Origin of the sequence: Corallococcus silvisoli (genome assembly GCF_009909145.1) — a bacterium.
Lineage (GTDB): Bacteria > Myxococcota > Myxococcia > Myxococcales > Myxococcaceae > Corallococcus > Corallococcus silvisoli.
The window spans coordinates 1-57498 of sequence record NZ_JAAAPJ010000021.1; the positions used below are offsets into that span (position 1 = coordinate 1).

General features: G+C 70.0%; 41 protein-coding genes, 6 tRNA genes, 1 other RNA gene and 1 pseudogene (1 of these 49 only partly in view). 19 read left to right on the plus strand and 30 right to left on the minus strand.

Annotated features, from left to right (window positions below; translation table 11 throughout):
• Positions 1 to 312 precede the first annotated feature (312 nt).
• A complete protein-coding gene (locus tag GTY96_RS32030; RefSeq protein ID WP_161666699.1) occupies positions 313 to 1647 on the plus strand; it encodes a hypothetical protein in 1335 nt (444 codons plus the stop codon).
• Between the two features lie 253 nt (positions 1648 to 1900).
• Here GTY96_RS32030 and GTY96_RS32035 read toward each other — a convergent pair whose 3' ends face one another.
• On the minus strand, positions 1901 to 2563 hold the full coding sequence (locus GTY96_RS32035; protein ID WP_161666700.1) for a hypothetical protein: 663 nt from the start codon (positions 2561 to 2563) through the stop codon (positions 1901 to 1903).
• A 342-nt stretch (positions 2564 to 2905) separates the two neighbouring features.
• Between GTY96_RS32035 and GTY96_RS32040 the strand changes: the two are divergent.
• Positions 2906 to 3094 (plus strand): annotated as a pseudogene (locus GTY96_RS32040) (hypothetical protein); the annotation flags it as partial.
• Between the two features lie 396 nt (positions 3095 to 3490).
• Entirely contained in the window at positions 3491 to 5263 is a 1773-nt protein-coding gene (locus tag GTY96_RS32045) for an AIPR family protein (protein WP_161666702.1), read from the plus strand.
• A gap of 876 nt (positions 5264 to 6139) precedes the next feature.
• On the opposite strand, the gene GTY96_RS32050 is transcribed toward GTY96_RS32045, so the two are convergent.
• A tRNA-Asn gene (locus tag GTY96_RS32050) sits at positions 6140 to 6212 on the minus strand.
• 138 nt (positions 6213 to 6350) lie between these two features.
• Between GTY96_RS32050 and GTY96_RS32055 the strand changes: the two genes are divergently transcribed.
• From GTY96_RS32055 to GTY96_RS32080, 6 genes are all read left to right on the plus strand, one after another.
• On the plus strand, positions 6351 to 7547 hold the full coding sequence (locus GTY96_RS32055; RefSeq protein WP_328701083.1) for an RsmB/NOP family class I SAM-dependent RNA methyltransferase: 1197 nt from the start codon (positions 6351 to 6353) through the stop codon (positions 7545 to 7547).
• Positions 7548 to 7673: 126 nt separating this feature from the next.
• Positions 7674 to 8588: a S66 peptidase family protein gene (locus GTY96_RS32060; protein ID WP_161666703.1), complete on the plus strand. Its 915-nt coding sequence runs from the start codon at positions 7674 to 7676 to the stop codon at positions 8586 to 8588.
• A complete protein-coding gene (locus tag GTY96_RS32065) occupies positions 8585 to 9748 on the plus strand; it encodes a serine hydrolase domain-containing protein (RefSeq protein WP_161666704.1) in 1164 nt (387 codons plus the stop codon). The genes GTY96_RS32060 and GTY96_RS32065 overlap by 4 nt, the downstream gene beginning before the upstream one ends.
• Before the next feature lie 8 nt (positions 9749 to 9756).
• Positions 9757 to 11226, plus strand: a complete 1470-nt coding sequence (gene mpl / locus GTY96_RS32070; protein WP_161666705.1) for a UDP-N-acetylmuramate:L-alanyl-gamma-D-glutamyl-meso-diaminopimelate ligase — start codon at positions 9757 to 9759, stop codon at positions 11224 to 11226.
• A gap of 3 nt (positions 11227 to 11229) precedes the next feature.
• A complete protein-coding gene (locus tag GTY96_RS32075) occupies positions 11230 to 11811 on the plus strand; it encodes a TlpA family protein disulfide reductase (RefSeq protein WP_161666706.1) in 582 nt (193 codons plus the stop codon).
• A gap of 23 nt (positions 11812 to 11834) precedes the next feature.
• Entirely contained in the window at positions 11835 to 12659 is an 825-nt protein-coding gene (locus tag GTY96_RS32080; RefSeq protein ID WP_143899023.1) for an inositol monophosphatase family protein, read from the plus strand.
• On the opposite strand, the gene GTY96_RS32085 is transcribed toward GTY96_RS32080, so the two are convergent.
• From GTY96_RS32085 to mglB, 12 genes are all read right to left on the minus strand, one after another.
• Positions 12656 to 13264: a polysaccharide biosynthesis/export family protein gene (locus GTY96_RS32085; RefSeq protein ID WP_143899024.1), complete on the minus strand. Its 609-nt coding sequence runs from the start codon at positions 13262 to 13264 to the stop codon at positions 12656 to 12658. The genes GTY96_RS32080 and GTY96_RS32085 overlap by 4 nt on opposite strands.
• A gap of 11 nt (positions 13265 to 13275) precedes the next feature.
• Entirely contained in the window at positions 13276 to 14535 is a 1260-nt protein-coding gene (locus GTY96_RS32090) for a hypothetical protein (protein WP_161666707.1), read from the minus strand.
• 122 nt (positions 14536 to 14657) lie between these two features.
• Positions 14658 to 15221 carry a hypothetical protein gene (locus tag GTY96_RS32095; protein ID WP_161666708.1) on the minus strand — a complete coding sequence of 188 codons (564 nt, stop codon included), beginning with the start codon at positions 15219 to 15221 and terminating at the stop codon, positions 14658 to 14660.
• A gap of 113 nt (positions 15222 to 15334) precedes the next feature.
• Entirely contained in the window at positions 15335 to 15781 is a 447-nt protein-coding gene (locus tag GTY96_RS32100; RefSeq protein WP_143899027.1) for a cyclic nucleotide-binding domain-containing protein, read from the minus strand.
• 47 nt (positions 15782 to 15828) lie between these two features.
• Entirely contained in the window at positions 15829 to 17175 is a 1347-nt protein-coding gene (locus GTY96_RS32105) for an AgmX/PglI C-terminal domain-containing protein (protein WP_161666709.1), read from the minus strand.
• Positions 17176 to 17179: 4 nt separating this feature from the next.
• Positions 17180 to 17470, minus strand: coding sequence for a hypothetical protein (locus tag GTY96_RS32110; protein WP_161666710.1), 291 nt, complete (start codon positions 17468 to 17470; stop codon positions 17180 to 17182).
• Between the two features lie 15 nt (positions 17471 to 17485).
• Positions 17486 to 18844: a tetratricopeptide repeat protein gene (locus GTY96_RS32115; protein ID WP_143899030.1), complete on the minus strand. Its 1359-nt coding sequence runs from the start codon at positions 18842 to 18844 to the stop codon at positions 17486 to 17488.
• Positions 18841 to 22257 (minus strand): tetratricopeptide repeat protein, encoded by a 3417-nt coding sequence (locus GTY96_RS32120; RefSeq protein WP_161666711.1) that lies wholly within the window; start codon positions 22255 to 22257, stop codon positions 18841 to 18843. The genes GTY96_RS32115 and GTY96_RS32120 overlap by 4 nt, the downstream gene beginning before the upstream one ends.
• Before the next feature lie 5 nt (positions 22258 to 22262).
• On the minus strand, positions 22263 to 24668 hold the full coding sequence (locus tag GTY96_RS32125) for a tetratricopeptide repeat protein (RefSeq protein ID WP_201756612.1): 2406 nt from the start codon (positions 24666 to 24668) through the stop codon (positions 22263 to 22265).
• Between the two features lie 21 nt (positions 24669 to 24689).
• Positions 24690 to 25469: a dihydrolipoamide acetyltransferase gene (locus GTY96_RS32130; RefSeq protein WP_161666713.1), complete on the minus strand. Its 780-nt coding sequence runs from the start codon at positions 25467 to 25469 to the stop codon at positions 24690 to 24692.
• A 107-nt stretch (positions 25470 to 25576) separates the two neighbouring features.
• The gene (gene mglA, locus GTY96_RS32135; RefSeq protein WP_014394794.1) at positions 25577 to 26164 is read right to left on the minus strand and encodes a gliding-motility regulator Ras-like GTPase MglA; all 588 of its coding nucleotides are present in this window, start codon (positions 26162 to 26164) and stop codon (positions 25577 to 25579) included.
• Between the two features lie 11 nt (positions 26165 to 26175).
• On the minus strand, positions 26176 to 26655 hold the full coding sequence (gene mglB / locus GTY96_RS32140; protein ID WP_002637270.1) for a gliding-motility regulator GTPase-activating protein MglB: 480 nt from the start codon (positions 26653 to 26655) through the stop codon (positions 26176 to 26178).
• 184 nt (positions 26656 to 26839) lie between these two features.
• Between mglB and GTY96_RS32145 the strand changes: the two genes are divergently transcribed.
• The 3 genes from GTY96_RS32145 to GTY96_RS32155 are packed head-to-tail and all read left to right on the plus strand — an operon-like array spanning position 26840 to position 32332.
• Positions 26840 to 28444, plus strand: coding sequence for a carboxypeptidase regulatory-like domain-containing protein (locus tag GTY96_RS32145; protein WP_235686026.1), 1605 nt, complete (start codon positions 26840 to 26842; stop codon positions 28442 to 28444).
• A 47-nt stretch (positions 28445 to 28491) separates the two neighbouring features.
• The gene (locus GTY96_RS32150; RefSeq protein ID WP_161666714.1) at positions 28492 to 30456 is read left to right on the plus strand and encodes a FecR domain-containing protein; all 1965 of its coding nucleotides are present in this window, start codon (positions 28492 to 28494) and stop codon (positions 30454 to 30456) included.
• A 4-nt stretch (positions 30457 to 30460) separates the two neighbouring features.
• Positions 30461 to 32332, plus strand: a complete 1872-nt coding sequence (locus GTY96_RS32155; protein WP_161666715.1) for a protein kinase domain-containing protein — start codon at positions 30461 to 30463, stop codon at positions 32330 to 32332.
• Positions 32333 to 32374: 42 nt separating this feature from the next.
• Here GTY96_RS32155 and recR read toward each other — a convergent pair whose 3' ends face one another.
• The 5 genes from recR to GTY96_RS32180 form a co-directional block, all read right to left on the minus strand.
• Entirely contained in the window at positions 32375 to 32968 is a 594-nt protein-coding gene (recR, locus tag GTY96_RS32160; RefSeq protein ID WP_143899036.1) for a recombination mediator RecR, read from the minus strand.
• Positions 32969 to 32974: 6 nt separating this feature from the next.
• Entirely contained in the window at positions 32975 to 33292 is a 318-nt protein-coding gene (locus tag GTY96_RS32165; protein ID WP_143899037.1) for a YbaB/EbfC family nucleoid-associated protein, read from the minus strand.
• Positions 33293 to 33389: 97 nt separating this feature from the next.
• Entirely contained in the window at positions 33390 to 34499 is a 1110-nt protein-coding gene (locus GTY96_RS38050; RefSeq protein WP_235686027.1) for a DNA polymerase III subunit gamma/tau, read from the minus strand.
• Positions 34500 to 35130: 631 nt separating this feature from the next.
• On the minus strand, positions 35131 to 36342 hold the full coding sequence (gene dnaX, locus GTY96_RS32175) for a DNA polymerase III subunit gamma/tau (protein ID WP_161666716.1): 1212 nt from the start codon (positions 36340 to 36342) through the stop codon (positions 35131 to 35133).
• A 77-nt stretch (positions 36343 to 36419) separates the two neighbouring features.
• Positions 36420 to 37958, minus strand: coding sequence for a phytoene desaturase family protein (locus GTY96_RS32180; protein ID WP_143899039.1), 1539 nt, complete (start codon positions 37956 to 37958; stop codon positions 36420 to 36422).
• Between the two features lie 245 nt (positions 37959 to 38203).
• On the opposite strand from GTY96_RS32180, the gene GTY96_RS32185 reads away from it, so the two are divergent.
• A complete protein-coding gene (locus GTY96_RS32185) occupies positions 38204 to 39550 on the plus strand; it encodes a glycosyltransferase family 39 protein (protein ID WP_328701080.1) in 1347 nt (448 codons plus the stop codon).
• Between the two features lie 78 nt (positions 39551 to 39628).
• Here GTY96_RS32185 and ffs read toward each other — a convergent pair.
• The 9 genes from ffs to GTY96_RS32230 all read right to left on the minus strand — a co-directional run bounded on the left by ffs (position 39629) and on the right by GTY96_RS32230 (position 47383).
• Positions 39629 to 39721, minus strand: an RNA gene (gene ffs / locus GTY96_RS32190) — signal recognition particle sRNA small type.
• A 28-nt stretch (positions 39722 to 39749) separates the two neighbouring features.
• A tRNA-Ser gene (locus GTY96_RS32195) sits at positions 39750 to 39836 on the minus strand.
• A 13-nt stretch (positions 39837 to 39849) separates the two neighbouring features.
• A tRNA-Ser gene (locus tag GTY96_RS32200) sits at positions 39850 to 39936 on the minus strand.
• Between the two features lie 7 nt (positions 39937 to 39943).
• The gene (gene tadA, locus GTY96_RS32205; protein WP_143899041.1) at positions 39944 to 40411 is read right to left on the minus strand and encodes a tRNA adenosine(34) deaminase TadA; all 468 of its coding nucleotides are present in this window, start codon (positions 40409 to 40411) and stop codon (positions 39944 to 39946) included.
• A 27-nt stretch (positions 40412 to 40438) separates the two neighbouring features.
• Positions 40439 to 40515: transfer RNA gene (locus GTY96_RS32210), tRNA-Arg, on the minus strand.
• A 30-nt stretch (positions 40516 to 40545) separates the two neighbouring features.
• Positions 40546 to 40635 (minus strand) — tRNA-Ser (locus GTY96_RS32215).
• A gap of 42 nt (positions 40636 to 40677) precedes the next feature.
• A tRNA-Ser gene (locus GTY96_RS32220) sits at positions 40678 to 40764 on the minus strand.
• Between the two features lie 124 nt (positions 40765 to 40888).
• On the minus strand, positions 40889 to 42169 hold the full coding sequence (serS, locus tag GTY96_RS32225) for a serine--tRNA ligase (protein ID WP_143899042.1): 1281 nt from the start codon (positions 42167 to 42169) through the stop codon (positions 40889 to 40891).
• A 156-nt stretch (positions 42170 to 42325) separates the two neighbouring features.
• Positions 42326 to 47383, minus strand: coding sequence for a tetratricopeptide repeat protein (locus GTY96_RS32230; RefSeq protein ID WP_161666718.1), 5058 nt, complete (start codon positions 47381 to 47383; stop codon positions 42326 to 42328).
• A 230-nt stretch (positions 47384 to 47613) separates the two neighbouring features.
• Between GTY96_RS32230 and GTY96_RS32235 the strand changes: the two genes are divergently transcribed.
• The 3 genes from GTY96_RS32235 (at position 47614) to GTY96_RS32245 (ending at position 50677) form a co-directional block, all read left to right on the plus strand.
• Positions 47614 to 48927, plus strand: coding sequence for a protoporphyrinogen/coproporphyrinogen oxidase (locus tag GTY96_RS32235; RefSeq protein WP_143899044.1), 1314 nt, complete (start codon positions 47614 to 47616; stop codon positions 48925 to 48927).
• Positions 48928 to 49005: 78 nt separating this feature from the next.
• On the plus strand, positions 49006 to 49716 hold the full coding sequence (locus GTY96_RS32240) for a glycosyltransferase family 2 protein (protein WP_143899045.1): 711 nt from the start codon (positions 49006 to 49008) through the stop codon (positions 49714 to 49716).
• A gap of 13 nt (positions 49717 to 49729) precedes the next feature.
• Complete coding sequence (locus GTY96_RS32245; RefSeq protein WP_161666719.1) at positions 49730 to 50677, plus strand: polysaccharide deacetylase family protein; 948 nt, start codon at positions 49730 to 49732, stop codon at positions 50675 to 50677.
• A 272-nt stretch (positions 50678 to 50949) separates the two neighbouring features.
• Here GTY96_RS32245 and GTY96_RS32250 read toward each other — a convergent pair whose 3' ends face one another.
• Positions 50950 to 52386 (minus strand): DUF2252 family protein, encoded by a 1437-nt coding sequence (locus tag GTY96_RS32250; RefSeq protein ID WP_161666720.1) that lies wholly within the window; start codon positions 52384 to 52386, stop codon positions 50950 to 50952.
• 91 nt (positions 52387 to 52477) lie between these two features.
• On the opposite strand from GTY96_RS32250, the gene GTY96_RS32255 reads away from it, so the two are divergent.
• Both GTY96_RS32255 and GTY96_RS32260 read left to right on the plus strand, forming a co-directional pair.
• Complete coding sequence (locus GTY96_RS32255; RefSeq protein ID WP_143899048.1) at positions 52478 to 53332, plus strand: lysophospholipid acyltransferase family protein; 855 nt, start codon at positions 52478 to 52480, stop codon at positions 53330 to 53332.
• The gene (locus tag GTY96_RS32260) at positions 53329 to 54291 is read left to right on the plus strand and encodes an SDR family oxidoreductase (protein ID WP_186001780.1); all 963 of its coding nucleotides are present in this window, start codon (positions 53329 to 53331) and stop codon (positions 54289 to 54291) included. The genes GTY96_RS32255 and GTY96_RS32260 overlap by 4 nt, the downstream gene beginning before the upstream one ends.
• Before the next feature lie 348 nt (positions 54292 to 54639).
• Here GTY96_RS32260 and GTY96_RS37340 read toward each other — a convergent pair whose 3' ends face one another.
• On the minus strand, positions 54640 to 55059 hold the full coding sequence (locus tag GTY96_RS37340; protein ID WP_328701081.1) for a hypothetical protein: 420 nt from the start codon (positions 55057 to 55059) through the stop codon (positions 54640 to 54642).
• Between the two features lie 91 nt (positions 55060 to 55150).
• Here GTY96_RS37340 and GTY96_RS32265 point away from each other — a divergent pair, with 91 nt between their 5' ends.
• Positions 55151 to 57498, plus strand: partial view of a tetratricopeptide repeat protein gene (locus tag GTY96_RS32265; protein ID WP_201756607.1) — the 5' portion only. The gene runs 1540 nt beyond the window's last position; the window shows 2348 of its 3888 coding nt (coding positions 1–2348); it begins with the start codon at positions 55151 to 55153; the stop codon falls past the right edge of the window.

Genomic DNA, 57498 nt, shown 5'->3' on the forward strand with positions numbered 1-57498 from the left:
AGGGGCAGCGGCAGCAAGTCGAGGCCCTGGCGCAGCAGATTCTTGAGGCCGCCGTAGGAGTAGGTGCCGTAGTAGTGAGCTTCTGGATAATGATGCACTCGTCGCGCAGATGACTACGGATGCGCGGAACGCGCTGAGGTATTACGGGGGGAAGCTGGAGATCCTGCGGAAAGGGATACGACAGAGCACGCAGGTCCAAAGAGTCCGGCTCGTATATGAGGGTGGAGGACTCAAGCCCAAGAAGGCAGAGACGTTGGAGGCAGCTATGAGCGAAGCACAGGAAAAGGTCATTGGGGTGGAGGTGATGGTCCAATGAAAGTGCTGGATGCTCACGGCTCAAGTGTTGATGACAACTTCCTGTTCTCATACGAAGGAACCTTCGACCAGATGGCCGAAGTCGAGCATGGGGTGGAGCCCTTCCTTCAGGCCCTCGCCGCCTGTTCTGGTAAGTGGATGCCAGATGTTGTTAGGGGAAAGCGCAGGCGAAGATTCTCTCGTGAGGCTGTTTGGGAGGCACTGAAGGAACGTCGCGACGAGAACAGCACGTCCATTGGACTCTTTCGTGCGCACTCGCCTGAGTTGGATATGACGCTCAGTCTTCGATTCCCCCCTCTCGCCCCGAAGCTACGAATATGGATCGACGTGAAGCCCCTCTCGCTCTTCTCTGAGACAGAGGAGTGCCGAAGCTTCATCGAAATGGTCCGGACGTGGGCCATCCACTACCCGACTCCGTATGCTTCGGCCCACAGTATGGCGGACCGTGAGTTGGCGGGCTTCCCCCATTTCGGCCGAGAAGCTGAGGTGTCTCGTAGGGATGGCTTCGACAAGGTCTACGAGGTGTGCTGGCTGAACATCTTCGGTCCGAAGCTGGTGGAGTCCGTAGGCCGAGAACGGATGCTCTCGACGCCTGCTCACCTCGTGGAGGAACTTCCCAACGGTTCCGTCCTCCTGGTGCTACGGCCTTCCGCCGCCGACTTCGCCAGTGAGGAGGCTCGCGTGGCCCAGGCCCGAGCCCACGTCCACCTTCGGCCGGACCTCGACTTCGATACGGTGCTACGCACGCTGAAAGAGCGCAGCGCCGCACTCGTCCCCGTCGAGCCGCGCTTTCACCCCGACGTGGCGCCTTTCCTTTCGCGGCTGCCAGACGAGTTCGCCATCAGCGAGCGGCAACGGAAGATCGCCGAGTTCAACGCCTTTCGGCCACCGGAGCCGGAGGAGTGGCTCCCGGTCGGCCTTCCTGCAGATGTGGAGAATCAAGAGCGCGTCCGCAGCTACTACGGCGACCTGGCCGAGAGCCTCGTAGCTGCGCTGCATACCAAAGTGCCCAGCATCTTCGAAGCGACACCTGAGTCCCTCACTGACCTCGACTTCTACTTCTGGCGGGAGAACTTCCCGGAGCGGTATGAGCGAGACCTCATCGACGAGCACACTGCTCCGGCTCTCGGGGCCTTCCTGGGCGGCGTGCTGGTGCGGCGGCTGGGGGGCACATGGGTGCCGCGGCAGAAGCTGGAGGAGTCCCAGGTGCGGGTGGGCAATCGCGTCTGGCTGCCCTTCCTCCGAGCCCGCCGGTACATGCAGTCCCGCCAGTCGCTGCTAGACTACTCGCTCACCCAGTTCTTCAAGGAGGCGGAGCGGCACCGGGGCTGACTTGGAGCTGTCACTCCTTGCGCGCCAAGCGGTGTCGCCTGGCGCGCAGCCTGCGGTGCCGTATTCGCGTAATGGGGGACTCATGCATGGAGCCGGCGAGAGTGCGTCTTCTCAGCGGTCTCCTCGTCTGCTGGCGTCCTCTCGACCGTGCCTGTCATGACGACGGCCTCACCGGCGCCTCGCTCACTCGCGTTGACGCGCTGCCGAATCCGGCCTTGACGCGCTCCTGACTCAGTGTCTGGAGACCGTCGCGCTAATCACGCCAACTGGCGCACTTGCCATCCGGTCTGCGCCAGCCGGGGCCGCCGCGGCTCCCGCATCCGCCGCTGCCATATCCATAGTTGCTGCGCGATGTTCCCCTGCGATTGTTTCCATTGCTGCCCTGGGAGTCCTGATGAGGCTTCGGACTTGTAAGCTTTGCTTGCCGCTCTGCCTCGTCAACCTGGGCGCGCTCCGACTGCGTCAGCAGGGCCTTGTGGCAGAGGCTCGGGTATCTGCCATCAAGGCACATCCTCAGGTTTTCGCGCCGCTCTGCCTCGTCAACCTGGGCGCGCTCCGACTGCGTCAGCAGGGCCTTGTGGCAGAGGCTCGGGTATCTGCCATCAAGGCACATCCTCAGGTTTTCGCGCCGCTCTGCCTCGTCAACCTGGGCGCGCTCCGACTGCGTCAGCAGGGCCTTGTGGCAGAGGCTCGGGTATCTGCCATCAAGGCACATCCTCAGGTTTTCGCGCCGCTCTGCCTCGTCAACCTGGGCGCGCTCCGACTGCGTCAGCAGGGCCTTGTGGCAGAGGCTCGGGTATCTGCCATCAAGGCACATCCTCAGGTTTTCGCGTCGCTCTGCCTCGGCTGGGGTTTGTGCGTACGCACTTGTTGAGAGGGCCAGTGCTAGGATTGCGGAGTACAATAGCTGGGACATTCTCTCCCCCCTCGTCTGGTGCTTCAGGCCGCTCTCCAGTTGGTACGGTCTTGGAGCTTACACTTCGAGGCAGTGTTCCGAGAAGAGGTCGAGCGATCATGAATGGGAGCCGAGCATGGAGGGCGCGCAAAAGCTGCAAGAGCCGTGACGCTTGACGCCGCCTTTAGTCCGCGACAGTCCGGCATTGGAGGGAGCTCCCTCATCGAAGGGAGTCGTCGTCTCGGCAGGCAGAACGAGTCGATGACGACCTCGTGCTCGCCTCTTGCCCTTGTAGTGACGCGAAACCTACCGGGACCTTGGCGCCCTCATGACGTAGTGGACCGAAACTTGGGTAGCTCCCCCTACTTGGCAGACGTGCTGGTGCAGCGACTGGGCGGGACGTGGGTACTGCGGGCAAAGATGGAGGAGTTCCAGGTGCGCATTGGGAAGCGCGTCTGGCTGCCCTTCCTCCGTGCCCGCCGGTACATGCAGTCCCGCCAGTCGCTGCTGGACTACTCGCTCACGCAGTTCTTTCTCGAGGCGGAGCGGTGACGGCCCTGGTTTGGAGCTGGAACTCTTTGTGCACCAGGCCGTGTCGGCTGGCGCGCAGTCCAAAGTGAGGAAGCGCCACTTTGTGGGAGGGGCCACATGCACCAAGCAGTCCGCGTCGGCCGAGGTGTATCCAATCATCTTGGGTATGGCTGTGTCGGCGCCTCGCTCACTCACCTTGACGCACTGCCCAATGTGGCCTTGACGCACCCGTGACGCAGCGACCGAATTTTGGGAAGGCACAGGGCTACACCAGCCATCCGGTGTCGGTCGGTACCCCGTATAGACGAATTCAGCCAAGCGGCACCGAGTCGCTTCAGGCGCTTGCACAAACTGCTTGGCTAATCTTGAGTTATGAACCTCGATCGTCGATCATCGCTTCGATATAAGGAGCCCGGCATGGCCCATAACGATCAGGTACTACTGGACGAGATTCTCAATAAGAGACGAGTGGATCTAGCTCCCGAGCTGGGGCCTTCGGAGTTTTTCGAACTCTTTGCGGCGGAGCAGATCCTCAAGGAATATGATCTTTCGTACGATGAGCTCAGCGGAGGCATCACAGACAGCGGTGGAGATGGTGGTCTGGACGCCATCTACCTCTTTGCCAATGGGGAGTTGGTACAAGACGACACAGACTTGGATGCACTCAAGAAGAATATTGCGCTTGAGTGGGTCATCATCCAATCCAAGACCACCGCCTCGTTCGAAGAGGAGCCTCTCAACAAGGCTCGCGCTGCGCTGGAAGACGCGCTTCGATTCGACCGTCCGCTCAAATCGCTGGGAAGCGTATACAATGAAGAGGTGTTAGCCGCGTTCGACCTCTTCAGGACGACCTACACTGAGTTGGCGCCGCGGTTCCCGACTCTCAAGATCTCGTTCTACTACGCCTCCCGCGGCGATCAGGTCCACCCCAACGTTTCACGCAAGACCGCCGGCATCGTTCAAGCCGTGCAAGATGCGCTGTCTGGAGTGGAATGCACAACGGAGTTCGTCAATGCATCCAGGTTGTTGGCGCTTGCTCGAAAGACAGCTCCAACTTCTTTCGGACTTACTCTTGCGGAGAACCCCATTTCTGCTGGCTCGGAAGGGTTTCTCTGCTTGGTACGCCTTTCGAGCTATTACAATTTCATCACGGATGATGCAGGTCGGCTGCGGAGGCACCTTTTCGAGGCGAACGTCCGTGACTATCAAGGGAGCACAGAGGTCAACGAAGGGATCCGGAGTTCCCTCGGCACCCCATCCGAAGATTTCTGGTGGTTGAACAATGGAATTACGATTCTTGCGTCAAAGGTAGCTTTGAGTGGTGGAAAGGTGCTGACGGTCCAGGATCCTCAGGTCGTGAATGGGCTTCAGACGTCGACTGAGGTTTATGGCTTTTTCAAGGGCCGTGCCGAAGCAGGCGATAGCCGTAACGTGCTCGTCCGTGTCTTCGTGTCTAATGACGTCGCTGGTCGTGATCGAATAATCAAGGCAACCAACAGTCAGAACCAAATGCCGTCGGCATCTCTTCGGGCTACCGACAAGGTTCAGCGAGATATTGAGGAGTACTTTCTTTCGCGCGGGCTGTACTACGACAGGCGAAAGAACTTCTACAAGAACGAAGGAAAGCCTCTGGAGAAGATTGTCAGCATCCCGTACTTGGCACAAGCAGTGATGGCTATAGTCGTCCAAGATCCTCACAACTCGCGAGGTAAGCCGTCGTCGCTTTTAAAGAGCAATGCTGACTATGCGAGGGTCTTCGATCCTAGCTTTCCCTTGTCGGTTTTTCTTGTCTGTGTGAATGTTATGCGGATCGCCGAGGCCTATTTGAGGGCGCATCCGAATGAGTTGGCACTGCTTCATCGCAATAACGTGAAGTTTCATCTTGCCATGTATGTTGTGGCTCATCTGGCCGGTGTCCCGAGTCCCAAGGCGCAAGTGGTTGCTGCTTTGGACCTACAGAGGCTCGACGATGCGCTGTTGAAGGTTTGCTTGGCAGAAGTAAGCAAGGTCTATCTGGAACGAGGAGGGTCAGACCAGGTCGCCAAGCGAAAAGAGTTTGGCGAGGCGCTTCAGCAACTCTTGGTGGAGAAGAAAAAGGCCGGGACCCTAGTGGCCGGCGCTCCCAATACAACAGCCGATTTAGGCGCGCCGCCTGTCTCTGCCTCAGCCGGGGCCGTTGGCAACCCCTAGCGAAGGCAGGAGCTTAGGCTGGTCATTTGCAACGTGCGTCTCAAGGTTGAGAGGACATGGTCAGCGAACTTGTTCCTGGCACCTTCGGGCGGCGCGCCTGGCGCGAGGCTTCTCGGGGGAGCCGTGGCTGCTGTTGCTGTCCACGCGGCTGGTGCTCGTTCACGCGCTGCCCCTCGCGGGGCAGCGCAGCCCCGCCCAAGCAGATCAGTGGGGCCGTCGTGGGCCGGTCGCGGCGGACTTCTGCGCGGGCCACTGGAAGGCTCAGCACAGGAGAGGGCCAACGTCGGCGCATCCTCGGGCTGTCTTCCCCTGCCCAGAAGCTCCCCTTCGGACCCGCTACAGCCCGCGCGAGCAAGAGCAGAGAGGCGGGGAAAAGGGGGCTGGGCTGGTCGAGAAGCGCGGCCGAGACAGTCTGAGAGCCGTTTCGGAGCGCCTGTGCCGCGCGGCGAAATCGCGAGCACCCGGTAAGTGCCCGCCGCGTTTCGCTCTCTCGGTTAACAGCCACAAGGGGCCAATCCGTCGCCGAAAGGCTCCGAGTCGTCCTGGAGACAGGGAAGCGAAGCAACCCTGGAAGGTACGACATCGAAAGCCCTGGATTGTCAGAGTCGGCTGCCTGCGGTGGTTAACAAAACTGTTAACCGCTCTCGGCCTCTCTCTCCCCAAAGCGGGTGAAAGAGCGCTCCAGAGAGCCCAGTCGGTGGCGGAGAAGAGGGGGCATCTCGCTCTGCGGGATAGAGAGCTGAGAGCGCCCTCTTCAGCACCGCGAGGAAAAATCCCTTGGGATTCAGCGGCTTAAGCACGAAGGCCCCGCGATGTCATCGCGAGGCCCGTGTTAAACAAAAAGGGCCCTACCGGTTGGTAGGACCCTTCAAGTAGCTCCCCGACGTGGACTCGAACCACGGACATGGTGATTAACAGTCACCCGCTCTACCAGCTGAGCTATCGGGGAATATGTCCCGTCGCGGCGGCGTGCTGCCGTGACGGACGCGATTTCTAGAGAACCGAGCCTGCCCTGTCAACTGTCCTGTTCGATCCCATCTCCCGACTTTCCTCGCAGCCCTGGTCGGCCCTGCGTGGACTCGCTCCCATCGCGTCCGATGCCCTTGGCCGGGTCCTCTCGGGGGACCCCGCCGAGCGCGTCCTTGACCGGACCCTGCGCTCCCACCGAGACCTGACCCGCGACGGGCGCCGGGCCCTGAAGGAGGCCGTCTTCAACGTCGGCCTCTGGCGCCGCCGGCTGGGGTTCCTCCTGGACGCGCCGGACGCCTCGCCCTCCCAGCTCCTCTTCGCGCTCCTGCATGGACTGGGGGGCGTTCCCGCCCCGGAGGCCGCGGCCTGGGCCGGACTGGACGCTCCCGTGCCGCTGCGCACGGACACACCGCCGTCACTGGCCCTCCGGGCCTCCCTGCCGGACTGGCTCGCGGACCACCTCACTCGTGAACTGGGCCCGGAGGCCGAAGCCTTCTGCGCCCACCTCAACGTCCCAGGCCCCATCACCCTCCGGGTGAACCCAGCCCGCCTCTCCCGGGACGCCCTCGCCGCGCGCCTGTCCTCCGAAGGCGTCGCGACCCGTCCCGGCGCCTGGAGTCCGCTCGCACTCCATGTCGATGGGCCCCGCCCGAACCTCTACGCCCTGCCATCCCTTCGCGAGGGCCTGTTCGAGGTCCAGGACGAGGGCAGCCAGCTCCTCGGGCTCCTCGTGGAGGCCCGGCCCGGCGAGACGGTGCTGGACCTGTGCGCCGGAGCAGGGGGCAAGACGCTCCAACTGGGGGCCTCCATGGAGAACTCGGGCCGGCTCATGGCCTATGACCCGGATGCGGAGCGGCTGGACCGGCTCCAGCAACGCGCCTCCCGCGCCGGACTCACCCGCGTCCAGGTGCTCCGGACTCCGCCCTCCGCGGGCCTCGGCGCCGACCGCGTCCTCGCCGACGTGCCCTGCTCCGAGCTGGGCTCGCTCCGCCGGGGCCCGGATCTCCGCTTCCGGCTCACCCCGGACTCCCTCTCCCGGTTCACCTCCACCCAGCGTGACATCCTGGCCCTCGCCGCCGCCTGCGTGCGCCCCGGCGGCCGCGTCGTCTACGCGACCTGCACCGTCAACCGCGCGGAGAACCAGGACGTCGTCGCGGACTTCCTCCGCTCCCGGCCCGACTTCCACTGGGTCCAGCCCGGCGCCGGATGGCTTCCGCCCGCCTGCGTCCAGGACGGCTTCCTCCTCGTCACGCCCCATCGTCACGGCACGGATGGCTTCTTCGCCGCCGTGCTCGAACGCGGGGCGGCGGGGTAGGGCGCCCACGCTCACGGCCGGCAGGCGGCCGAGCGCTCCACGGAGCCTCGTTCCGCCGGCCAGCGGTACTCAACGCTTCGACCTCCCGCCCCCCTGAATCACCGTGTCGCCTCCGCCCCGGGTGCTATGAAGCGCGGCGTGCGTTGGCTCAAGCCCCTTCCGCTCCGCCCCCGCGACACGGTGCACGTGGTCGCCCCCGCGGGCCCCTTCGAACAGGCCCCCTTCGAGGCCGGCCTCCGGCTCCTCTCCGAGCGCTACTCCCCCGTGGTCCGGCCCGACATCGGCGCCTCGCACCGCTACCTCGCCGGAGACGACTCCCGCCGCCAGGAGGAGCTGTCCCACGCGTTCCTCGACCGCTCCGCCCGCGCCATCTTCTGCGCCCGGGGCGGCTATGGCAGCTCGCGCCTCCTCCCCGCGCTCCCCCTGGACAAGGCCGGCCCTCTCGCCTTCACCGGCTTCTCCGACCTGACGTCCATCCACTGCGCGCTCCAGGCGCTCCACCGCGTCTCCCTCCACGCGCCCGTCCTCACCCAGCTGGGCCGCCAGTCACCCCAGATCCACGAGTCCTTCTTCCGCCTCCTCGAATCGCCGGAGGCGCCGCCGCCCCTGTCCGGCAACGCCACCTACGTCCCTGGCACCGCCGAGGGCGTCCTCGTGGGCGGCAACCTGTCCGTCTTCTCCCGGCTCCTGGGCACGCCCTACATGCCGCCGCTCGATGGCGCCGTGCTCCTCCTGGAGGACGTCACCGAGCGCCCCTACCGCATCGACCGCATGTGGACCCACCTGCGCCTGGCCGGCGTCTTCTCCCGCGTGCGCGGCATCGTCCTGGGCGATTTCACCGCCTGCGAGGAGAAGGATGCGCCGTACTCCAGCGCCGACGTGCTCCGCGAGCTGGCCCGGGACGCCAACATCCCCTGCGCCGCGGGCTTCCCCATCGGCCACGGGCCCATCAACTACCCCGTCGCCCTGGGTACCCACGTGCGCCTGGACGCGGACGCCGCGCGCCTCACGTTCCTCGAAGGCGCGGTGAGCCCCGGATGAGCTCGCATCCCATCGCCAACCTCCAGGCCGTGCTCGATGACGGCGTGGAGCTGGGCATCTTCCCCTCCGCCCAGGCCGTGGTGCTCCACAAGGGCATGCAGGTCTTCGGCGGCGTCGCCGGTCACGTGAAGGGCGACACGCGCTTCGACCTCGCCTCCCTCACCAAGGTCCTCTCCACCACCGCGCTCTTCCTGCGCCTGTGGACCGACGGCAAGGTGGGCCCCGACACGCTCGTGTCCCGCTTCTTCCCCGGCTCGCCCGCGGGCGACGCGGGCGTCACCGTCGCGGACCTGCTCTACCACCGCTCCGGCCTGCCCCCCTTCGTCCCGTTCTTCTCCGACGCCCTCAAGGCCCACCCGGAGCTGCTCGACGCCGCCTGTCCCGCGAGTGTCCGCGCCCAGGCCCGCGACGAGGTCCTCCGCGCCGCCGCCGCCACGCCGCTCGAGGCGCCCGTGCGCACGCGGTCCGCGTACAGCGACGTGGGCTTCATCCTCCTGGGCGACATCCTCGCCCGGGCCGGCGGCGCCCCGCTGGACGTGCTCTTCACCCGCCACGTCGCGGAGCCGCTGGACCTCCAGGCCCGCTTCCACCGCCTCACCGACTTCCCCGCGGACGGCGCCACCGCGCCCACCGGCGCCATGCGCCCTCGCGAGCCCGCGCCCGGCCAGGAGTCGCTGTGGAAGGACGTGCCCTCCCAGCCGTCCCGGCCCGCGGAAGTCGATGATGACAACGCCTGGGTGCTGGACGGCGTCGCCGGCCACGCGGGCCTCTTCGGCACCGCCGTGGACGTGGCCCGCTTCGGCCAGGCCGTGCTCGAGGGCTGCGCGGGCACGCATCCGGCGCTGGCTCCTGGTCCCCTGTGGCACCGCGCGCTCGCCACGGATCCGCTGGTGGCGGGCAGCACCCGCTCCATGGGCTTCGACTCCCCGTCGAAGGGCCACTCCAGCGCGGGCCGCTTCATCGGCGACACGCCGCCCGGCGCGGTGGGCCACCTGGGCTTCACCGGCACCAGCCTCTGGGTGGACCTGCGCAGGTCGCTCGTCGTCGCGCTCATCACCAACCGCGTGGCCCAGGGCCGTCAGGACCTGCGCATCCGCGACTTCCGCCCCGCCTTCCACGAGCTCGTCGTGGAAGCGCTCGACCTTCACACCGCCCCTTAGGGGAACGCATGGCTGACGACAACGGCAACGTCCTCGACACCCTCGACCCGAAGTCCGTCCGCCGCATCCACCTGGTGGGTGTCGCCGGCACCGGCATGGGCTCCTTCGCCGGCATGCTCAAGGCCGCCGGCTACGACGTCACCGGCAGCGACGAGAACGTCTACCCGCCCATGAGCGACATGCTCCGGACGTGGGGCATCCCCGTGCGCACCCCGTACGCGCCCGCCAACCTGGACGCGGCGAACCCGGACCTGGTCATCATCGGCAACGTCATCCGCCGCGTGAACCCGGAGGCCACCGCCGTCCGCGAGCGCGGCCTCCAGCAGATGAGCTTCCCCGCCGCCCTGGGCACGCTCTTCCTGGACCGCTCGCACTCCGTCGTCGTCGCCGGCACGCACGGCAAGACCACGACGTCCTCGCTCATGGCCCATGTGCTGGTGGCGGCCGGGAAGGACCCCTCCTTCCTCGTGGGCGGCGTCACCCAGAACTACGCGGGCAACTACCGCGTCGGGAAGGGCCCCCACTTCGTCGTCGAAGGCGACGAGTACGACACCGCCTACTGGGACAAAGGCTCCAAGTTCCTCCACTACCGCCCGCGCACCGCCATCCTCACCAGCGTGGAGTTCGACCACGCGGACATCTTCCGCGACCTGCCCCACTACGAGGCCACGTTCGAGAAGTTCGTGCGGCTGGTGCCCCAGGACGGCCAGCTCGTCGTCTGCGCCGCGTACCCCAACGCCGTGCGCATCGCTCGGGGCGGCACCGCGCCGGTCATCACCTACGTGGCGAAGGAGGGCGCGGACGCGGACTACACGCCCCGGAACCTCTCCTTCGGCCCGGAGGGCGCCCGCTTCGACGTGGTGGAGCGCGGCCAGTCCCTGGGCACCGTGACGCTGCCGATGTCCGGCGCGCACAACGTGGAGAACGCCCTGGGCGTCATCGCCGCCGCGCGCGGCCTGGGCCTCACCTTCGCCGAAATCCAGCAGGGCCTCTCCACCTTCCAGGGCGTGAAGCGCCGCCAGGAGGTGCGCGGGGACGTGGACGGCGTGCTCGTGGTGGACGACTTCGCCCACCACCCCACCGCCGTGCGGGAGACCCTCTCCGCCATCCGCCACCGCTACCCGGACCGGCGCCTGTGGGCCATCTTCGAGCCTCGCTCCAACACCAGCCGCCGCAACATCCACCAGGAGGACTACGCGCACGCCTTCCCGGGTGCCTCGCGCGCCAGCCTCAAGGTGCCCGAGCGCCACGACAAGGTGCCCGAGGGCGAGGAGCTCAACGTCCCCAAGCTGATTGAGGCGCTCCAGGCCCAGGGCATCGCCGCGGACGGCGCCACCGACGTGCAGACGCTGGTGGACCGCGTCTCCTCCGAAGCGAAGGCCGGCGACGTGCTGCTCGTGATGAGCAACGGCGCCTTCGGGGGCTTCATCGACAAGCTGCTTGCCGCCCTGAAGTCCCGGGCGGGGAAGGGGACCTGAGCCATGCGCCGCCTGTTCGTCACCTCGCTGGGAGCCCTGCTGCTGGCCACCGGCTGTGCCTCGAAGTCTCCCTCGCCGCTGCCGCCGCTCACGGACTCGTCCCCGGCGGGCGGCTCCAGCGCCTCGTCCGCGGAGTCGTCGCGCAAGGGCCCGGGCCAGCCGCTCGCCTTCCAGGTGAAGCACTACCCGGACAACAGCGTGTACGACCTGAAGAGCGACCGGGGGCAGGTCGTCCTGCTGGACGTGTGGGCCACGTGGTGCGAGCCCTGCAAGGACGCGCTGCCCATGTACGAGCAGCTCCAGCGTGAGTACGGCAAGCGCGGCTTCAAGGTGTACGCGCTCAACGTGGACGAGGACGTGCGCGCCATCCCGCCCTTCCTGGAGGAGGCGAAGGTGGAGCTGCCCATCCTCCTGGATGCCAACGCGCTGGTGTCCGAGCGCCTGCTGAAGGTGCGGCTGATGCCCACCACCTTCTTGATTGACCGCAAGGGTGTCGTGCGGCACGTGCACGAAGGCTTCGCCGAGGAGTTCCTCCAGCAGTTCCAGACGGAGATCGAGCAGCTGCTCGCCGAGCCCGCATCCTGACCACGCTGAAGGGGAACGCACCCATGGCCCACGACTCCGAAACGCCGGCCGCGCTGCGCCTCACCGCGGAGGAGGGCGCCCGGATGGCCGGCGGCATCCTCCGCGAGCGCTTCCCCCTGCACCGCACCATCGAGTTCAAGGGCGGCATCGACCTGGTCACCGACGCGGACCGGGCCTCCGAAGCCGCGCTGCTGGACTTCCTCCGGCAACGCCACCCGCACCACGCCATCCTCGCGGAGGAGAGCGGCGCGTCGCAGGGCTCGGACACCTTCCGGTGGATCGTGGATCCGCTGGACGGCACCACCAACTACTCGCACCAGGTGCCGCACTTCTGCGTCAGCGTGGCGGTGGAGGGGCCGGAGGGCACGGTCGCGGGCGCCGTCTACGACCCCATGCGCGACGAGCTCTTCTCCGCCGCGAAGGGCGAGGGCGCCACGCTCAATGGCCTGCCCCTGAAGGCCAGCCCCACCGACACGCTGGAGCGCTCGCTCCTGTGCACGGGCTTCCCCTACGACGTGCGCGAGCGCCCGGACCTGCCCGTGGGGCTCTTCACCCAGCTCATCCTCCTGGCGCAGGGCATGCGCCGCACCGGCAGCGCCGCGCTGGACCTGGCGTACGTCGCGGCGGGCCGCTTCGACGGCTACTTCGAGTTCGGCCTCAAGCCCTGGGACATCGCCGCGGGCGCCCTGCTGGTGGCCGAGGCCGGCGGCGTCATCGTGCACATCGACGGGAGGCCCTTCGACGTGCTCAAGGGCGACGTGCTCGCGAGCGGACCCCACCTGGCGCCGAAGCTCATGGCCCAGGCGAAGCGGTTCCTGGAGGAGATTGGCTGGACGTCGCGGGACTAGAAGAAGCTCTCCGGCACGAAGACGATGTCGCCGGCCTGGAGCAGGAAGTTGCGCTCGCGGCCCACGCCGATGTCCTCCACGGGCACGCGAATCTTGCGCTCCTGCCCGTTCACCACGCGCGTGACGAGCGTGTTGTTCTTCGCCGCGAGCTTGGTGAAGCCGCCCGCCAGGGTGATGGCCTGGATGATGGACACCTCGCCATCCACCGGGAACGTGCCGGGCTTCTGCACCTCCCCGAAGACGAAGATCTTCTGCGAGTTGTACTCCCGCACCAGCACCGACACCTGCGGGTGGCGCAGGTAGCGCGCCAGGCAGTCGCGCAGCGCGTCCGCCGCGGCGCTCGCGGTGCGGCCCGAAAGCGCCACCTTGCCGCACAGCGGATAGTCGATGGTGCCTTCCGGCGACACGCGCCAGGTGCCGGAGTGCTCGGGCTCCTGGAAGACGCGCACCTCCACCACGTCCCCCGGCCCCAGGTTGCCGCCGGAGGTCTTCGCGGCCTCCGTCGCGGCGGCGGGCGTGGGCGCGGGCGGAGGCGGGCGCGTGTCCGCGTGGCACGCCAGCACCAGCGCGAGGAGTCCCGGAAGGATGAGTCGCGAGGGACGCATGGGCGCGGGCCTCAGTACGACACGGACATCCGCGCGTAGCCTTCGTGGCGGGTGTAGTTGAGGCCGGCGGCGCCCAGCGAGGAGGAGCGCGTGCCCAGCGTGTAGCCCAGCGAGCCCACCAGCCACGGGCGCAGCTGGTACTCCGGCCCCAGGTCCAGCGTCACCAGCGTGTCGCTCCGGCCGCCCGCGAAGGAGAGGAAGTCCAGCCCGCCGGAGGCGTGCAGCGCGAGCCGGCCGCCCATGAGCGAGCGGGCCTCCGCGTAGACGCGGTCGTCGCGGAAGGTGCCGTAGGAGGCCACCGGCTCGAAGGCGCGCAGGTAGCCGCCCTTCACGGTGAGCGACGGGCCCCACAGGTACGTGCCCTCCGCCTGCGCTACCACGGTGCCTCCGCCGCTCGCGCCCAGGTTCTGGCTCCAGCCCGCCTTCGCCGTCAGGGTGATGCGCGGGGACACGAGCCCCGCGACGCCCGCCATGGCATGCAGGAGCAGCGCGCTGGGCGTGGTGGTGTCGTTGAAGTAGCCGCGGTAGCCCACGCCCGTGTCCACGATGACGGCCGTCTTCGGCAGGAAGCGCCAGCGGCCCTCCACGCCCGCGCGCAGGTTGCCGTAGTTGAACTGGCTGGCGGCGAGCGGATCACACTCCGTCGCGGTGCAGCCCACCGGGGCCATGCCGCCCAGGGGCTCGAAGAACTCCATCGCGTACGACAGCGCCGGCGTCACCTCCAGCGCGCCGCCGCCGGGCTTCCACTGCGCCCGCGCGCGCGCCTCGTTGTAGAGGCTCAGGATGCCCGCGCCCAGCGCCACCGTGCGCGTGCGGTCCGAGCGCGTCAGCTCGTCGCCGACCTCCACGGACAGCGTGCTCTCCTGGTTGAACCGCAGCGCCAGGTCCGCAGCGCCCTCCAGGTGCGACGCCGCGCCAGAGCCCGCCGTCAGCAGGCCCGTGTAGGCCACGTAGTCCAGGTTGCCGCGCAGCGCGATGGCCAGCTTCGGGGACGGCACATCCAGCATCAGGCCGGGACGGATGTGCAGCGCCAGCTCCCCGGACAGGTCCGGCGACAAGGGGCCCGTGCCCGCCTGACGGAAGTAGCCCACGCCGCTGTCCAGGCGCGTCTCCAGGTCCAGCGTCGGGTGCAGCCGCCCGTTGCCCACCTTGAGGCCATTGCCGCCCGGCGCGCGCCCGCCCGCGAAGGACTGCGCCGCCGCCGTCAGGGGCAGCAGCGCCACGAGCGCCAGGGCCCCGAGGGCAAGACGGAATGTCCCAGGCTGCGTCATGGTGTCCGAGGCGGTGTCAGAAGCGATCCGGAAGGCAAGGCAGTCGGCATAGCACGCGGGTTTCCCCACCGGAACAAACGGTCCGGGGCCGGGACCGTGAGAGCAGGAAGGAAGCCGGGCACTCAGTCGGTGGGGCTCGCGGGGGGCGGCCGCACGATCAGGTCCGGCGGCGCGGCGGGACGCGTGGGGTCTCCGCCGGGCAGGTTGTCGGGCTCCTCCACCTCCACGAAGAGGTTCTCGTCGGTGCGGAAGGCGAGCTGGCCGATGCACTCCTCGGCCTCCGAGCGCAGCTGCCCCACCTTCTGCTGGGCGATCATCACCTTGGTGAACTCATGCTCTCCGGGCGCCGCCTCGCTCTTGCTGACGGCCTCCTGGAGGGCCACGTCCGCCTGTTCGGAGATGCGCAGGAGGCCCTTGATCTGCGTCAGCTTCTCGTTGGCGCAGTTGAGCTTCACCACGTCCTTGGTGCGCCGCGCCTCCTCCACCTTCTCCAGCACCTGTCGCAGCGCCTCGCGCATGCCGCCCAGGGCCTGCGTGCTGCGCTCCAGCTTCTGGCTGTCCGGCACTTCGCCGGCCTTGTCCAGGGCCGCGGGGGAGGTGCGGGCCGGCGGCGCGGGCGTCTGCGCGAGCGCCATCGCGGGGAGGAGCATTCCCCCGACCACGGCGAGCATTCCAAGGGTGCGCATGCGCCTCACGAGTCCTTCCGGCCCCTATCACCTTCGCCGTCGAGCGTAGGAGCGAGGGGGTGGGGTGTCAACGCAATGCCCCACCGCCCGGGAGTCCGGGTTTCCACCCGCGCTCAGTCCTGTGGGGCGAGGCGGGCGTTGGCCTCGCGCAGGCGGGCGGACAGGCTCCGCGCGATGTTCACGACGATGAAGGTGAAGCCGTCGGCGTGAGCCAACCGGAAGGTGCGCAAATCCTGCGCGGTGAGCTGGAGCAGCTCCACCTCGCCCAGGGCCCGCACGGTGGCGGAGCGGTGGTCCTTGTCGATGAGGCCCATCTCCCCGAAGAACTCCGGAGGGCCCAGCACCGTGAGCGGCGTCACCCCGTTGCCCGTCCCCCGGCGCACCACCTCCACCTGGCCCCGGACGATGACGAAGAGGCTGTCGCCCAGGTCGCCCTCCTCGAAGACCACCTCCCCGTGCGTGTAGCGGTACAGCCGCGCCAGCTCCGCCAGCCGCGCCAGCTCCGCGGGGGCGAGCATCTCGAAGAGGGGGGATGTGGCGATGACGGCCAGCTTCTCCATGTGCTCCCCGTGGGTCCGGCTCCCCAGGAAGGTCCGGACGGTCGAGCCTATTCCCCTGGCGAGAAGATGAACGGGTAGCTGACGGGGACGTCGTCACTGGGTTGGAAAGGGAACTTCCAGCCGCGGATGGTGGTGACGATGCAACTGCTGACGCCCTCGGACCGCAGGGTGGATTCGTCCACCTCGATGTTGCCTGCGCGGCCGTCCGGCTTGAGGTTGAAGCGGACCATGACCCGGCCCTTGAGGGTGGGGTCGCGCTTGAGCTCCTTCTCATAGCAGCGCTGGATGGACGCCTTCATGCGCTGGATGAAGCGCGCCAGGTCCTTGGGGCTGACCTCCGAACTGTCCACTTCTGGCACCGCGTCCGCGACCTGGGGCACCTTGACGACCTGCTTGGGACCGGTATCCACGGCCCCCGCGCCGCGCGTCACCTGCGCGCCGATGGCCGCGACCTTGCCCCCGGTGTCGCCCTGGGGATGGGCGATGGCGTTGCTCCCGCCGGAGCCCAGCGCGAGCGCGCCCCCGCCGGCCTTCGCCCCCGAGAGGGCTTCGGCGACACTCGCGCCGCCCACGTCCTGGCCGAGCAGGTTCTCGATGGCGCCCCCGCCGCCCTTGGCGCCCAGCACCTTGAGGATGCCGCTGCCTGCCACGCGGTCCTCCAGCTGACGGCGGCGCTCCTCCGGGTTGGCGGCGGGCGTGGCCGTCGCCGCCGCGGCCGTCTTCTTCGGCGTGGCCTTCGCCTCGTCCGGCTTCTTCTCCTTCGCGGCCGTGGCCTCCCGGGGCTCGTCCTTCTTCGCGGGCTGGGGCGGGATGATGGCGCGCACGAAGCGGTCTTCCAGCTGGTCCAGCTCGACCTCCGCTTCCACCGGCGCGGGCTGGGCGACGATGAACCCGACGCTCAGCACATAGAGCGCGAGCATCGCCAGGAGGATGCCGAAGAAGAGCCGGTCCACCGTGCGCCAGGGGCTGGCCTTCAGCTCAGGGGGCAGGGCGGGCCTCGCGCCTTCCGGGGGCGCGGGGATGAAGTGGAAGAAGAGCGTGGCGTCCGGCAGCTCCACCTTGCCGCGGGCGCTCTCCTGGAGGGGCAGGTCGTAGGTGTCGTCCGCGCGGCGCGTGGCCAGACCCTGGGTGCGCAGCGCGTCGAAGTCCACGTCCGACGAGCCCAGGTTGACGCGGCCCTGCATGTGCTCGTCGATGATGAGGTGGAACTGCTGGCCGCGGTTCTCCAGCACCTTGAAGCGCGCGGGCCGCAGCTCCGCCGCGGGCAGGACGATGGTGTTGCGCGCGTCCTCGCCGATGGTGACGGAGTCGTGGAGCAGGTGGTGCTCCTCCACGATGCGCCCGTCCTGGATGACGCCGACGCGCAGCAGCTTGGGGCGGGTTTGAAGGGACATGGAGCTAGAAGGGGTCCTGCTGCACGCTCTGGACCACCTTGGGCACGAAGCTCTCGGTGCGGTTCAGGTCGTCGAAGCTCGGCTTGGAGCGGTCGAGGAAATAGAAGGCCTCCGGCTTCTGGATGCGCCCCTCCACCTTGATGGCCTCCAGGTGGATGGCCTTCCGCGGCTTCTTCGTCGCTGGAGCCGGGGTCGCGGGGGCCGTGCCCTCCGCTGCCTTCGCCGTGGACGCGGGGTCCTCCGCCCAGGACGGAGGGGCGGCGACAAGCAGCAGCAGGAGCAGGGTGGGGCGCATGGGCGTGGAAGGCGTCTACCGGACGTCGGAGGGGACCTTACCCGAGGCGCCCGGCCGCGTGGCAGGGGGCCCTGGGGACGGTGCGGGGGTCGGTGTTGCCTCGGGGGACTTCGCCGGTCCGGCGGGGGGCTTCGCGGCGGTTTCGGCGGCCTTGCGCAGTCCCTCCTTGCGCTCGCGTTCGCGGCGGCGGGTCTCCCGGTCGATGCCCTTCTGCGCGTCCTTGAGGTACTGGGCCGTGCGCTCGTCGGTGCCGCCCTTCGCCTGGTACTGGCCCAGGAAGGCCACGGCCTTCTGGAGGCGCTCCAGCGCGTCCATGCCGGCGGGCTCCAGGTCCAGGTGGAGCAGGGCCAGGTTGAAGTACGGGTCCTTCGCGTCGGGCTGGAGCTGGAGCACGCGCTCGTACTCCGCCAGGGCGCGGGCGAAGTCGCCTTCCCCGCGGTACGCGTTGCCCAGGTTGAGGTGCGCGGAGGCGAAGTCCGGCGCGGCCTTCACCGAGGCCTCCAGCTCCACGCGGGCGCCGGCGTAGTCCTCTCCCTCGTTGAGCAGGGCGCCCAGGTTGTTGCGCGCCTCGGCGAAGTCCGGCCGGAGCGCGATGGCCTGACGGAAGCGCTCCAGGGCCTGGGGCCGCTCCTTGAGGCCCAGGTGCACGAGCCCCAGGGCGTTGAGCGTGGACGCGTCCTCCGCGTGGATGGCGAGCGCGTTGCCCAGCACCATGGAGGCCAGCTCGTACTTGCCCTCGCGGGCGTACACCTGCGCGAGCACCTGCATGGCGGGCACGTGTTGTTCGTCACCCTGGAGCGCGCGGCGGGCCTCCGCGACGGCGGCCGGGTGCTTCTTCTGCAATAGCAAGGTGAGCGCGAGCGCCGTGCGCCGTGCCACCGAGTCCTGCTTCGTCAGCGCCTGGCGCAGCTCCGCCTCCAGCGGCGCCGCGCGGCCCGTGCGCGCCGAGAGCCGCACGAGGCAGTCCCACGCCGCCTCCTGGTCTGGCTCCAGCGACAGGGCCTGCCGGTAGGAGCGCTCCGCGTCGGCGACGCGGCCCTGGCGCTCCTGCACGATGCCCAGGTTCGTCCACGCGGGAGCGAGCTTGGGAGACCGCTCCAGGAGCGCCTTGAGCGCCACCTCCGCGAGGCTCAGCTCGCCGCTCCGGGCGACCTCCACCGCGCGCGTGAAGTCCCGCTCCGGCCCGGAGAGGGACTTCGCGACCGGCGCCTTGTTCGCGGCGGCGTCCGGCTTGGGAGACGTGCTCACGGCGGTGGGGGGCGCGGCCTCGGGGCCGGCGAGCTTCGGGGCCTCGCGCGTCGCGGGGCCGGAGGCGCAGGCGGACAGCAGCCAGCACATGAGTCCGGTGAGCGCGAACCTGCCGCCGGCGTTCATGGCGTGCTCCCTTCCGTCAGCCGGGGGCCCGCGTCGGAGCTGGCGCGCGTGGGGCTGGCGAGGCTGCCCAGCAGGCCGTCCGGGTACACGGCGTCCACCGCGATGGCGCCCTTGGCTTCCTTGAGGACGGGGTACTCCTTGGGGCGGAAGCGGTTGAGGGCCTCCAGCGTGCGGTGGGTCCACTCGTTGGAGACGCGCTGGGTGCGGGCCTCCTTGAGCGCGGCGGCGTAGATCTCCACCGCGCGGTCCTCCAGCGCCACGGTGCGCTGGGTGAGCATGTCCTGGTAGGCCAGCACGGCGTCATCCCCCAGGCGCTTCACCTCCGGCGGGACGGGGACCTCCAGGAGCGTGCTGGCGAAGCGCTCCAGCGCGTAGCCGCGCCGGTAGAACGCGGCCAGCGACCACTCCAGTTGCTTGTACGGCAGCACCTTCGCGTACGCGTCGTTCACGGTCTTCACCGCGTCCGTCTTCTTGTTGAAGCTCTTCTCCAGGGCCTTGCCGGAGCCGGTGATCTTCAGCGCGTCGAAGCGCTGGAACTCCGCCTCCGCCAGCTGGAAGCGGCTGTAGGCGGCGGCCTCGGCGGCGCGAAGCTGGAGGTCTGGCTTCAGGCGGCGGCGGTCGAAGTCGTCGGCCGCGGCGGCGTACGCGCGCTGGGCCTCCTTCGCGTTGCCGCGCTTCTTCCACGCGTCGCCCATGCGCCGCTTCGCGTCCACCACCAGCTCCACCTGGTCCGCCTTGCTCGCGAACTTGCGGACGAACGCCTCCAGCGCCTTGATTTCGCCCTTCGTGTCGCCCTGCTTCTCCAGGATGCGGGCCGCGCGGTACTGGTTCTCCGGCGCGTTCTTGCCGTGGGGGTACAGCTCCACGCAGCGCTGGAAGGCGGCCGCGGCCTCCGCGTAGCGCTGCTGGCCTTCGAGCAGCGCCGCCGCGTTGTAGAGCGCCGCCTCGCGCTCCTCCGCCGCCGGGTAGTCCTTCACCAGCTTCTGGTAGCTCGTGACGGCCTTGTCGAAGTCGTAGGACTTCTGCGCGTTGACGGCCACCCGGAACAGCGCGGTGTGCGCCCACGGGGACTTCGGGTAGTCGCGGTACACGCGCTCGTACAGCTTCATCGCGGAGTCGAACCGGCGCAGCTCCTCATACGCCACGGCCGCGTTGTTGAGCGCCTTGTCGGCGAACTCGTGGCGGGGCGCCTCCTCCACCAACTGGAGGTACTTCTTCGCCGCCTCATCATAGCGCTTCTGCGCCGCCAGCTGATCCGCCAGGTTGAAGCGCCCGGCGAGCTTGAACTTCATCAGGTCGCGGTACTGCTCGCTCGCGGGGTCCACCACCTGCGCGTTGCTCGCGAGCCGCGCGCTGACCTCCTCCACGCTCTTCCAGTCCTGGTCGATGAGGAAGGACTCGATGATGAGGTTGGTGGCGTAGCCGGCCACCGCGTTGCGCGGATAGGCCCGCACCACGCGCTCGAAGCGGGGCCGGGCCTGGGCGAAGTCGTCGTGCGTGTAGAACAGCTCCGCGGCCTGGTAGGCGACACCCGGCGCGGCCTCCGCCTTTGGCAGGAGCGCCACGTAGCTGTCGGAGGCCTTCACCAGCCGCGCCTCCGTCTCCGCCAGGGCCACGGGCGCGGGCGGGCGGTCCTTGGGGCGTTCGCTGGCGCGCAGCGGCTTGCGCGCCGGCACGCGTCCCGCCTTCACGTCCAGGTCGAGCTGTTCCTTCCACGCGAGCACCGCGTTGTGCGCGGACACGTCGCGGTAGGTGTTGTCCTGGTTGGAGTCGCGCACGGCCTCGTATTCCTTCGCCGCCGCGTCGTACGCGTCCGAGTTGAAGAGGCACTCGGCGTGGAAGAAGCGCAGCGCGTACGCGGTCTTGCTGCGCGGGAAGCGCTCCAGGTACGTGCCGTACGCGTGGGCCGCGGAGGTGTAGGTGGCCCGGGCCTGCTCGGCCTTGCCTTCCTTCTGGAACGCCTGCGCCTGCTGATGTTGGTAGGTGGCGGCGGAGTACAGGCTCTGCTCGGCGAGCGTCTGCGCGTGGGACAGCGCGTTCGGATCGTCCTTGTTCTTCTCGTACCAGGCGCCGCCGGGCAGGTAGCTGTTGGCCAGCTTCTCGGACTCGAGCGCGTACAGGTCCATGCGCCGGTCGCGCTCATAGGCCTGCACGATGCGCTGCTGGAGGCGCGGCGCGTCCGGCGCCAGCGGGGTGAGGGTCAGCACCTGCTGGTACGCGGCGATGGCCTCCGCGTTGCGGAGCTGGTCGAAGTAGACGTTGCCCAGCCGCCGGTAGACTTCGTTCTCGTAGGGGCGGCCGCCCCGCCTGGCGAAGAGCTCCCGGGCCCGGGCCACGCCGCCCCAGGTGTCGTCGGCGAGCGACAGCGCGATGTACTGGAGCGCCTCCGAGCGCAGGTCGCCTTCGTCCGCCGCGCTGCTGGACTGCTGGTGCGACTGGTAGTGGTCCAGGAGCAGCAGGAAGCTGTCCACGGACTCCTCGAACCAGTCCATCCGGTAGTACGTCCAGGCGAGCTTGTAGCGGGCCTTGTCGTAGAAGCGGTGCTCCGTGTCGCGCGTGGCGGCGGTGTACGCGTCGGCGGCCTTGCGCAGCGCCTCCGGGTCGGTCTCGTCCTCGAACCAGTACTCGCCGATGCGCGTCCACGCGTCCGTGGTGAAGCGGCTGTTCGGATAGCGCGTGGTGAGCTGCTGGTAGGTGGCGAGGCTCTCCTCGTCCTTGTGCTGCTCGTTGAGGCAGTAGGCCAGCAGGTACATCGAGCCGTCGTTGAGACGGTAGTCCGGGAAGCGCGAGAGGAGCGCGCGGTACAGGCCGATGGACGGCGTGAAGTCCACCTCCGGTTCCGGAGGCAGGTCCGCCATCGCCTCGTCGGAAAGCGTGCGCACGCGCTCCGCGTAGTCCTTGCGCGCCAGCTGGTGCTCGTCCGCCGAGCGCTCGTAGTACAGCTCCGCCAGCCGGAACATCACGTCCGGCGTGGCGCGAGGCTCGTCCGGGTAGCGGCGCAGGAAGTCCTCGAAGCGGGCGATGGCGTCCAGCCGCTGCGTGCGCTCCTGCGACTCCAGCGCGGTGAGCGTCTTCTCGTAGGCGTTGGAGATGGCCGCGCGCCGCTGCGTGTAGCGCCGCTCCACCAGCTGCTTCACCTCGCGGTGGAAGTCGCGCGACTCCGCCTCGTACGCCTCCAGCGCGCGGCTCACGTCGCGCAGCAGCTTCTCCTGCTCGGGCGTGTGGCCCAGGCCATCCAGGTAGCGGGAGGTGGGCGGAGCCTTGTCCGGCGTCCGGGGTTTCGCTGCTGGCTGGGCGGTCTTGTCGGAGGCCTGGGGCTTAGAGGTCTGCGGGGCCGAAGCGGGGGGCTTCGCGGCGTGCGAGGCGGCCACTGGCGCGAGGGCCAGGAGGAGGGCGAGGACGGGGCGGCGCATGGCCTTCAGTCCCCCCCTTCCGACGACAGGACGTCCTTGAACTCGGACTCCAGCGCGCGCAGGGCGTCGCTCTTCTCCTTGGCGACCTTCTGGATGTTCGCCGCGTTGTCCTGCGTGCGGCTGAAGGCCACGTCCACCGTGCCGGTGTCGGCCTTGAGCACCAGCTCGTAGAACTGCTGTCGCACGCGCCGGAAGCTGTCGTAGGCGATGCGGCCCACCAGGTTTCGCGCATCCCCGGTCGCGACGGCCACATCCTGCTCGTAGCCCTGGAGCAGCGCCTGCTCCGCGCGCACCTTGTCGCGGATGGACTTCACGCGGTGCTGCAACCGGGAGTGCAGCGCCACCCGGGCCACCGCCACCCGGCCCCGCAGCGCCTCCGTGCGCGAGCGCACCGCGTGCATGCGCAACAGCACGCGGGTGTCCTCACCGGACAGCCGGCCTTCCCCCGCGCGCAGCACCGCGTGCTCCTGCTGGAGCGTGGCGGCGTAGCGGGAGCGGATGGCGGCCTCGCCCTCCAGCGACGTGTCCGTGGACTGGCGCTCGCTCGCGAGCCGCGCGCGGGTGCGGTCCAGCTCCGCCTGGAGGTCGCGCAGGGTGGCGATCTCCGCCTGGAGCTGCACCAGGAACTCGCGCTCCTCGGCGGGGTCCGCCTGCCGCTCGTCGCGCGTGTCCTCCACCCACTTGCGGATGGCGGCGGCGTTGGCGTGCAGGCTCTGCAGTTCGTACCCCACGCGGAAGGCCTCGCGGTCCACCGCGTCCACCTTCGCCTGCATGCGCTGGCGGCGTGCGTCCAGCTCCTTGCCGGTGGTGGGCAGCGACGCGAACCGCAGCCGCTGGGCCTCGCGCGCGCCCTGCGCCACGAGCAGCTTCTCGCGCTCAGCGGGCGTCAGCTTCTCTTCGACCAGCGCCGCCTCCGCCTGCACCAGGGCCTGCTCCACCACGGTGAGCGCGGTGTCCACGGCCTCCGCGCGGGTGTAGCCCTCCTGCAGCTCCGGGAACGCCTCCAGCCCGCGCGCGTCCAGCGCCTCCAGGATGCGCTCCGCGATGGCCTTCGCCTCGCCCGCGCCCTGACGTCCGCTGTCCAGGTCGCCCACCATCCGCACCGCGTCGGCGACCTCCTTCTGGGTGGACGCGTACTGGAGCGCCAGCGGGGGCAGGAGCGTGCTCACGTCCAGGGAGCGCTCGTTGCGCGCCAGCAGGTTGTCGAAGTACGCGACGGGGTCGTGGTTCACACGCAGGAGCGCGTCCACCTTGTCGCGCGCGGGCGTGAACATGCGCGCCACTCCGTCGTAGGTCTCCAGCGCCTCGTCGTACTGGCGCAGCTTCTGGAGCAGGTGGCCCTGGAGGATGCGTCCCTCGGGCGCGAGCTGCGAACGCGGCGCCACGAGCAGCAGGATGTCCGTGGCGTTCTTCGCCTGCGTGAAGTCCTGCTTGCGCACGTACGTCCAGGCGACTTCCAGCAGCGTCTCCGGGAAGCGCTCGCTCTCGCGAGGTACGCGACCGTAGTGGTCCAGCGCCTCGTCGTAGCGGCCGGTCTCGTACATCAGGCGGCCCAGCGAGAGGTACGCGAGCTCCCGGAAGCGCTGGGCCTCCGCTTCCGCAAGGCCCGTGGACACCACCGCGTCCGGCCCGGTGCCGACGATGCGCTGGAACTGCGCGATGGCGGCCGGGTAGTCCCCGCTCTGCACGCTCAGCACGCCCAGGTGGTAGACGGCCTGCACCCGGAAGGCGCCGGGCGTCTGCGCCAGCGGGGCGAACAGCGCGCGCGAGCGCTCCTGGTGCTCCTCGGGCGACAGGTCCGCGCGCTTGAACGTGCCGCGCGCGTGCACGTAGGCGATGTCCGGGGCCAGCACGCCGCCCGACAGCCGCCGCGCCTGCTCCACGTACGCGTCGATGCCGTCGAACTGCTGGAGCCGCCCCGCGACCGCGAGGTAGCGGCTGACGGCCTCCTTGTAGCGCTGGGGAGACAGGGGCAGCGACAACACGTCGCGCAGGTACACCCGCGCGCCAATGTCGTTCTTCTGCTGGTAGAGCGCGTCCGCCAGATAGAAGACCGCCTCCGGGTAGCGGGGGCTCGCCTTGAACTCCGGGTCGCTCACCAGGTCGTAGAAGAGGACGGACGCGGCGGTCCAGTCCCCCAGCAGCGAGTACAGCTCGCCTTCGGAGAAGCGCTTGAGCTGCGAGTCGGCGCTGCTCGGCTCCGGGCGTTCGGTGAACTGCGTCTCCACGAAGCGCAGGGACTGCTCCGCCGCGCGCAGCTGCGCCTCCACGGCCTCCACCGCCGAAGCGCGCGTGCTCAGCGAGGCCGGCATGGGCGGCAGGGCGGCCGGGGAAGGAGAAGGGGAGGGGGCCGGAGGTGCCGGCGCGGGCGCGGCCCCGAGGGTCAGCGCGAGGGCCAGGGCGTGCAGCATCGCGGTCACGGCGCCCGCTCCCTACTTCGGCTCGCTGGAGGTGGAGGCGGGCACGGCCGCCGCGTCCGGAGTCCCCTCCGCCGCGGTGCCGGGCGGCTTGGGCGTCCGCGTGTCCTTGGCCACTTCGATGTCGTAGCGCACCGCGGGCCGGTCCTTCAGGTCGGTGGTGAGGCCGCCCTTCTCCACGCCCACCACGTTCACCGTGGTGACCTTTCCGGACTCCGCGTTGAAGGTGTAACTGGATTGCACCTTGAACTTGTAGCCCTCCAGGTAGCTGAACACGCCGTAGCCGCTGCCCCGGTACACCAGCCGCACCGCGAGCTGGTGCTGGCCCGGCACGATGCGGCCGTTGAAGACCTCCAGCGACTGGTGCCGGTTCAGGTCTCCCTGCGTGTCCACCTGGGTGAAGATGGGCGCGCCGTCCAGCGCGTACACCACGGACTCCAGCTGGAACGCGTTGCCCATCTCGTTCTTGTGCACCAGCACCGCGCGCGCGCCGGTGGACAGCTCGCCGCCCATCACCGTCTCCTGGAGCAGCAGCAGGCGCGCCTTGGAGCGGTAGATCTTCTCCTTCAGGTCGACGACCTGCTCCTCCAGGGTCTTCACCCGCGTGCTGAAGGCCTCGTCCGCCGTCTGCTCTCCGGTGGCGGGCGCGGCTGGCGCTGCGGGGGGCGTGGCTGGCGCGGCGGTGGCGCGCGGCGTCGCCGTGGGGGCGGGGGACGTCCCTTGCGCGAACACCGGCCCGGGAAGGCCAGCGCTCAAGAGCGCGAGGAGACGGAGGGTGGCGGATGCGACGCGCACGGTACGACCTCGGAAGGCGGCTCTGCCCGACGGCACGAGGTCATACCATCGTTCGCCGGGGGCTGCCCGGTGGGGGGCAGCCCGCCGGGCAGGGAAGCAGGCGGGGCTCAACCGCCCTTGCGCAGCTCGGTGAGGACCAGCTTCGCCACGGCCTTGAGCGTGTCGAACACGCCCACGCCCGTGGGCGCCACGGCCTGGTACTCCGGGATGTTCCGCGGATTGAGCGCCTTGCGCATCTCCTCCACGGTCACCGCGTTGGGCAGGTCGCGCTTGTTGTACTGCACGACGTACGGAATCTTGTTCAGGTCGTAGCCCTGCTCGGCCAGGTTGATGCGCAGGTTCTCCAACGATTCCATGTTGGCCTCCATGCGCTCGATCTGGCTGTCGGCGACGAACACCACGCCGTCCACGCCCTTGAGGATGAGCTTGCGGCTGGCGTCGTAGAACACCTGGCCGGGCACCGTGTAGAGGTGGAAGCGCGTCTTGAAGCCGCGGATCTCACCCAGCGACAGCGGCAGGAAGTCGAAGAAGAGCGTGCGGTCCGTCTCCGTGGAGAGGGAGATGAGCTTGCCCTTCGTGTCCGCCGCGGTCTTGTTGTAGATGTACTGAAGGTTGGTCGTCTTCCCGCAGAGTCCCGGCCCGTAATAGACAATCTTGCAGTTGATTTCGCGGGATGAGTAATTGATGAAGGACATGGCTTCCCGGGTTACTCGCTGAAGAGGTTGTCGATATCGTCGTCGGAGATCTCGGCGAACGGCGAACCGGCTCCGGGGCTGTCGGTCTTCTTCACGAGGCTTTCGAAGATCTTCGTCAGCTCGTCGCTGGCCTTCTTGATGCGCAGGCGCACCAGACCCAGGCTCGTGCGGTTGTCGAAGATGACGACCAGCACCACCCGGCTGCCCACGATGGTCATGTAGAGGCTGTCCTTCGCCCCTTCATGGAACTGGTTGGGGAACTCATTCTCCCCGATGAGCTTCGCCAGTCCGCCCATGGCGGCCACGTTGCCCGCCGTCAGCGACGCGAGCGACGTGGTGTCGATGTTCTGCGTCTGGCCGGCCGAGGAGATGAGCTGGCCGTTCTTGTCGACGAGGAAGACCACCTTCGCGTTCGCGTCCTTGGTGAGCCGGTCGCAAACGGCGTTGATCTTGGTGAACTCCTCTTCGTACATCACCAGTTGCGTGCCCATGGGCGTATGCGCTCCTCAGCGTTCGCTCGCCCCGCGCACGGCGGCGCTCCGATGTTTCTGGAGTGAATCCCGGAGGTTAGACGAGGCGCTACCGACCGTCGCCATGCTTAGCAAAGCAGTTCCACTCCAGCAAGAAGCCAGCCGTGATCCGCGCCGCTTCTTGAAGGAATGACGGCATCGCGGGTTGGGACACCTGCCCCTCTTCTCTATACTCCGCCGGGCCTTGCGCCGCCCGAGCCCCCTCTCCGACATCCTCCCGCGCCTCCTGCTCCTCGTCCTGGCGCTCGCTTCCACCCGGGACGCTCGCGCGGAGCCCCCCGAGCCCGAGCGCGCCTCGCTGCGCCTGCGCTACGGCCTCTCGTTCCGGCAGGGTGAGCAGGTGGATGTAGGGCCCGGGCTCACCTACGACGGTCTGACACCGAACGACGCGGCGCTGACGCTGACGGGCTGGATGGGGACGTACCTGGGCGGAGGGTTGGATCTGCAGCGCGAGGCGTTCGAGCTGAAGGACGCGACGTCGCGCGTGACGGGCGGAAGTCTGGCGCGCGGTTCGCTGGGGCCGCGCGGGCGCCTGAGCCTGGGGCCGGTGCGGTTGGAGCTGGGCGCGGGGTATGGCTTCGCGCAGCTGCCGCTGTTCGGTGGGTTCACCGCCGCGCCGGTGTTGCAGCGGGGCGTGCGGCACGCGGCGCTCGTCGCGGGCCGGGTGCTGGTGGAGCTTCCTGCGGGCTTCCAACTGGAGGCGCGCGGGGAGCTGCCGCTGACGCTCTCCGCGCACGCGGCGGGCGGGATGAAGGCGTCGTCGTCCGGGTATGTCGTCGGGGCGGCGCTGCTGCATCCGGTGGTGCGCCGTGAGCGTTGGACGGGGACCCTGATGCTGGAGGTGCAGCAGGCCCACGACACGATGGAGCTTGAGGGCAGCGGCCTGCGCTCCGAGCAGCGGCTGCGCAGGATGGGGCTGGCGCTGGAGGTGGCGTGGCGGGATGACGCCCGGACGTCTCGGGTCATCGAGGGCCCTCGCCAGGGCTTCGTCGTGCTGAACATCGTGGACGCGGAGACGGGCACCCCGATTCCGGGGGCTCGCGTGCGCGTTCCCTCCATGAAGACACCGGGCACGAGCGAGGAGTTGGTGTCGGACGCGCAAGGCCAGCTGCGGGCGCTGCTCCCCGAAGGTGAGCAGTCCGCCCAGGCCAGCGTGGAGGGCTACGAGGATGCGACAGGGGTCGCCAGCGTCAGCGGCGAAGGGCCGAGCGCGACCCTCCAACTGCGCCTGCGCAAGAAGGCGCCGCCCACGGGCTCGCTCAAGGTGAAGGTGGTGCAGGGCAAGGGCGGCACGCCGCTCCCGGATGTGCGCGTGGTGTCGGGCTCCATCCAACTGCGCACGGACATGGTGGGCGTGGTGCTGCTGGATGGGCTCGCGCCAGGGCCGGTGGTCATCGCGGTGTCGGCGCCGGGCTTCCGCGCGGCGGAGGAGGCCGCGGTGGTGGTGGCGGGGCAGGCGTCGGAGCTGGTGGTGGTGTTGTCGCAGGAGCACAAGGGCGAGCTGGCCACGCTGGTGGGCCAGGTGCGCAGCGCCCGGAGCGGCCAGCCGTTGGTGGCGACCGTGACCATCCCTCAGGCCAAGGTGCGCACGCGCACGGACAAGGGCGGCGGCTTCACGGCGCGCGTCCGTGGCGGCACGTACCGCATCACCCTCTCCGCGCCCAGGCACGTGACGCAGACCAAGATGGTCACGGTTCGCGACGGCGAGCAGGCCATTCTCAACGTTGATTTGTTCCCGAGGGGCCGGTGAGTCGCGCGAGGGTTCCGCCGCGATGTCCGTCCGTCGCCGAGGTTTCAGTGAGTCCTGTCCGCGTCCTGGCGTTGTCGCTGCTCGTCCTCCTCTCCGGCTGTTCGGGGTGTGAACGCGAGGAGGCGCCGAAGCCGCCTCCCGTGGTGGAGGTGGACGCGGGGGCCGTCGTCCCGCTCGCGCGCTTGGAGGGGCTGTCCGGAGACGTGCGGTTGGAGCGCGCGGGCAAGGTGGTGCCGGCGGTGGAGGGGCCGCTGCTCGCGGGGGACGCGGTGGAGACGGGCGACCAGGGCTCCGCGGTGGTGCGCTTCCCGGGGGGACGCACGGTGGAGGTGAGCCGCGAGGGCCGGTTCGCGCTGGGCTCGGATTCGACGGGCGTGGTGATGAAGGTGGAGCGCGGCATCGTGCTGTCGCGCGTGCCGGCGGGCGGAGGGAGCGTCGCGGGCTCCAAGGTGACGTTGAACATCCTCACGCCCTTCGGCCTCACGCGCGTGGGGCCGGAGCCGTCCGAGGTGAAGGTTGCGGTGGCGGAGGACTCCGCGCGGGTGGAGGTGAAGCTGGGCGCCATCGAGCTGGTCTCCAAGGACGGGCGCACGCTGCGCGCGGCGGAAGGCGACGCGGTGGACCTGACCCGCGAGCGCGCGCAGGTGGTGCCCGCGGCCCCGCGCATCGTGGAACTCGCGCCCATCGCGGTGACGGTGCGTGCGACCTCCGGCGACGCGGAGGTGAAGGCGAAGAGCACGGGCCGCTGGCGCAAGGTGCGCCGCGAGGGCGAGGTGTTGGCCTCCGGCGACGGCGTGCGCACGAAGGGAGGCGAGGCCGTGCTGTCGCTCAAGGACAGCGGCTCCCTGCTGACGTTGTCCCCGGGCGCGGAGGCGGTGCTGGAGGGCGCGGGTCAGGAGGGCGCCACGGACGAAGCCCGCGTCAACCTGCTGCAGGGGCTGCTCGCGGTGCAGCTCGCGGCGGGGCGCACGAGCCGCGTGGTGCTGCCGGAGCTCACGCTGGAGGGCGGCGGCGCGGCGAAGCTGGAGATCCGCCGCACCGGCGCTGGCATGCAGGTGACGGCGCAAGCGGGCGACGTGACGCTCCGCCGGGGCGACACGCGGCAGGCGCTGCGCGCGGGAGAGCGCGCCACCGTGGGCAGTGACGGCAACGCGAAGGTGGCTCCGCTGGAGGATGCGGCGGTGGCGGTGGGGCCGGGCAACGGCACGGAGGTGTTCCACCGGGGCCTCGCGGAAGTGGCGCTCACGTGGGAAGGCGAGGGCGACACCGTGGTGGAGGCGGCGCAGGACGCGGCCTTCACCCGCCGGGTGCTGTGGGGCCGGGTGCACCGCTCGTCCGTCAACGTGTCGGCGCTGGCGCGAGGCACGTTGTACTGGCGGGTGCGCAAGGAGGACGGCTCGCAGGTGGCCGCGGGCAGCGTCCACTTCGCCCCCGAGTCACCCACGAGCGCGCTGGCGCGGGTGCGCAACGTGGTGCCCGAGGGCCCGGAGAAGACGACCATCTTCTACCAGGACAAGCCTCCCGCGGTGACGTTCACCTATGGCTCGGAACCGCAGGCCAGTACCTATCGCGTGGCGGTGTACAAGGCGGGCTCGCTGACGACGCCCGTGGCGCAGCGCACGGTGGCGGAGACGCGCGCGGCGCTGGAGGCGGGGGCGCTGGGCGAGGGCAGCTACCTGTGGTCCGTCACGCCGCTGTCGCAAGCGGGGGCGGCCCTCAAGGGGGGACGGATGAACAAGCTGGAGCTCGTCTACGACAACTCGGTGGTGGGGCTGGTGGTGGACAGCCCGCGCCAGGGAGGGGCCGCGACGGAGAAGGTGCGGGCCTCGGGCGTGGCGCCGGTGGATGCTCGCCTGTCCATCAACGGACGGGCCGTGCCCCTGGACGGCAAGCACCGCTTCGATACGTGGGTGGCCCCCATGGGAATGCCCCCCCTGCTGGTGTTTAAGATGACGCGTCCCGGTGCTCCGGACGTACTCACGGTGCGCACCCTGAAACCGCGAGGGCCTTGAGGCGATGGCACAGCCCACAGTTCCCATTCCGGATCCCGCCGGCGCCTCGGCCGCGTCGATGCTCCAGCCCTACGGACAGTATGTCCTCGTGCGCAAGCTGGCCGAGGGCGGCATGGCGGAGATCTTCCTCGCCAAGCTGCTGGGCGCGGACGGCTTCGAGCGCAACGTGGTGCTCAAACGGATGCTGCCGGCGCTGTCGGCCATCCCGGACTTCGTGGAGATGTTCCGCGACGAGGCGCGGCTCGCGGCGAAGCTGGCGCACCCGCACATCGTGCAGATCCACGAGCTGGGCTTCACCGAGGGCTGCTATTACATCTGCATGGAGTACCTCGCGGGCGAGGACTTCTCAACGACGCTGAGGCTCGCGGGCCGCCGCCGCCAGTACGTGCCACTGCCGGTGGTGATGCGGGTGCTCATCGACGCGGCGCGGGGCCTGCACTACGCGCACACCTTCACCAACGAGCAGGGCCAGCCGCTGCACGTGGTGCACCGGGACGTGTCGCCGTCCAACCTGTACGTGACGTACCAGGGCCAGGTGAAGGTGTTGGACTTCGGCATCGCCAAGGCCGAGTCGCGCCTCGTGCAGACGCGCACCGGCGTGGTGAAGGGCAAGTACATCTACATGGCGCCGGAGCAGGCGCAGGGCAAGGAGGTCGACCACCGCGCGGACGTGTTCTCGCTGGGCGTCAGCCTCTACGAGGCCGTCACGCACGTGCGGCCCTTCTCGCGAGAGAACGACCTGGCGGTGCTCAACGCGCTGCTGCACGGCGAGTTCGAGAAGCCGCGCGCGCTGCGGGCGGACCTGCCCGAGGGCCTGGAAGCCATCATCCTCAAGGCCATGGCCTTCAAGCCGCAGGATCGGTACGCGACCGCGGAGGACTTCGCGGTCGACCTGGAGGCCTTCGCCGCGGGCTTCGAGGGAGGCGCCGCGGGAGCGCCCGCGCTCGGGTCGTTCCTGCGCAACCACTTCGGCGAGGAGCGCGTCACGGAGAAGACGCGCATCCCCACGCTGGCCACGCTGTCAGCCGCGCGCCCGATGGATCCCGAGGCCGCGGCGCAGGCGTCGCCCGCCACCGCCCAGGGCACCAACCCCCATGGTCAGGGGACATCCCGTCCGAGCAGCACGGGCGTGAAGGCGCTCACCATCCAAGGGCGGGCTCCCGTGCCCGTGCCACCTGCTCCGGCCCCCGCGCTGGTGGCCGTGGCCGTGGAGAGCGTCTCTCCGCCGAAGCCCGAGTCCCGCCGCTGGCTCGTGGGGCTCGTGGGCGGCATGGGGCTGATGCTCGTGGGCGCGGCGTTCGTCATCGCGCGACCGGGGACCGCGCCGACCGTCACGCCGCAGCCTCAGGTCCAGCCGCTGCCCACGCCGGTGGCCCCCCAGACTCCACCAGTTGGCGCGACCGCGTCGCCGAGCACTCAGGTGCAGGCCCCCGTGGAGCCGCCGCAGGGGGCCGCGCAGGGAGACCTGCCGCCCTCACCCGGAGGGCCCGCGGTGGCAACGGCCGTGACGGATGCGGTCCCGGCGGTGGAGGACCCCGAGGAGCCGCACACCCGCAAGACGGCGCCGAAGACAGCGCCACGGGAGCGCGTGTCGCTGGGCATCGACGACATCCAGCGCGTGGTGTCGAACGGCCGCTCGAAGATCACGGGCTGCTTCGAGCGCTACAAGTCGGACCTGCCGTCCTCGGCGGGTGAGGTGCAGGTGCAGCTCACCATCGTGTCCTCGGGCAAGGTGCGCGCGAGCACGCGCGGGCCGCTGGCGTCCACGGCGGTGGGCCGCTGCCTGGAGACGCAGGCCCAGAGCCTGCGCTTCCCGGCGCACCGCGACCAGGAAGTCACCGTGCTGATGCCGTTCTCGTGGAAGGTGACGCAGTAGCGGGGCTCCGTCCCGCTGGCGGCGGCGCGGGACGGTGCGCCGTCACAGGTCGCGGCGGGCGGACAGCGCCTTGGCGAGCGTGGCCTGGTCGGCGAACTCCAGGTCGCCTCCCATGGGCAGGCCCTGCGCGATGCGCGTCACCCGCAGGCCCAGCGGCTTGAGCAGGCGCGTGAGGTAGAGCGCGGTGGCTTCGCCTTCGATGTCCGGGTTGGTGGCGAGGATGATCTCCTCCACCCGGCTGTCGTTGAGGCGCTCCAGCAGCTCCTTGATGCGCAGCTGCTCCGGTCCCACGCCTTCCAGCGGGGACAGCACGCCGTGCAGCACGTGGTAGCGGCCCTTGAATTCGCGGGTGCGCTCCAGCGCCATCAGGTCGGAGAACGTCTCCACGACGCACAGCGCGCGCTCGTCGCGGCGGTTGTCGCGGCAGAAGCCGCACAGCTCCGAGTCCGTGAGGGAGAAGCAGCGCACGCACAGGTGCACCTTCTCCTTCACCTCGCGGATGGCCAGCGAGAGGTCGACGGCGAACTCGCCCGGCGCCCGCAGGATGTGGAAGGCGAGGCGCTGGGCGGTCTTCTCACCGATGCCCGGCAGCTTCGCGAGCTGGGCGACCAGGCGGTTCAGCGGATCGGGGGTCATCCGGCTTTAGTTAATGCCGGGGATCTTCACCCCGCCGGAGATCTTCGCCAGCTCGCTGTTCATGTGCTGACGGCTGTTCGCCAGGGCAGCGTTCACGGCGGCGGTGATGAGGTCCTCGAGCATCCCGGGGTCGTTGGGGTCGATGGCGCTCTTGTCGATCTTGATGCTGCGGATCTCCTGGACGCAGTTGGCGACGACCGTCACGAGGCCCTCGCCGGACTTCGCCTCGACGGTCTCTTCCGCCAGCTGCTTCTTCCGCTCCTCGATCTTCTCGGTGAGCTTGTTCGCCTGCCGGATGAAGTAGTTCAGGTCGATGCCGGGCATGGGCTTCCTCGGTCCCCGGTCGTGGGAGCACGGGCCGCCATGGCGCCGCTCGCAGCAGGGACGTCGCCGCGCACCCTAGCGGGGCCCGGCGGCGTTGTCAGTCCTCAGGAGCGGTGGGGACGTCCGGGAGGCCGGCCGGTGGCCGCTCGGGCTCGTAGACCTGGATGTGCTCGATTTCGCCGCCCAGCATCTTGAGGATGGCTCGCACGGACGCGTGGGCGCGCACCTTTCCCTCGGTGGTCTTCTCGTGGGTGGCGCGGCTGTGGGAGTCCTGTTCGGACAGGCTCTGCCCCATGCCCCCCGGGAGGGCGGCGTCCTGGGTCTGCGCCACGTCCTGGATGGTGAGCTTCACCGCCCGGCCGAAGTGCGTGGCCAATGCCGCGTCGACGATGGCCTTGCCCCCGGAGGCCGTGACGGCGGCCTTGTGGAAGGCGGCGGAGGGCGGGAAGCCCAGGATGATTTCGCCCGCCTTCATGGACTGGAGGCGGCCGTTGGCGAGCGCCGTGCCGTGGCGCACGGACGTGGCCTTCACGCTCTCCACCGCGGCACGCCAGCGCTCGGGCAGCGAGCGGTTGGGGTTGTCGCGGCCAGAGGCCACAGGGGCCGCCACGGGGGGCGGTTCGGGTTCCGGAGGCTCGGGTTCCGGGGCGGCGGGTTCCGCGACGGGGATGCACTCGCCGGAGGCACAACCTTCGGCGGAGCCCTCCTCGGGGAACATGCGCTCGTCCACGGGCTCGTCGCCGTAGGCGGGAGACGCTGGCGGGCCCACGGGCTCGGGCCGGCGCATGTTGGTGATGCGCACGGTGGGGCCGGGCTCGGCGGGACTCGTTGGCACCGGCGTAGGGCCGGGGATGGGGGCGGTGGGAGCCTGGGCGCCGCCATTGCGCAGGAAGGAGAGGGGACGCGCCGCGGACGGGGGCAGGTCGTCCATGACGATGCCCGGAGCCTGGGGGGCGTCCATCGCGGGCGCCGCGCCGCCGCCGTTGCGCAGGAAGGAGAGGGGACGTGCCGCGGATGGGGGCAGGTCGTCCATCACCACCGGCGCGGGAGGCAGGGTGGCGGGGGGGGGAACGGGGCTGCCCGCGCCGCCATTGCGCAGGAAGGAGAGGGGACGGGCGGCCGCCGGAGACAGCCCCTCCATCAACGCGGCAGGCGGAGGGCGCGTGGGGGCTGGCGGCGCACCGGCGTGCTGGGTGGCGGGGATCATTCCAGCGCGACCGGGCGTGGAGGGCTCCGGTGCGCGTGTCGCGACCGTGGGCGGAGCCTCCCTGGATGCTTCGGCGGCGCCCGGTGCCACGCTGGCGTGCGTGGGGGCCGTGTTCGTAGCGGGCTCGAAGGAGCGCGGCGTGCTGCTGGGGTGGGGGGCCTCCTGAGCTCCAAAGGGGCGCGGGGTCGCTCCCGCGTATGCGGCAGGGGAGTCGGGAGGCGTCGAGCGCCCCGGCGGCGATGGAATCGCCGTGGAGTCGAAGGGCCGGACAATGGCGCCCGCGTGCGAGGAACCTCCGTTGGGGGGTGGCTCCGCGGCGCGCGGAGGAGCCGCCGTGCGCGCGGAATCACCCTGTGTCTCGAACGGGCGTGGCGCCGCACCCGCATGCGTGGACACACTCCGCGACTCGAGCGGACGCGAGGGCGCACCTTCGTGCACGGGCACCCCCTGGGGCTCGGGCGGACCCGAGTGGCCACCGTGGGTTTCGAGCGGACGCGAGGGCGCACCCGCGTGCGTCGGCGCCCCCTGGGGCTCAATCGGACGCGAGGGGGCACCCGCGTGCGCGGGCGCAGCCTGAGCTTCGAACGGACGCTGTGGTGCCGCGGCCGACGCGCGTGGCTCGGACGGAACCTCAGACGCGAAAGTTCGCGGGACCGGAGCGACCTCCCGGCGCTCCGGACGTGCTCTTCGTGGCGCCTTCCGCGCCGAGCCCCGCTGACAGCCGCTCCACGCGGGCCAGCAGGTCGGGAATCGAACCAGCGGGCGACAGCTGGATGGCCTTGAGCAGCGCCATCTCCAGCGCAAGCCTCGGCTGCGCGGCGCGCGACACATCCCAGATGCAGCCGTGCACGATGTCGAACAGGCGCGACAGCTGCGCCGTGTCCGCTTCCTTCGCGAGCGCCAGCAGCGCCTTCTGCTCGGATTCGGCCAGCTCCGCCGGTGCTTCTCCCAGCGACTTCGTAACGAAGACGTGCCGCAGCTGCAGCGCCAGCTCCTCCGCCAGCCGCTTCAGGTCCAGGCCCCGGTTGAACACCTCATCCACCCGGCCCAGCACCCGCTTCGCGTCCTTGCGGACCAGCGCCTCCGCGAAGTCCTGCACCACCGTGCGGTCGATGGCCCCCATCGCCTCCGCGACGGCCTCGTCGGTGGGGTTGGGACCGCACGACGCGAGGATCTGGTCCAGCAGGCTCAGCGCGTCGCGCATGCCGCCTTCGGACTGGCGCACCACCAGGGACAGAGACTGCTCGGAGATGCCCGCGCCTTCCGCCTGGCAGATCTCCTTCAGCCGCTGGAGCATCCTCGCCGCGGAGATGCGCCGGAAGTTGTGGCGCTGGCAGCGCGACAGGATGGTGTCCGGGAGCTTGTGCGCCTCCGTCGTCGCGAAGATGAACTTCACGTGACCGGGCGGCTCCTCCAGCGTCTTCAGGAGCGCGTTGAACGCCGCCCCCGAGAGCATGTGCACCTCGTCGATGATGTAGATCTTGTGGCGGTCGCGCTGCGGCAGGTACTTCGCGTTCTCGCGAATCTCGCGCACGTTCTCGACGCCGTTGTTCGACGCACCGTCGATCTCCGCCACGTCCACGCTGGTGCCCGAGGTGATCTCCGTGCACGCCCGGCAGGTGCCACACGGGGTCGCCGTGGGCCCCTGCTCACAGTTGAGGGCCTTGGCGAGCAGGCGGGCGGCCGTCGTCTTGCCCACCCCTCGAGGGCCACAGAACAGGTACGCATGCGCGACCCGGTCCATCTTGATGGCATTCCCGATGGTCCGGACGACGTGCTCCTGTCCGGTCATGTCATCGAACTTCTGCGGGCGCCATTTGCGGGCGAGGACGAGGTAGCTCATGGGGGACGTCATCTAAACACGGCGGGCCGAATGATCCATGGAACGTCCATTCCGCCCGCCGTGAGGCGCACTCCGCCTCAGCGTCCGAGCGCCTGTAGCACCACGTTGGCCGCGTTGTGCCCCGCCGCGCCGATGACGCTGCCCGCCGGGTGGCAGCCCGCGCTGCAGAAGTAGAGCCCCTGCACGGGCGTCTCATAGGGCAGGCGGTCGGTGAAGCCCCGCTTGTTGTCCACATGGTGGATGTGGCCGCGGGTGATGCCGAAGTGGGATTCAATCTTCGGCGGCGTGAGCGCGAAGTACTCCTGGACCAGGTCGCTCGTTCCCGGCGCGAAGCGGTCGCAGATGGAGAGCAGGTGCTTCACGTACCGGGCCTCCTCCTTCTCCCACGTGGTGCCCTCCAGCTTCTCCGGCACCCACTCCACGAAGAGCGCGGAGTTGTGGTGCCCCTCCGCGTCCTTGAGGGTCGGATCCACGGTGGTGTGGACGTACCACTCGATGGAGGGGAACTCCGCCAGCCGGCCCGCCTGGGCCTCCTTGTAGCCGTGCGCGAGCGCCCCGAGCACGTCGTCCTCCTGGGGCAGCAGGTGGATGGTGGGCCCGAACTGGCCCCGGTCCTCCGGCAGGCAGGTGAAGGTGGGCAGGGACTTGAGGCACAGGTTCACCTTCAGCGTCGTGCCGGGCGCGGACAGGCCGTCCACCTTGCGGCGGTAGTCCTCCGGCAGCGCGGAGGTCTCCACCAGCTTCAGCGTGCGGAAGGGGTCCGCGTTGGAGACGACGACCTTCGCGGACAGCTCCTCGCCGCTCTCCAGCACCACGCCCTTCACCACGCCCCCGTCCACGCGCACCGACGCCACCTTGGCGTTCGTGCGCAGCTCCGCCCCGTGCTTGCGCGCCAGCTGCGCGATGCGCTGGGTGACGGTGCCCATACCGCCTTCGACGATCATCCACGTGCCGCCACTGCCCGGCAGCCGGCAGAGGTTGTGCACCAGCAGGTTCATGCCCGTGCCCGGCGTGTCATAGCCGCCGTCCAGGCCGGAGAACGCGTCGGTGACGGCGTACATCGCCTTCACGAAGTCGGACTTGTAGCCGAAGCGCTCCAGGTACTCGCGGGCCGTGCCGCGACACAGCCGGATGAAGTGCTGGCGCAGGGCAGGGCGCACATAGCGCTCCGCGGTCTCCTCCAGCGACAGGGGGGGCAGCAGCCAGGCGGGCGCCAGGTCCTCGCGCAGCGCCCCCAGCTCCGCGTTCATCGCGACGTGGGCGTTCCAGTCCGCCTCGGAGAAGAACTCGCGGAACTGCCGCTCCAGCTCCCGCTCATCCGAGCCGAACAGCAGGTAGCGCTTGTCCATCGTGGGGAGGAAGTAATGCGGGTCGCGGCGCTTGAGCGGCAGCTCCATCTGGAGCTCCTGGAGCAGCTCCGGCGGCATCAGCCCCAGGAGGTACGCGCCGGTGGAGACACCGAGCTTCGGCGCGGTGCGGAACGGATACTCCGTCTTGCATGCACCGCCCACCTGGTCCTTCTCTTCCAGCACGGTGACCGACAGGCCCCGGCGAGCGAGCATCGCCGCCGCGACAAGTCCGTTGTGGCCCGCACCCACCACGATGACGTCTGGCATGGTCTTCCTCCTTGGGGGAAAAGGCCGTTCCTAGCCGAGCCACGGCCTCCCCGCCAAACACCGTGCGGCTTGCGCCGGGCGCCCTGGCCAGAAAGAGTCGCGCCCGCCCCGTGAACGACGCCTCCGCCCCCGACGCGCCCGCAGCCCCCGATTCGCGCTCCCCCCCCTCGGCGGCCCCCCCTCCGTCCCCCGAGCCCGTCTGGGCGAGGCGCCACGGGAGTCTCCGCGTCCTGGGACTCCTCGCGGTGTCGCTGGTGCCCGGCGTGCTGGCGGTGCTCCAGTTGGGGCGCATCCACCCGGACGAGGTGTTCCAGTCGCTGGAGCCCGCGTGGTGGCGCGTGCACGGCTACGGCGTGCTGGCGTGGGAGTGGCGGGAGGGCCTGCGCAACTGGGCGGCCCCCGGTGTGCTGGCCGCCTTCCTCAAGCTGGCGGAGGTGCTCGGCATCACGAACCCGCGCATCTACCGGGGCGTGGTGGCCGTTCCCCAGTTCGCCCTGCATGCCTGGAGCCTGTGGGCGGTGTATCGCTTCGCCGCGCGCCGAGCGGGTCCATGGGGTGGCGCGCTCGCCGTGCTGCTCCTGGGACTGAGCGGTCCGGTGCTCCTCTTCGCCGGGCGCACGCTGTCGGAGTCCTTCTCCGCGTCCTTCCTCCTCGTGGCCATGGAGGCCCTGGACCGGCCGGTCACCGGGCAGGCTGCCCAGGTCCGCCGGGCGGGGCTCGTGGGGGGCCTGGCCTTGGGGCTCGCGGTGGTGACGCGCTATCCGTCCGCCCTCTTCGTGGTGGCGGCGCTGGTGTGGCTGGCGGTCGCGCGGCGGTGGCGCCTGCTGGCCTTCACCGTTCTGGGGGGAGCCGGGGTCGCGGTGGGGCTGGGCCTGCTCGACTGGGGCACCTGGGGAACGCCGTTCCACTCGTTCCTGGCCTACCTCCGCTACAACGTGATCTCCGGAGAGGCCGCCGCGGCGTTCGGCGCCTCACCGCCGGACTTCTACAGGCAGCCGCTGCTCCGGGCCGTGCCCCTGTGGGCCTGGGCCGCCCTGCCCCTGTCCGTGGGCCCCCTGCTGCGTCTGCGCGCGCTGTCCCTGCCGCTCACCTGCGCGGTCGTCTACACGGCCGTCCTCCTGATTACGCCGCACAAGGAGGAGCGCTTCCTCTACCCGGGGCTCGTGGTGGGCCTGCTCGCGGCGGCTGCCCAACTGGCCGTGGCCATCACGCGGCTTTCCAGACCGGGGATGAGGGGCGGGGTGGCGGTGCTGGCCCTGGGCCTGGGCTTCGTGCACGCCACGGGGTTCCCTTCCCAGGACCTGCGGGCGGACCAGTTCCGCGCCATCGTCCGGGCCACTCGGGGAGACGCGACGGGCCTGCTCATCGTCAACGAGGGGCTGTGGGGCTCAGGAGGTTTCTTCTACGTGGGCCGGAACATCCCCTGGCGCACCTGCGACTGGCCCCACGACGCGGCCTTCCAGGCCTCCATCCGGGACCGAGCCTTCAACCGAGCCGTCACCTTCGAGGGGCGGGCCCTGACGGAGCTCCAGTCCGCCGGCTTCCACGTCGTCCGACAGGTGGGCCGCGAGACCATCCTCGCCCGCGACTGACGCCGCCAGACAGGGGAGGGGATGCCCGCAAAGCGGAAGCGCCGATGCCCCAGTGAGGGACATCGGCGCTTCTGGACAAACAGAACGGCCGGGACACACGCGGAAGTACGCTACCGTTGCTTCCTTCCGGACCTGGCGGGGTTCGCGCCCCCACGTTGTCCCGACCACAAAATCCGTGCTGCTACTTCGAAAATAACAACGGAGAGGGTGGGATTCGAACCCACGATACCCTTTCAGATATACACGCGTTCCAGGCGTGCGCCTTCAACCGCTCGGCCACCTCTCCAAAGACGATGGAGCGGAGAGCGTAGGATTCGAACCTACGGTACCGTTACCGGTACGCCTGATTTCGAGTCAGGTGCCTTCGACCACTCGGCCAGCTCTCCAGAGTATTCAGTTTTCACGTCGCTTCGCGCGCAAGCGCTCGAAGAACGTCTTGAGAAGCTGGCGACTGTCTTCCGCCAAGATGCCGCTCGTGACCTGGAGCCGGTGGTTGTGTCGCGGCTCTTCCACCAAGTTGTACAGCGAGCCGACCGCACCCGCTTTCGGATCCATTGTACCAAAGACGAGTCGGGTAACGCGAGACTGGACCAGCGCACCGGCGCACATCGCGCACGGTTCCAGCGTCACGTAGAGCGTCACCCCGGAGAGTCGCCACGCACCGCGTGCTTTCGCTGCGGCATCCAGCGCAAGCATCTCGGCATGGGCAAAGGGATTCCGGTCACACTCACGCCGGTTGAAGCCCGTGCCCACGACGTTGCCGTCCAGCACTGCTACCGCACCGACGGGTACTTCTCCGAGTGAGGCTGCCTTCTGCGCGAGCTCTAAAGCCTGCTGCATGAAAGCGATGTCGTCACTCATGTGTCGTGCGCGCCAAAAAAGAAGAAGTGGCGCTCCCTGGAGGATTCGAACCTCCGGCCTTCGGATTCGTAGTCCGACGCTCTATCCAGCTGAGCTAAGGGAGCAATTCTTCCCGGCTGCTGCTTTACGACATGTGGCGGAGAGAGAGGGATTCGAACCCTCGATACCCTTTCGAGTATGCAGGTTTAGCAAACCTGTGCCTTCAGCCTCTCGGCCATCTCTCCAACTCTTCTCTGTCAAAGAACCGCGAAACTCAAGCTCAAAATCGGAGGCGGTAGGATTCGAACCTACGGAAGGCTTTCACCTTCTGCGGTTTTCAAGACCGCTGCCTTCAACCGCTCGGCCACGCCTCCACAGCTTTGTGCCGACGGCTCCCGTGGGCCAACCGCGCCCGTGGGGCCGCCCTTCTACCCTATTTCTTCCCCGTTGCAAGATGGATGTTGGCCCCTTTTCACGGAAGGGGCCCGGTCCACCTGACTACAGGGGGCGCAGTTCCTTCATGCCCCCCATGTACGGCACCAACGCCTCCGGGATGGCGACGCTTCCGTCCTCCCGCTGGAAGTTCTCCAGGATGGCGATGCTCGTGCGCCCCACGGCCAGTCCGCTGCCGTTGAGGGTGTGCACCATCTGCGGCTTGTCGCCCTTCTGGGGGCGGAAGCGGATCTTCGCGCGGCGCGCCTGGAAGTCGCCGCAGTCCGAGCAGGACGAAATCTCGCGGTACGCGCCCTGGCCCGGCAGCCAGACCTCGATGTCGTAGGTCTTCCTCGCGCCGAAGCCCATGTCTCCGGTGCACAGCAGCATCACGCGGTGGTGCAGCCCCAGCCGGCGGAGGATGTCGCAGGCGTCGTCCGTCATGGCCTCCAGCTCCTCCAGGCTCTTCTCCGGAGGGGCGAACTTCACGAGCTCCACCTTGTGGAACTGGTGCTGGCGGATGAGGCCGCGGGTGTCGCGCCCCGCCGCGCCGGCTTCCGCGCGGAAGCACGGGCTGAAGGCGCAGTAGCGGATGGGGAGCTGGTCGCCCTCCAGGATTTCGTCCGCGTGGTAGTTCGTCACGGGGACTTCCGCGGTGGGGATGAGGAAGCGCTCCGGGTCGCCGGACGTCTTGAACGCGTCGTCCTCGAACTTGGGCAACTGGCCGGTGCCCATCATCGTCTCGCGCAGCACCAGGTAGGGCGGCAGCAGCTCCGTGTAGCCCTTCTGCGTGTGCACATCGATCATGAACGTGACCAGCGCGCGCTCCAGCCGCGCCAGCGCGCCCTTGTAGAAGGTGAAGCGGCTGCCGGACACCTTCGCGGCGCGCTCGAAGTCGAGCATGCCCAGCGACTCGCCCAGCTCGAAGTGCTGCTTCGGCGTGAAGAGCAGGTTCGGCTTCTCACCCCAGGCCTTCACCTGGACGTTGTCATCCGCGCTGGTGCCCACCGGCACCGATTCGTGGGGCACGTTGGGGATGACGAGCAGGATGCGGTTGAGCTCCTCCTCCACTTCCTTGAGGCGGCCCTCCTTCTCCTTGATCTCCTGGGAGACGCCGCGCAGGTCGCCGCGGAGCTTCTCCATCGCGGACGGATCCTCCTTGGCCTTGCGCTTCATCTCCTCGTTGGCGGCGTTGCGGCGCGCGGCCAGCGCTTCCATGGAGACGTAGAGGTCGCGGCGCTCCAGAAAGAGCGCCTGGAAGGGGCCGAGGTCCAGGCTGCCGCCCCGCGTCTTCAGTCGGGCGACGACCGCATCGAAGTTCTGCGCAACGTTCCGGAGGTCCAGCATAGGGGCCCGCCTTGTAGTCATCCCGGGCGTGGGCCGGCAAGGCTCACCACGCGCCGCATGCTCAGGGCCGGACGCCACCCGGCCCCAGGGGCTGACGGGACCGCCCGTCGCGCCCGTCCGGGGGCGGGCCTTCGGCGGGCCCGCCCGGGGACCTGCCTAGTGTTCGAGGTCGTAGATTTCGTCCTCGATGTCCTTCTTGTCCGCCGCGCCCGGCTTCTTCGCCAGGTACTCCTTGAACGCCGTGATGGCGTCCTTGCGCTTGTTGCGCTCCTTGTAGGCGAAGCCCAGGTAGTAGAAGGGCTGCGGGTTCTCCGGCTCCGCGGCGGTGGCCTTCTTGTACCAGTCGATGGCCTTCGCGTGCTGGGCCTGCTCCGTGTAGGCGCGCGCGACCTTGTAGTAGACGTACGTGAGCTTCGGATCCGCCTTGAGCGCGGCCTGGTAGCGGCGCACGGCGTCGTCCCAGCGCGCGGCGTTGAAGAGCACGTCGCCCATGGCGCCCATCACCCGCGTGCGCTGCGGATCCGCCTTGAGCGCGGCCTCGAAGGAGGCGATGGCGTTGTCGAACTCGCCCCGCTCCAGGAAGGCGTGGCCCAGGGCCTCATGGGCGTCCGCGTAGTGGGAGTCCAGCGCCACCGCGGCCTGCCACTGCTCGATGGCGTCCGGCAGCCGCTTCGCGTCGCGCAGGATGACGCCGTAGGCGTAGTGGTAGTCCGGGCGCTTGGGCGCGCGGTCCACCGCGGTCTTCATGCTGTCGAGCGCCTGGGTGTACTCGGAGCGCTTCGCGCGCACGAGGCCCAGGTAGTAGAGCGCCTCGTGGTTGGACGGCTCGTTGCGCAGCGCGAGGCCCAGGTTGCTCTCCGCGCCGCCCAGGTCGCCCTTCTCCAGCAGCACCGCGCCCAGGGTGATGGGCGTGGTGGTGGAGCGGGGATCCTCCTGCTTCGCCTTCTCCAGCTCCGCGGCGGCCTCATCCAGCCGGTGCAGCCGCCAGAGCACGAGCCCGCGCTGCAGGCGCCCGTCCTTCAAGAGGTGCGGATCCAGCTCCAGGGCGCGGTTGGCCTCCGTCTCCGCGCGGGCCGCGTCACCGCCCAGCAGGGCCACGCGGGACAGGCCCAGGTGGGCGTCCGCCAGGTTGGGGTCCAGCTGCACGGCGCGGTCGAACTCCTGCTGCGCCAGCAGGCTGTTGTTCTCCGCCAGCGCCAGCTCTCCCAGGCCCGCGTGCACGCCCGCGTGGTCCGGCGCCTGCTGCGCGGCGGCCTCCAGCAGGGCCCGTGCGTCCGCGTTGCGGTGCTGACGCAGGTACAGGCGGCCCAGGTACAGGCCCGCGTCCACCAGCTTGGCGTCCGCGGCGGTGGCGCGCTTGAAGTGCCCCTCGGCTTCCGTGGGCTTGTCGAGCGCGTCCTCGATGCGGCCGTAGAGGTACGCGATGCGCGCCTCGTTGGGGAAGCTCTTGCTGGCGGCCTCCACCGCGGTGAGCGCGTCCTGCATCTTGCCCGTCATCACCAGCGCGGTGATGTGGCCGTCCACGTACTCCAGGTTGGCGCTGTCCTCCTTCGCGAGCGAGGCGTACAGCGGCAGCGCGCCGTCGTAGTCGCGCTGCGAGCGCAGCACCAGGGCGAGCTGCGCCTTGATGAAGCTGGAGTCCGGGTTGTCCTTGAGGGCGGCCTTCAGCTCCGTCTCCGCCTCCTTGGGCTTGAACTGCTGGAAGAGGGCCACGCCCTTGAGACCGCGGGCGCGGGCGCGCTCGGCGGGCCCCAGCTCGTCCTGGAGCTTCAGGGCGCTCTCCACGGCCTGGGCGCCCTGGTCGATGTTCGCCTTGCGCACCAGCAGCTCCACCGCGGCCAGCTCCACCGCGGACGCGGCGTGCTGCGGATCCGCCGCGAGCGCGTCCGCGTAGGCCTTGGCGGCCTCGTCGGCCTTGCCCTGCGCCTGGTACAGGTTGCCCAGCGCGTGATGGGCCTTGGCCGACTTCGGGTTCTTCTCCAGCACCTTCGTCAGCGTGGTGATGGCGTTGGGGATGTCCTTCTGCTGCGCGTAGGTCTCCGCCAGCAGGAACGCGAGCTCCCAATCGCCCTGGTTGTCCTCGCGGCTGTAGGCGTCCTGGAGGCGGGCCTGCACGTCCGCGCCCTTGCGGTTGGTGAGGGCGATCGCGGCGGCCGTCTTGAGGACCTCCACGTTCTTCTCCCCCAGCAGCTCGATGGTCTCCATGTGCTTGCCGCACGCGGTGAGGTCGGAGCGCTCGCCGTCCGCGTAGCGCCGCTGGAGGTAGGCCACGGACTGGCACCAGAGGGCGCGAACCTCCGGGTACTCCTTGGTGGCCAGCACCTGCGCGCTCTTGGTGCGCGCTTCCTTGTAGCTGGCGTAGGTGTCCTCCAGGAGGCCCTTGCGCGCCTCCTCCACGAGCTTCGCCTCGGAGGAGCCCGCGGACACGCGGGCGGGGAAGAGCTTGTTGCGGCCGAAGGCGCCGTAGCGGCTGGCCTCGAAGCTGGCGCCCGTGCCCAGCACGAGCACCGACACGCCCGCGGCGATGAAGATGGGCAGGCGCTTCTTCCACTTGAGGTCGGCCGCGCTGCGGTCCACGACGGACACCGCGGCCATGCGGCCTTCATAGAGCTGGCGCAGCCGCTCCATGCTGGCCTGGGGGTTCGCGGGGTCCGCGCCGGGCGCGTCCGGGCTGGCCGCCGCCGCGGTGGCCGCGAGGGGGACGGCCTTGGCCGGGCCCTCCATCAGCCGCTGGATGGCGGAGGCGAAGATGGGCACGGTGCCGATGGCGGACCAGGCCTCCGAGTCAGGCGAGACGTCCTCGTTGCCCAGGAGCTGGCCGTCCTCGAGCATCTTGACGATGACGCCCTCTTCGAACGGGCCGAACATCTTCCCGGAGCGGCGGCGCACGTGGAAGCGCTTCACCGGCACGCGGCCTCCGGCCTCCTTGCCGGCGCTGTCGTCGATGAAGCTCAGCATCTCCAGGCCGTCCGTGGGGCCCGCGGCGGGCGGGGGCGGCAGCGGCGCGGAGAGGTCCGCCTCCAGGTCATCCGCGGGCGCGGCGGTCGGGTCGAACTCCAGCGCGTCCGGCAGGCCCGTGGCGGCGGAGGCCGGCACGGGGGCCGGGTCACCGAAGTCCACGTCGCCGAAGTCCGTCATCGGGTTGACGCGGGCCGGGGGCGGGGGCGCGGGGTCTCCGAAGTCGAGCGAGAAGTCCGGGGCGGGCGCGGCGCTGGCCGGCGGCGACGTGAAGTCCACCGCGAACGGATCCGAGTCGGGCACGGGGGACTGGCCGTACGCGGGCGGCGGATCCGCGAAGTCGAAGGACGCGGGCGCGGCGGGCGAGGGCAGGTCCGAGAAGTCCATGGCCGGCGGCGAGGCGGGCGAGGGCAGGTCGGAGAAGTCCAGGCCGGGCGAGGGCGGGAGGGCGAAGGGGTCCTCACCCGCGGCGGGCAGGTCGCCCAGATCGTAGGGCGAGGCGCCGGCCGAGGGGGGCGGGGGCAGCGCGAACGGGTCGGCGATGGGGGCCGGGGCCGCGTAGGAGGAGGGCGGGGGCAGGCCGAACGGATCCGCCTCGGGCTCCGCGGGGGGCGGGGCCAGTGCGAAGGGATCCGCCTGGGGCTCGGCGGGCATTCCGTAGCCGTAGGTCTGGGGCTGCGGGCGCGGTGCCCCAGGGCCGTGGGCGTTCGAGGGATCGTTGATGTCGAAGGTGAACGCGTCCTCGGCGGCCTGCACCGGGACGGGCAGGTTGGCGTCCTCGGAGAAGTCGAAGTCGGGCGTGCTGCCGAAGTCCGTCTCCGGAGCGGGGGTGGAGGCGATGGGGTCTTCGGAGAAGTCGAAGTCGCGTGCGGTGCCGCTCGGTTCCTGCGAGCCGTAGGCGACCGGCGCCGTGGGTTCGCGGAAGGCGGCGGTGGGGACGGGGATGGCGACGACGCGGGTCACGTCCTCGCGCGGCTCGGAGAAGTCGCTGGTGTCGAGCGAGGAGAACTCGCCGCTGCCCACCTCCGCGAAGTCGTCCTCCGCGGCCTGGGGCGCGGGGGGCGCGGCCTCCATGTCGAAGCTGAAAGAGTCATCCGGCAGCGCCACCGGCGCCGAAGGGCCCGCGTCCAGCGAGATGGCCCGGGGCGCGGCCACGCCTGGCGAGGCGAACGCGGCGGGCGGGACGTCGTCGTCGAAGGAGAACGGATCCTCGGGGACGGGCGGCGCGGCATTGCCCGGGAGCGGGATGGCGGCGGCGCGCGGCGCGGCGCTGCCGGGGAGCGGAATCGCGGCGGACTGGGGCGCGGCGGCGCCGGGCAGGGGGATGGCGGCGGAGGCCGTGGGGCTCGCGCCCAGGGGAATGGCGGCGGCGCGCGGCGCGGCGGTGCCGGGCAGGGGGATGGCGGCGGACTGGGGCGCGGCGGAGCCCGGGAGCGGAATCGCGGCGGGCCCCGCGCCCATCGGGATGGCGGCGGCCGGAGGTGCGGCGCTGCCCGGGAGCGGGATGGCGGCGGCGCGCGGCGCGGCGCTACCGGGGAGCGGAATCGCGGCGGCCTGGGGCGCGGCGGTGCCGGGCAGGGGGATGGCGGCGGAGGCCGTGGGGCTCGCGCCCAGGGGAATGGCGGTGGCGCGTGGCGCGGCGGTGCCCGGCAGGGGGATGGCGGCGGCTTGGGGCGCGGCGGTGCCTGGGAGCGGAATCGCGGAGGGCCCCGCGCCCATCGGAATGGCGGCGGGCTGCGGCGCGGCACTGCCCGGGAGCGGGATGGCGGCGGGACCCGCGCCCATCGGGATGGCGGCGGGCTGCGGCGCGGCACTGCCTGGGAGCGGGATGGCGGCGGCGCGCGGCGCGGCACTACCGGGGAGCGGAATCGCGGCGGCCTGGGGCGCGGCGGTGCCCGGGAGCGGGATGGCGGCGGCGCGCGGCGCGGCGCTACCGGGAAGCGGGATGGCGGCGGGCTGCGGTGCGGCGCTGCCCGGCAGCGGGATGGCGGCCTGGGGCGCGGCGGTGCCGGGGAGCGGAATCGCGGCGGCTTGGGGCGCGGCGGTGCCCGGCAGGGGGATGGCGGCGGCCTGGGGCGCGGCGGCGGACGGGGGGGCCGCGGCTGGCGCGGTCTCGGGGGCCTCGGCGCTCACGCCATCGGCCTTGATGGGGAACGTGGTCTGGCACCGGGCACACTTGAGCTTCGCGCCCCCGGGCGGGATCCGCCTGTCATCGATGTTGTAATTCGTCTGGCACGACGGGCAGGAGACTTTCATTGTTTTCCTTCGACGAGACCGGCTGGCGCGCGCAGGCGCAGCAATGACGGGGGCGCTGCGATGGTTCGCGCGGCGCGTGCAGGCTAGCAGAGCCGTTTCAAGCCCGGAAAGAACGCGCCCCCGGTGCACGAAGCCGTCACCCAGCCTGGCAGGAGGCCGGGCGCCTGCCCCCACCAGCAGTACGCGTTCCTTTTCCTGCCCCCCGGTCGGGATGCTAGACCCGCCGGCGCATGGATCCCATCGTCATCCTCGGGGCGGGCCTCGCGGGCCTGTCCACCGCGCACTTCCTCAAGCGCCCCTGGCGCCTCATCGAGAAGTCGGACCGCGTCGGCGGCCTCATCAAGACCGAGGTCATTGACGGGTGTTACTTCGACCCCACCGGCCACTGGCTCCACCTGCGTGACCCGGAAATCCAGGAACTGGTCAATACGCTCTGGCTCCCGGACCAGCTGGTGCGCATCCAGCGCCGCGCCGCGGTGTTCTCACGAAACACCTTCACGCGCTTCCCGTACCAGGTGAACACCCATGGGTTGCCGCCGGAGGTCGTGGCGGAGAACCTGGTCGGCTACGTGGAGGCCATCTACGGGGAGAAGGGCCGCTCCCTGCGCGAGCGCGACCCCGTCAACTTCGAGGAGTTCATCCTCCGCTACATGGGCGAGGGCTTCGCGAAGAACTTCATGCTGCCCTACAACCAGAAGCTCTGGACCGTGCACCCGCGCGAGATGTCCGCCGCCTGGGTCGGCCGGTTCGTGCCGCGCCCGACCCTGAAGGAGGTCGTGGACGGGGCGCTCGGCGCTGGCAGTGATCAGCTGGGCTACAACGCCTCCTTCCTCTACCCGCGCGAGGGCGGCATCGAGAGCCTGGCGCGTGCGATGAAGCAGCACCTCCAGGGGGGCGAGCTGAGTGTCCACACCGAGCCCGTCTCCATCGACTGGAGGGCGAAGCAGGTCTCGCTGTCGGACGGGCGCACGCTGCCGTACTCGGGGCTGGTGTCCTCCATCGCGCTGCCGACGCTGGTGCAGCTCATCGCTCGGGGGGCCTCTGGGATTCCGGAGGAGGTGCAGGCCGCGGCGAAGCGCCTGCGCGCCTTCATCGTCACGTACGTGTGCGTGGGGGCCCGGGGCGCGAACCGCCAGCCGTGGCACTGGATCTACCTGCCGGAGCCGGAGTTCCACTCGTACCGCATCGGGGCCCCGTCGGCGGTGTACCCGGCGCTGGCTCCGCCGGACACGGCCAGCTTCTCCGTCGAGTTCAGCCACCACGGCGAGCTGTCCCTGGCGGACGCGGAGCGGTACGCGGTGGAGGACCTGCTGCGCTCGCAGATGATCCATTCGGCGGACGACATCCTCTTCACGAAGGGGCGGGAGATTCCCAACGCGTACGTCCTCTATGACGACGCGTACGGGCCCGCGATGGCGGAGGTGAACCGTTTCCTGGAGCACGCGGGCATCCTCACCGCCGGGCGCTATGGGAAGTGGGAGTACTCCTCCATGGAGGACGCCATCCTGGGCGGGCGGGCCTGCGCCCGGTCGCTGAACGGCTGACGCAAGGCGCCGTCTCCTGTCGACGGTGGTCCGGGGGCGTGCTACGCCCCGAGGCCTTCCTTTTCGCTTCCCGGACCCATGGCCCTGCACCTCTCCGTCGTCATCCCCGTCTACAACGAGGAGTCCATCATCGCCCAGGCAGCCGAAGAGCTGCGTCAGGGGCTGGATGCTCGCGGGCTCGACTACGAAATCATCTTCGCGGAGAACGGCTCCCGCGACTCGACGCCGCAGCTGCTGGAAGAGCTGTGCGCGAAGAACCCGCGCCTGCGCTGGTTCCACTCGGAGACCCCCAACTACGGCGTGGCGCTCAAGGCGGGCATCCTCAAGGCCCAGGGCACCTACGTGGTGTGCGACGAGATCGACCTGTGCGACCTGTCCTTCTACGACGCGGCGCTGCCCCGGCTGGAGCGCGGTGAGGCGGACATGGTCGTGGGCTCCAAGGCGGCCAAGGGCGCGAGCGACCAGCGTCCCCTCATCCGCCGCGCGGCCACGCGGGTGCACAACAAGCTCTTGCGCGTGGCGCTGGGCTTCCAGGGCACCGACACGCATGGCCTGAAGGCGTTCCGGCGCGAAGCGCTGCTGCCCGTCATCCAGAAGTGCGTCGTGGACATGGACGTGTTCGCCAGCGAGTTCGTCATCCGCGCGTGGCGCGAGGGCCTGCGCGTGATGGAGATCCCCATCCAGCTCCACGAGAAGCGCCAGCCGTCCATCCACCTGTTCAAGCGCGTGCCCAACGTGCTCAAGAACGTGGGCAAGCTGTTCTACGTCATCCGCGTCCGCGGGACCTGAGAGGGAGCCTCCCATGCCGGCGGCGCGCCTGGCGTCCATCTCCGTCGACCTGGATTCGCTGCCGCACTACTGCCGGATCCACGGTCTGTCCGAGTCGCTGCTGGACGACCGCGCCCGGACGTTGGTGCACCGCGTGGCGGTGCCGCGCTTCCAGGAGCTGCTGTCCGCCGTGGGGGTGCCCGGGACGTTCTTCGCCATTGGCGAGGACCTGGAGACGGACCCCGGCGCGGCGGAGGGCATGCGGCGTGCCCACGCGGCGGGCATCGAGATCGCAAGCCACAGCCACGCGCATGACTACGCGCTCACGCGGCGGGGCGCGGACGCCATCGCGGACGACCTCTCGCGCGCGGACGCGGCCATCCTGAAGGCTGTCGGTGTGCGCCCCTCCGGCTTCCGAGCGCCCGGTTACACGCTGAACGCGGACCTGTACGCGGCGACCGTGGCGCAGGGCTACCAGTACGGCTCCTCCGCGTTCCCGGCGGCGCCGTACTACGTGGCGAAGGCGGCGGTGATGGGGGCGCTCGCGGCGCTGCGGCGGCCGTCGCGCTCCGTGTTGGATTCACCCCGCGTGCTGCTGGCGCCCCGAGTCCCGTACCGGCCGGACCCGGCGCAGCCCTACCGGCGCGGGTCGGGCGCGGTGGTGGAGCTGCCGATGACGGTGACGCCCGTGGTGCGCTTCCCCTTCATTGGCACCTTCGCGACGACGCTGCCTCGCGGCACGATGCGCGCCGCGTACCGCGCGTGCCGGGCGGATCCGTTCTTCAACTTCGAGCTGCACGGCGTGGACGTGCTGGACGCGGCGGACGGCATCCCGTGGGAGCTCGTGCGCCAGCAGCGCGACCTCCGGGTGAGCGCGGCGAAGAAGCAGGAGCGGCTGCGCAGCATCTTCCAGTGGCTCAAGGACGACTTCGACGTCGTCACGCTGCGCGACGCGGCGGGGCAACTGGTGGCGACCCTCTGAGCGATTGGCGGAGCCGCGCCATCTTCCGGTGACGCAGGGACGACTTCGACGTCGTCGCGCTGCGCGACGCGGCGGGGCAGTTGGTGGCGACCCTCTGAGCGATTGGCGGAGCCGCGCGATGCGACCCCGGCTTCCTCCCGCACCATGGGCAGGGGGCGCTCAGGGCCGCTCCGCGAGGGCTGGTTCCCTCGCAACGCCTTGGGCTTGTGGTGCCTTGGAGCGCCCTCCGCGGGGCTTGCTCCGAGCAAGGCGGTCGGGCCGTGGCGCGGGGCTCAGCGCGCGGCCTTCAGGGCCTTCCAGTCCGCCTCCGCCTGATCCGCGTAGGCCAGCGCGAAGGCGGTGAGCCGCTTCGTGGCTTCCTTCGTGTCGCCGCCCACCCAGTCCTCCAGGCGCGCGGCCTGCTCGCGCGTGTTGCCGTGGGCCCGGGCCAGCACCACTCCCGCCTGCTCGAACGTCGAGTTCAGGGACTTCTTCTTCTGGAACACGCTGTCATCCAGCTTGTTCTTCTCCGGCTCCACCTCGCGCACGAGGAAGGCCCGGCCGCCCATGCTCACCGCGCCCGTCAGCGGATTCACGGAGCCCGACAGCTCCTGCTGCGCCTTCACGACGTCCGCGCCGTCCGCGGGGGCCGGGGGCGCATTCACGCTGGAGGCGAGCAGCTCCTTCATCTCCAGCAGGACCGGCGGCGCCTTCGGATCCGCCGCGCCCACGAGCACGTAGTCGCGCTCCAGGCCGTAGCTGCTGCCGCCCGCGTCCAGGCGCTCGGCGAGGTCCAGCACCTTCAGGGGCACCGCCACGCCCTCCGTTCCCTGGAGGGACTTCTCGTAGGCGGCCAGCGCGGTCCGCACCGCCGACTTCCGCTCCGCGTCCAGCGGCTTGAGCGTGTCCGAATGCAGGAAGCGCGGGCCCTTCGAGCCGTCGAGCTTCACGTACTTCGACAGCAGGTCCTTCGCCGACGCGTCCCGGGCCTTCCCGATGAGGTCCTTCACCGGGCCGGAGGACTCCTTCTTGTCCAGGAACGCCCCCGGGGTCACGTCTCCCTCCGCCAGCAGCTCCAGCGTCTCGAAGTAGTTCTTCGCGAGCGCCTCCACCGCCTTCCGCTGATCACCGGACGACAGGCCCGCCTCGCGCGCGGTGAGCACCGCGCTCGCCGCCATCCGCGCGAGGTCCAGCTCCGGTGAGGCCGTGCCCGTCTGATCGAAGTCGTTCAGCCCCCACACCGCCTTGCCGTCCGGCCCCCGGAACGTCCCCAGGTTGCCCACGTGGGGGTCTCCCACCACCCGGATGTCCGGAGCGGGCCGGTCCGTCAGCCGCGTGCCCTGCGCATAGGGGCCTCGAACGTCGGAGTGGAAGAGGGCGGGCATGGCGCGGAACATCGCGGACGGGCTCTCCCGCATCTGCGCGAGCTTCTCCTTCAGGCGCGCGGGCGGCAGGTCCAGCCGCGCGTTGAAGTCGCGCACGAAGGCCACCGCCTGGGACGGCTTCCGCGCGAGGCCGGGCGTCGCGGCCGACGCAAGCGCCAGCCCGTTCGCGCCCCGGGTGTTACCGGTCCGTGACGAAGAGGGCTGAGGCTGGAAGTCGCTGACGGCGGAGTTCATCCGCCCGTTCGCGGCGCCGGTGGAGGCCAGCGTCAGCATCGTGGCGGCGACGGTGGACCCCGAGGCGGACGGCCGGGAGGGAGGCGATGAGGGCTTGGTCGGGATGCGCATGGGAGTACCTTCCGGCGGATTGTCGTCAGAAGTGGTCCGTGGGTTGCCGGCGCACTCCCGGTGTGCATTCTGGGGTGCTAAGAGCCACCTCATGCTGGAGCGTTTCAGCGACAAGGTGAAGAAAGGCCTGCGCGGCTGGACCGAGCGCATGGCGGGCGAGCATCAGGCGGACCAACTCCAGGGCCTGGCCCGGACAGAGAACGAGTACGGGGTGGATCCGTTCGGATTCAACCTGGACTACAGCCTGGCCGCCATCGCCCCGTTCCTGTGGCTCTACCGCCACTACTTCCGCGTGGAGGCCTACGGCGCGGACCGGATTCCCTCCGGGCGGGTGCTGCTGGTGTCCAACCACTCCGGCCAGCTCCCCATGGACGGCGCGATGATTGGCATCGCGTTGATGGTGGAGGGCTCGCCGCCGCGCGCCATCCGCAGCATGGTGGAGAAGTGGGTGCCCTCCTTGCCATACGTGTCCACGTTCATGGCGCGCGTGGGGCAGATTGTCGGCACGCCAGAGAACTGCCGGCGGCTGCTGGAGGCGGAGGAGGCCATCCTGGTGTTCCCGGAGGGCACGCGCGGGCTCAACAAGCTGTGGCCCCAGCGCTACCAGCTCCAGGAGTTCGGCCTGGGCTTCATGCGGCTGGCCCTGGAGACGAACACCCCCATCGTCCCCATCGCCGTGGTGGGCGCCGAGGAGCAGGCCCCCGCGCTGATGAACCTCAAGCCCCTGGCGAAGCTGCTGGGCTTCCCGTCCTTCCCCATCACTCCCACGGGCACGCCCTTCCCCCTGCCCACGAAGTACCGGATCTACTTCGGCGACGCGTTGCACTTCACCGGCCGCGCGGACGACGAGGACAGCGAACTGGACAAGAAGGTGCGCACCGTGAAGGCCTCCATCCAGGCGATGCTCCACCAGGGCCTCAAGGAACGCCGGGGCGTGTTCTGGTGAGCGCCCACCACGAGGAGAAGGAGTCCGGCGTGGACAAGCGCCCCGCCGTGGTCGTCACCGGCATCAGCGGCAACCTGGGCCGCACGCTGGCGAAGATGCTGCACAAGCGCGAGCGCATCATCGGCATCGACCGGCGTCCCTTCATCGGGCGGCCGAAGGACGTCGAGATGCACCAGCTGGACCTGCGCAAGAAGAAGGCGGAGGACGTCTTCCGCAAGAACGAGGTCCGCGCCGTCATCCACATGGGCATCATGCATGACCCGCGCATGAGCGAGGAGGAGCACCACTCGTTCAACGTCGTGGGCACCACGCGCCTGCTGGAGTACTGCGCGAAGTATGGCGTGAAGAAGGTGGTCGTCCTGTCCTCGGCCAACGTCTACGGCCCCAGTCCGGACAACTCCAACTTCCTCACGGAGGACGCGCCGCTGATGGCCGCGAGCCGCTTCTCCGGCGTGCGCGACCTCATCGAAGTGGACATGCTGGCGCACGGCTTCTTCTGGAAGCACCCGGACATCGAGACGGTCATCCTCCGGCCCGTCCACATCGTCGGGCCCACCATCAAGAACGCGCCGTCCAACTACCTGCGGCTGCGCCACCCGTGGACGCTCGCGGGGTTCGATCCGATGGTGCAGCTCATCCACGTGGAGGACGTGGCGCGCGCCATGGTGGAGGCCCTGCGCCCGGAGCCCAAGGGCGTCTACAACGTCGTCGGCCCCGGCCAGGTGCCCCTCTCCGCCGTGCTCCGGGAGCTGGGCCACACCGCCATCCCCGTGCCGCACCCGGTGGCCCGACCGCTGCTGGGCCTGATGTTCCGCTACCGGCTGGCCAACTTCCCGCCCCCGGAGCTGGACCACATCCAGTTCCTCTGCGCCGTGGACGGCCACCGCTGGGTCCAGGACGTGGGCTGGAAGGCCCACCACTCCATGCGCGACACCATCCGCTCCGTGGTGGGCGAGTAGTGGATCTTCCGTGGGCCACCCCCACGGTTCCCTGACACGGATGTCATTGGGGAGCCGGTGCTATGGCAGGGAGGGCCTGACACGAGTGTCAGGCATGGCACGGAGGCTGCGGGGAGCGAGGAGATACAAGCCCCTGATTTTCCATGGGAACGCGGGTGGGGGCGGGGGACGGAGCGGTTGGCACCGGCATTGCTCTAGAAGCCAGGCAACACGGCGGGGTCGCAGCGGGCCGGCAGTACCGCGCGACATCGTCACCCTGGTAGGGGGTTCCATTGGGGAACCCTCGACGCCCACCGTCTCGGCCGGCCCCGAGGCGGTGGGCGACTTTTTTGCGGGGTGGGGGCGGGGCTACTCCAGCTCGCCCGCGAAGGGGCCCGACTGCTGCTTCTCCAGCAGCCAGATGCCGTCCCGGAAGACGAACTCCGAGGTGACGGTGTCGGTCTGCTCGGTGGCGGAGGGCAGGCGCATCCACTGGATGCGGCTGTGGACGGTGGCGCGCCGGCCGTCGTCGGCCAGCTTCACGTCCTCGATTTCGTAGTCGGTGATGGTGAGGTCGCGCTCGTCGTGCTGTTCGCGGCGCTTGCGCTCGAAGTCCTGGCGCTCCTCGGGGACGAGGAAGGTGGACAGGGCGCGGTAGTTCCTCCAGCGCAGGTTCTTGTGGAAGCCCTCCACGACGGGGCGGAGGGTCTCCAGGTCGGAGGTCGGGGGCGTGTGGGCACAGGCCCCACCGAGGACCAGGACGAGGATCAGGGCGGACAGGCGTTTCACGTGCGCGACGCTACCACCCGCTGGGCGGAAGGGACGAGGGCAGTGCTATGGTCCGCGCTCCCCGCTAAGAGCACCGGAGTCGCGACTCAACATGGCCAAGTCGATGGTGGAGCGTTACGAGCAGCTCCTCCGGCAGGACCCGACCTCTTCCGTCTTCGTGGAGCTGGCGAAGGCGCTGCTGGAGAAGGGAGATGCGACGCGCACCATCGAGGTGTGCACGCAGGGCATCTCCCACCACCCCACGTCCACCGTGGGGCGGGTGCTGTGGGGCAAGGCCCTCATCCAGCTGGGGCGGCCCGCGGAGGCGATGGAGCAGTTCGACCAGGCCATCGCCATCGAGCGGGACAACCCGTACGCCTACAACCTCATCGGCGAGGTGTTGTTGCAGCGCGGGCTGTACCGCTCGGCGCTGCCCATCCTTCGCAAGGCCGTGGCGCTGCAGCCCAATAACGGGCGCGTGAAGCAGTGGTTGGATCAGGCCCAGCAGGCGCTGTCCGGCGGGCCGGCGCCCATCTTCGAGGACCTGGGCTCGCTGGCGACCCCGGCGGCGGCGGTGCCCCAGGCGGATGAGCCAGAGGCGCCCGGTTCGGAAGCGCACCCGTCCGCGTTCGAGGCACGAGCCGCCGCGGCGGCGGGACTGGAGCCGCGCCGTTCCCGGACGGAGACGCCGGCGGGTGGCGTGGATGCGACGGCCCCGGCTTCCGCCAGCGGCGACGCGCGGACGCCGGGCGGTGAGGATCCAGCGGCCTCCGAGGGTGTGGGGGGCCCGTCTGATTCAGAGCAGGACCGTGCGGCGCGTGGCGAAGCGTCGCAGGCGGGTCGGGTGCGTGCGGAGCGTGGCGAAGCTTCGCAGCCGGGTTCGGGTCGGGGTCGTGCGGTTGATGGTGTGACTTCGGAACCAGGGCAGGAGCCGGGTTCGGGTCGGGGGCATGCGGCTGGTGGCCCTTCGGATCCAGGGCGGGAGCCGGGTTCAGGTCGGGGCCGTGCGGCTGGTAGCCCTTCGGAACCAGGGCAGGAGTCCGGTTCGGGTCGGGGTCGTGCGGCTGAAGGTGGCCCTTCGGATCCCGGGCAGGAGCCCGGTTCAGGTCGAGGTCGTGCGGCGCGCGGCGACGCGACGGATCCAGGACAGGAGCCCGGTTCGGGTCGGGGTCGTGCGGCAAGTGGCCCCTCGGATCCCGGGCAGGAGCCCGGTTCAGGTCGAGGTCGTGCGGCTGGTAGCCCCTTGGATCCAGGACAGGAGCCGGGTTCGGGTCGGGGTCGTGCGGCAGGTGGCCCCGCGGATCCAGGGCAGGACCGGGATGCGGCGGCGCGGGGGGGCTCCGGACGCAGCGGTGCGTCGCGGATGCTGGCGGACCTTCCCGAACCTTCCATGGATGAGCCCTCCATGTCGCAGGGCGGTGGACTGCTCGGAGACCTTCCGCCTCCGGAGGCGGTCCGGGCCCGTGCGGCCGCGCCGGTGGCTTCCGTGGCGACGGCGTCGGGCGGCAAGCGCTCGCTGCTGGACGACATCCCGGACGCGACGGAGCTGGCGGCGGCCACGGCCCGCAACAAGGCCGCGGCGAACGCGAAGGACACGGAGGCGCTCGCCGCGAAGTACGAGCGCGAGATGCACGAGAAGATCGCCAAGGAGCGGGCGAAGCAGTCCCTCCTGGAGCGCTACGGCACCAAGACCGTGGCCCTCTTCGTGGCCCTCATCTTCCTGAGCGCGTCCGCGGGCTTCTTCATCCTCTACCGCTCCCGCCAGGGCGGACAGACGCTGGCGGAGACGCTGGACCTCGCGAAGCGCGCGGTGGCGCAGGACACGGGCGCTTCGCTGGACGAAGCGCTCCGGCAGCTCGACCGCGCGCGCGACATGGACGAATCCAGTCCGGCCGCCTGGGCGCTCGCGGGCTACGCGCACGCCCTTCGCTACCAGGACCACGGCGCCGCCTCCGAGGACCGCCGGCTGGCGCTGGAGGCGCTGGAGAAGCCGGGCGTGAAGGACGGCTTCAACGGGCTGGTGCTCGCCACCAACGCGCTCGTCGCCGACGACCGCGGCCGTGAGTCCGCGCGCCGTGCGTTGCTCGGCGCGCAGGACGACGTGACGGAGGTGCACGCGCTCGCGGGCAGCCTGCTCCTGGCCGACAAGGACGAGAAGAAGGCCCTGGACCGCTTCGACCGTGCGCTCAAGGCGTCGCCGGGCAACGTCCGCGCGCTGGTGGCGCTGGGGGGCTACTACCTGGCCTCCGAGGACTTCCCGCAGGCACTGGAGATGTTCAAGCGCGCCAGGGAGGTCTCCAAGGAGCACCCGGCCGCCCGCATCGGCATGGCCGAGAGCCGGCTCGCGCTGGAGCAGGACCTGGACGCGGCGCTGGCGGACGTGGCGCCCCTGTCCCAGGACCCCAAGCTGCCCCCCGCGCTCCAGCCGCGTCAGCAATTGGTGCACGGCGAGCTGTTGTC

Excerpts from the sequence above, each read along its gene's own strand:
- GTY96_RS32030 (WP_161666699.1), top strand. The coding sequence starts at position 313 with ATGAAAGTGCTGGATGCTCACGGCTCAAGTGTTGATGACAACTTCCTG.
- GTY96_RS32035 (WP_161666700.1), bottom strand. The coding sequence starts at position 2,563 with ATGTCCCAGCTATTGTACTCCGCAATCCTAGCACTGGCCCTCTCAACA.
- GTY96_RS32045 (WP_161666702.1), top strand. The coding sequence starts at position 3,491 with ATGGCCCATAACGATCAGGTACTACTGGACGAGATTCTCAATAAGAGA.
- GTY96_RS32060 (WP_161666703.1), top strand. The coding sequence starts at position 7,674 with ATGAAGCGCGGCGTGCGTTGGCTCAAGCCCCTTCCGCTCCGCCCCCGC.
- GTY96_RS32065 (WP_161666704.1), top strand. The coding sequence starts at position 8,585 with ATGAGCTCGCATCCCATCGCCAACCTCCAGGCCGTGCTCGATGACGGC.
- mpl (WP_161666705.1), top strand. The coding sequence starts at position 9,757 with ATGGCTGACGACAACGGCAACGTCCTCGACACCCTCGACCCGAAGTCC.
- GTY96_RS32075 (WP_161666706.1), top strand. The coding sequence starts at position 11,230 with ATGCGCCGCCTGTTCGTCACCTCGCTGGGAGCCCTGCTGCTGGCCACC.
- GTY96_RS32080 (WP_143899023.1), top strand. The coding sequence starts at position 11,835 with ATGGCCCACGACTCCGAAACGCCGGCCGCGCTGCGCCTCACCGCGGAG.
- GTY96_RS32085 (WP_143899024.1), bottom strand. The coding sequence starts at position 13,264 with ATGCGTCCCTCGCGACTCATCCTTCCGGGACTCCTCGCGCTGGTGCTG.
- GTY96_RS32090 (WP_161666707.1), bottom strand. The coding sequence starts at position 14,535 with ATGACGCAGCCTGGGACATTCCGTCTTGCCCTCGGGGCCCTGGCGCTC.
- GTY96_RS32095 (WP_161666708.1), bottom strand. The coding sequence starts at position 15,221 with ATGCGCACCCTTGGAATGCTCGCCGTGGTCGGGGGAATGCTCCTCCCC.
- GTY96_RS32100 (WP_143899027.1), bottom strand. The coding sequence starts at position 15,781 with ATGGAGAAGCTGGCCGTCATCGCCACATCCCCCCTCTTCGAGATGCTC.
- GTY96_RS32105 (WP_161666709.1), bottom strand. The coding sequence starts at position 17,175 with ATGTCCCTTCAAACCCGCCCCAAGCTGCTGCGCGTCGGCGTCATCCAG.
- GTY96_RS32110 (WP_161666710.1), bottom strand. The coding sequence starts at position 17,470 with ATGCGCCCCACCCTGCTCCTGCTGCTGCTTGTCGCCGCCCCTCCGTCC.
- GTY96_RS32115 (WP_143899030.1), bottom strand. The coding sequence starts at position 18,844 with ATGAACGCCGGCGGCAGGTTCGCGCTCACCGGACTCATGTGCTGGCTG.
- GTY96_RS32120 (WP_161666711.1), bottom strand. The coding sequence starts at position 22,257 with ATGCGCCGCCCCGTCCTCGCCCTCCTCCTGGCCCTCGCGCCAGTGGCC.
- GTY96_RS32125 (WP_201756612.1), bottom strand. The coding sequence starts at position 24,668 with ATGCTGCACGCCCTGGCCCTCGCGCTGACCCTCGGGGCCGCGCCCGCG.
- mglA (WP_014394794.1), bottom strand. The coding sequence starts at position 26,164 with ATGTCCTTCATCAATTACTCATCCCGCGAAATCAACTGCAAGATTGTC.
- mglB (WP_002637270.1), bottom strand. The coding sequence starts at position 26,655 with ATGGGCACGCAACTGGTGATGTACGAAGAGGAGTTCACCAAGATCAAC.
- GTY96_RS32155 (WP_161666715.1), top strand. The coding sequence starts at position 30,461 with ATGGCACAGCCCACAGTTCCCATTCCGGATCCCGCCGGCGCCTCGGCC.
- recR (WP_143899036.1), bottom strand. The coding sequence starts at position 32,968 with ATGACCCCCGATCCGCTGAACCGCCTGGTCGCCCAGCTCGCGAAGCTG.
- GTY96_RS32165 (WP_143899037.1), bottom strand. The coding sequence starts at position 33,292 with ATGCCCGGCATCGACCTGAACTACTTCATCCGGCAGGCGAACAAGCTC.
- GTY96_RS38050 (WP_235686027.1), bottom strand. The coding sequence starts at position 34,499 with ATGATCCCCGCCACCCAGCACGCCGGTGCGCCGCCAGCCCCCACGCGC.
- dnaX (WP_161666716.1), bottom strand. The coding sequence starts at position 36,342 with ATGAGCTACCTCGTCCTCGCCCGCAAATGGCGCCCGCAGAAGTTCGAT.
- GTY96_RS32180 (WP_143899039.1), bottom strand. The coding sequence starts at position 37,958 with ATGCCAGACGTCATCGTGGTGGGTGCGGGCCACAACGGACTTGTCGCG.
- tadA (WP_143899041.1), bottom strand. The coding sequence starts at position 40,411 with ATGAGTGACGACATCGCTTTCATGCAGCAGGCTTTAGAGCTCGCGCAG.
- serS (WP_143899042.1), bottom strand. The coding sequence starts at position 42,169 with ATGCTGGACCTCCGGAACGTTGCGCAGAACTTCGATGCGGTCGTCGCC.
- GTY96_RS32230 (WP_161666718.1), bottom strand. The coding sequence starts at position 47,383 with ATGAAAGTCTCCTGCCCGTCGTGCCAGACGAATTACAACATCGATGAC.
- GTY96_RS32235 (WP_143899044.1), top strand. The coding sequence starts at position 47,614 with ATGGATCCCATCGTCATCCTCGGGGCGGGCCTCGCGGGCCTGTCCACC.
- GTY96_RS32240 (WP_143899045.1), top strand. The coding sequence starts at position 49,006 with ATGGCCCTGCACCTCTCCGTCGTCATCCCCGTCTACAACGAGGAGTCC.
- GTY96_RS32245 (WP_161666719.1), top strand. The coding sequence starts at position 49,730 with ATGCCGGCGGCGCGCCTGGCGTCCATCTCCGTCGACCTGGATTCGCTG.
- GTY96_RS32250 (WP_161666720.1), bottom strand. The coding sequence starts at position 52,386 with ATGCGCATCCCGACCAAGCCCTCATCGCCTCCCTCCCGGCCGTCCGCC.
- GTY96_RS32255 (WP_143899048.1), top strand. The coding sequence starts at position 52,478 with ATGCTGGAGCGTTTCAGCGACAAGGTGAAGAAAGGCCTGCGCGGCTGG.